55 protein-coding genes, 1 tRNA gene and 1 pseudogene (2 of these 57 cut by a window edge) are annotated in these 55,888 nt (G+C 59.6%); 18 read left to right on the forward strand and 39 right to left on the reverse strand.

The genetic code is table 11. The features are described from left to right. Together FHX16_RS06035 and FHX16_RS06040 are read left to right on the forward strand one after the other, a co-directional pair. Nucleotides 1-784, forward strand: the 3' portion of a protein-coding gene (locus tag FHX16_RS06035) for a DMT family transporter (protein ID WP_183751768.1). Its footprint begins 146 nt before the window's first position; the window shows 784 of its 930 coding nt (coding positions 147-930); its start codon lies beyond the left edge, outside the window; the stop codon is at nt 782-784. Between the two features lie 210 nt (nt 785-994). Next, the gene (locus FHX16_RS06040; protein WP_183859548.1) at nt 995-1,846 is read left to right on the forward strand and encodes a hypothetical protein; all 852 of its coding nucleotides are present in this window, start codon (nt 995-997) and stop codon (nt 1,844-1,846) included. Nucleotides 1,847-1,937: 91 nt separating this feature from the next. Here the strand turns inward: FHX16_RS06040 and FHX16_RS06045 are convergent, their stop codons facing one another. The 6 genes from FHX16_RS06045 to FHX16_RS06070 form a co-directional block, all read right to left on the reverse strand. Further along, nucleotides 1,938-2,129 (reverse strand): hypothetical protein, encoded by a 192-nt coding sequence (locus FHX16_RS06045; RefSeq protein ID WP_016553323.1) that lies wholly within the window; start codon nt 2,127-2,129, stop codon nt 1,938-1,940. 149 nt (nt 2,130-2,278) lie between these two features. Then, nucleotides 2,279-3,148 (reverse strand): uracil-DNA glycosylase family protein, encoded by an 870-nt coding sequence (locus FHX16_RS06050; protein ID WP_183859546.1) that lies wholly within the window; start codon nt 3,146-3,148, stop codon nt 2,279-2,281. Between the two features lie 59 nt (nt 3,149-3,207). Then, nucleotides 3,208-4,500, reverse strand: a complete 1,293-nt coding sequence (locus FHX16_RS06055; protein ID WP_183859544.1) for an Hsp70 family protein — start codon at nt 4,498-4,500, stop codon at nt 3,208-3,210. A gap of 168 nt (nt 4,501-4,668) precedes the next feature. Beyond that, nucleotides 4,669-7,785, reverse strand: a complete 3,117-nt coding sequence (locus tag FHX16_RS06060) for an efflux RND transporter permease subunit (protein ID WP_183859542.1) — start codon at nt 7,783-7,785, stop codon at nt 4,669-4,671. Beyond that, entirely contained in the window at nt 7,782-9,062 is a 1,281-nt protein-coding gene (locus FHX16_RS06065; RefSeq protein WP_183859540.1) for an efflux RND transporter periplasmic adaptor subunit, read from the reverse strand. Before FHX16_RS06065 ends, FHX16_RS06060 begins: the two co-directional genes overlap by 4 nt. A gap of 210 nt (nt 9,063-9,272) precedes the next feature. Next, nucleotides 9,273-10,061: an SDR family oxidoreductase gene (locus FHX16_RS06070; protein ID WP_183859538.1), complete on the reverse strand. Its 789-nt coding sequence runs from the start codon at nt 10,059-10,061 to the stop codon at nt 9,273-9,275. A gap of 247 nt (nt 10,062-10,308) precedes the next feature. On the opposite strand from FHX16_RS06070, the gene FHX16_RS06075 reads away from it, so the two are divergent. Next, nucleotides 10,309-11,973 carry an electron transfer flavoprotein-ubiquinone oxidoreductase gene (locus tag FHX16_RS06075; RefSeq protein ID WP_183859536.1) on the forward strand — a complete coding sequence of 555 codons (1,665 nt, stop codon included), beginning with the start codon at nt 10,309-10,311 and terminating at the stop codon, nt 11,971-11,973. A gap of 9 nt (nt 11,974-11,982) precedes the next feature. Next, complete coding sequence (locus FHX16_RS06080; RefSeq protein ID WP_259126793.1) at nt 11,983-12,498, forward strand: GNAT family N-acetyltransferase; 516 nt, start codon at nt 11,983-11,985, stop codon at nt 12,496-12,498. Nucleotides 12,499-12,583: 85 nt separating this feature from the next. Here the strand turns inward: FHX16_RS06080 and FHX16_RS06085 are convergent, their stop codons facing one another. Then, nucleotides 12,584-13,489 carry a DMT family transporter gene (locus FHX16_RS06085; protein ID WP_183859532.1) on the reverse strand — a complete coding sequence of 302 codons (906 nt, stop codon included), beginning with the start codon at nt 13,487-13,489 and terminating at the stop codon, nt 12,584-12,586. Nucleotides 13,490-13,634: 145 nt separating this feature from the next. Between FHX16_RS06085 and FHX16_RS06090 the strand changes: the two genes are divergently transcribed. Further along, the gene (locus FHX16_RS06090; RefSeq protein WP_183859530.1) at nt 13,635-14,108 is read left to right on the forward strand and encodes an Lrp/AsnC family transcriptional regulator; all 474 of its coding nucleotides are present in this window, start codon (nt 13,635-13,637) and stop codon (nt 14,106-14,108) included. Nucleotides 14,109-14,139: 31 nt separating this feature from the next. Here FHX16_RS06090 and mgtE read toward each other — a convergent pair whose 3' ends face one another. Both mgtE and FHX16_RS06100 read right to left on the reverse strand, forming a co-directional pair. Next, nucleotides 14,140-15,516 carry a magnesium transporter gene (gene mgtE, locus FHX16_RS06095; protein WP_259126795.1) on the reverse strand — a complete coding sequence of 459 codons (1,377 nt, stop codon included), beginning with the start codon at nt 15,514-15,516 and terminating at the stop codon, nt 14,140-14,142. A 282-nt stretch (nt 15,517-15,798) separates the two neighbouring features. After that, a complete protein-coding gene (locus FHX16_RS06100; RefSeq protein ID WP_259126797.1) occupies nt 15,799-16,812 on the reverse strand; it encodes a zinc-binding alcohol dehydrogenase family protein in 1,014 nt (337 codons plus the stop codon). Between the two features lie 104 nt (nt 16,813-16,916). Between FHX16_RS06100 and FHX16_RS06105 the strand changes: the two genes are divergently transcribed. Then, nucleotides 16,917-17,315, forward strand: a complete 399-nt coding sequence (locus tag FHX16_RS06105) for a helix-turn-helix domain-containing protein (RefSeq protein WP_183751740.1) — start codon at nt 16,917-16,919, stop codon at nt 17,313-17,315. Here FHX16_RS06105 and FHX16_RS06110 read toward each other — a convergent pair. Beyond that, the gene (locus tag FHX16_RS06110) at nt 17,289-18,503 is read right to left on the reverse strand and encodes an MFS transporter (protein WP_183751738.1); all 1,215 of its coding nucleotides are present in this window, start codon (nt 18,501-18,503) and stop codon (nt 17,289-17,291) included. The genes FHX16_RS06105 and FHX16_RS06110 overlap by 27 nt on opposite strands. A gap of 313 nt (nt 18,504-18,816) precedes the next feature. Here FHX16_RS06110 and FHX16_RS06115 point away from each other — a divergent pair, with 313 nt between their 5' ends. Continuing rightward, nucleotides 18,817-19,761 carry a diacylglycerol kinase family protein gene (locus FHX16_RS06115; protein WP_183859522.1) on the forward strand — a complete coding sequence of 315 codons (945 nt, stop codon included), beginning with the start codon at nt 18,817-18,819 and terminating at the stop codon, nt 19,759-19,761. Nucleotides 19,762-19,844: 83 nt separating this feature from the next. Here the strand turns inward: FHX16_RS06115 and FHX16_RS06120 are convergent, their stop codons facing one another. Then, nucleotides 19,845-21,227: a glutamine synthetase family protein gene (locus FHX16_RS06120; protein WP_259126799.1), complete on the reverse strand. Its 1,383-nt coding sequence runs from the start codon at nt 21,225-21,227 to the stop codon at nt 19,845-19,847. Between the two features lie 52 nt (nt 21,228-21,279). Between FHX16_RS06120 and FHX16_RS06125 the strand changes: the two genes are divergently transcribed. Next, nucleotides 21,280-22,647, forward strand: coding sequence for an aspartate aminotransferase family protein (locus FHX16_RS06125; protein ID WP_183859518.1), 1,368 nt, complete (start codon nt 21,280-21,282; stop codon nt 22,645-22,647). Nucleotides 22,648-22,656: 9 nt separating this feature from the next. Here FHX16_RS06125 and FHX16_RS06130 read toward each other — a convergent pair whose 3' ends face one another. After that, nucleotides 22,657-24,153, reverse strand: a complete 1,497-nt coding sequence (locus FHX16_RS06130) for a glycosyltransferase family 39 protein (protein WP_183859516.1) — start codon at nt 24,151-24,153, stop codon at nt 22,657-22,659. Next, nucleotides 24,146-25,162 carry a glycosyltransferase family 2 protein gene (locus FHX16_RS06135; protein ID WP_183859515.1) on the reverse strand — a complete coding sequence of 339 codons (1,017 nt, stop codon included), beginning with the start codon at nt 25,160-25,162 and terminating at the stop codon, nt 24,146-24,148. Before FHX16_RS06135 ends, FHX16_RS06130 begins: the two co-directional genes overlap by 8 nt. Nucleotides 25,163-25,231: 69 nt before the next feature. On the opposite strand from FHX16_RS06135, the gene FHX16_RS06140 reads away from it, so the two are divergent. Then, nucleotides 25,232-26,194: a lysylphosphatidylglycerol synthase domain-containing protein gene (locus tag FHX16_RS06140; protein WP_183859513.1), complete on the forward strand. Its 963-nt coding sequence runs from the start codon at nt 25,232-25,234 to the stop codon at nt 26,192-26,194. Here the strand turns inward: FHX16_RS06140 and FHX16_RS06145 are convergent. From FHX16_RS06145 to FHX16_RS06160, 4 genes are read right to left on the reverse strand one after another with little or no spacing between them, the layout of a single operon-like run. Further along, entirely contained in the window at nt 26,165-27,406 is a 1,242-nt protein-coding gene (locus FHX16_RS06145; protein WP_183859511.1) for an RNA polymerase sigma factor, read from the reverse strand. The two genes, FHX16_RS06140 and FHX16_RS06145, sit on opposite strands and share 30 nt — an antisense overlap. A 3-nt stretch (nt 27,407-27,409) precedes the next feature. Continuing rightward, nucleotides 27,410-27,769: a YciI family protein gene (locus FHX16_RS06150; protein WP_183859509.1), complete on the reverse strand. Its 360-nt coding sequence runs from the start codon at nt 27,767-27,769 to the stop codon at nt 27,410-27,412. Nucleotides 27,770-27,773: 4 nt separating this feature from the next. After that, nucleotides 27,774-28,133, reverse strand: a complete 360-nt coding sequence (locus tag FHX16_RS06155; protein WP_183859507.1) for a YciI family protein — start codon at nt 28,131-28,133, stop codon at nt 27,774-27,776. A 10-nt stretch (nt 28,134-28,143) separates the two neighbouring features. Beyond that, nucleotides 28,144-28,503, reverse strand: a complete 360-nt coding sequence (locus tag FHX16_RS06160) for a YciI family protein (RefSeq protein WP_183751713.1) — start codon at nt 28,501-28,503, stop codon at nt 28,144-28,146. 149 nt (nt 28,504-28,652) lie between these two features. Here FHX16_RS06160 and FHX16_RS06165 point away from each other — a divergent pair, with 149 nt between their 5' ends. Then, nucleotides 28,653-28,871 carry a hypothetical protein gene (locus FHX16_RS06165; protein ID WP_183859503.1) on the forward strand — a complete coding sequence of 73 codons (219 nt, stop codon included), beginning with the start codon at nt 28,653-28,655 and terminating at the stop codon, nt 28,869-28,871. Nucleotides 28,872-28,880: 9 nt separating this feature from the next. On the opposite strand, the gene amn is transcribed toward FHX16_RS06165, so the two are convergent. Both amn and FHX16_RS06175 read right to left on the reverse strand, forming a co-directional pair. Continuing rightward, nucleotides 28,881-30,377, reverse strand: coding sequence for an AMP nucleosidase (gene amn, locus FHX16_RS06170; protein WP_183751710.1), 1,497 nt, complete (start codon nt 30,375-30,377; stop codon nt 28,881-28,883). Nucleotides 30,378-30,472: 95 nt separating this feature from the next. Beyond that, nucleotides 30,473-30,649: a hypothetical protein gene (locus FHX16_RS06175; RefSeq protein WP_259126801.1), complete on the reverse strand. Its 177-nt coding sequence runs from the start codon at nt 30,647-30,649 to the stop codon at nt 30,473-30,475. 154 nt (nt 30,650-30,803) lie between these two features. Here FHX16_RS06175 and FHX16_RS06180 point away from each other — a divergent pair, with 154 nt between their 5' ends. Then, complete coding sequence (locus FHX16_RS06180; RefSeq protein WP_259126802.1) at nt 30,804-31,502, forward strand: glutathione S-transferase N-terminal domain-containing protein; 699 nt, start codon at nt 30,804-30,806, stop codon at nt 31,500-31,502. Between the two features lie 52 nt (nt 31,503-31,554). On the opposite strand, the gene FHX16_RS06185 is transcribed toward FHX16_RS06180, so the two are convergent. Continuing rightward, nucleotides 31,555-31,893 carry a DUF2147 domain-containing protein gene (locus FHX16_RS06185; protein WP_183751706.1) on the reverse strand — a complete coding sequence of 113 codons (339 nt, stop codon included), beginning with the start codon at nt 31,891-31,893 and terminating at the stop codon, nt 31,555-31,557. 437 nt (nt 31,894-32,330) lie between these two features. On the opposite strand from FHX16_RS06185, the gene FHX16_RS06190 reads away from it, so the two are divergent. After that, nucleotides 32,331-32,597, forward strand: a complete 267-nt coding sequence (locus FHX16_RS06190; RefSeq protein ID WP_183859496.1) for a sel1 repeat family protein — start codon at nt 32,331-32,333, stop codon at nt 32,595-32,597. 141 nt (nt 32,598-32,738) lie between these two features. On the opposite strand, the gene FHX16_RS06195 is transcribed toward FHX16_RS06190, so the two are convergent. After that, entirely contained in the window at nt 32,739-33,851 is a 1,113-nt protein-coding gene (locus tag FHX16_RS06195; RefSeq protein ID WP_259126804.1) for a pyridoxal phosphate-dependent aminotransferase, read from the reverse strand. A gap of 94 nt (nt 33,852-33,945) precedes the next feature. Further along, the gene (locus FHX16_RS06200) at nt 33,946-34,341 is read right to left on the reverse strand and encodes a hypothetical protein (RefSeq protein ID WP_016553354.1); all 396 of its coding nucleotides are present in this window, start codon (nt 34,339-34,341) and stop codon (nt 33,946-33,948) included. Between the two features lie 289 nt (nt 34,342-34,630). Between FHX16_RS06200 and FHX16_RS06205 the strand changes: the two genes are divergently transcribed. Then, nucleotides 34,631-35,077, forward strand: a complete 447-nt coding sequence (locus tag FHX16_RS06205) for a host attachment protein (protein WP_259126828.1) — start codon at nt 34,631-34,633, stop codon at nt 35,075-35,077. 37 nt (nt 35,078-35,114) lie between these two features. Here the strand turns inward: FHX16_RS06205 and FHX16_RS06210 are convergent. Beyond that, a pseudogene (locus FHX16_RS06210) lies at nt 35,115-35,980 on the reverse strand (LysR family transcriptional regulator). 298 nt (nt 35,981-36,278) lie between these two features. Beyond that, nucleotides 36,279-36,611, reverse strand: coding sequence for a hypothetical protein (locus FHX16_RS06215; protein WP_183753822.1), 333 nt, complete (start codon nt 36,609-36,611; stop codon nt 36,279-36,281). 329 nt (nt 36,612-36,940) lie between these two features. Between FHX16_RS06215 and FHX16_RS06220 the strand changes: the two genes are divergently transcribed. Further along, on the forward strand, nt 36,941-37,378 hold the full coding sequence (locus FHX16_RS06220; protein WP_183751689.1) for a glyoxalase superfamily protein: 438 nt from the start codon (nt 36,941-36,943) through the stop codon (nt 37,376-37,378). A gap of 63 nt (nt 37,379-37,441) precedes the next feature. Then, on the forward strand, nt 37,442-38,809 hold the full coding sequence (locus FHX16_RS06225; protein ID WP_259126805.1) for an MATE family efflux transporter: 1,368 nt from the start codon (nt 37,442-37,444) through the stop codon (nt 38,807-38,809). Between the two features lie 294 nt (nt 38,810-39,103). Here the strand turns inward: FHX16_RS06225 and FHX16_RS06230 are convergent, their stop codons facing one another. The 7 genes from FHX16_RS06230 to FHX16_RS06260 all read right to left on the reverse strand — a co-directional run bounded on the left by FHX16_RS06230 (nt 39,104) and on the right by FHX16_RS06260 (nt 46,931). Next, the gene (locus FHX16_RS06230) at nt 39,104-39,937 is read right to left on the reverse strand and encodes a helix-turn-helix transcriptional regulator (RefSeq protein WP_183859488.1); all 834 of its coding nucleotides are present in this window, start codon (nt 39,935-39,937) and stop codon (nt 39,104-39,106) included. A gap of 53 nt (nt 39,938-39,990) precedes the next feature. After that, complete coding sequence (locus tag FHX16_RS06235; protein WP_183859486.1) at nt 39,991-40,209, reverse strand: DUF1127 domain-containing protein; 219 nt, start codon at nt 40,207-40,209, stop codon at nt 39,991-39,993. 90 nt (nt 40,210-40,299) lie between these two features. Next, nucleotides 40,300-41,094: a 5-deoxy-glucuronate isomerase gene (gene iolB, locus FHX16_RS06240; RefSeq protein ID WP_183859484.1), complete on the reverse strand. Its 795-nt coding sequence runs from the start codon at nt 41,092-41,094 to the stop codon at nt 40,300-40,302. 76 nt (nt 41,095-41,170) lie between these two features. Then, nucleotides 41,171-42,088 (reverse strand): myo-inosose-2 dehydratase, encoded by a 918-nt coding sequence (gene iolE, locus FHX16_RS06245; RefSeq protein WP_183859482.1) that lies wholly within the window; start codon nt 42,086-42,088, stop codon nt 41,171-41,173. 66 nt (nt 42,089-42,154) lie between these two features. Then, nucleotides 42,155-44,005, reverse strand: a complete 1,851-nt coding sequence (gene iolD, locus FHX16_RS06250) for a 3D-(3,5/4)-trihydroxycyclohexane-1,2-dione acylhydrolase (decyclizing) (RefSeq protein WP_183859480.1) — start codon at nt 44,003-44,005, stop codon at nt 42,155-42,157. Between the two features lie 23 nt (nt 44,006-44,028). Next, on the reverse strand, nt 44,029-45,963 hold the full coding sequence (gene iolC / locus FHX16_RS06255; RefSeq protein ID WP_183859478.1) for a 5-dehydro-2-deoxygluconokinase: 1,935 nt from the start codon (nt 45,961-45,963) through the stop codon (nt 44,029-44,031). Between the two features lie 92 nt (nt 45,964-46,055). Beyond that, on the reverse strand, nt 46,056-46,931 hold the full coding sequence (locus tag FHX16_RS06260; protein WP_183751671.1) for a MurR/RpiR family transcriptional regulator: 876 nt from the start codon (nt 46,929-46,931) through the stop codon (nt 46,056-46,058). 205 nt (nt 46,932-47,136) lie between these two features. Here FHX16_RS06260 and FHX16_RS06265 point away from each other — a divergent pair, with 205 nt between their 5' ends. The 3 genes from FHX16_RS06265 to FHX16_RS06275 all read left to right on the forward strand — a co-directional run bounded on the left by FHX16_RS06265 (nt 47,137) and on the right by FHX16_RS06275 (nt 49,724). Further along, a complete protein-coding gene (locus FHX16_RS06265) occupies nt 47,137-48,252 on the forward strand; it encodes a Gfo/Idh/MocA family protein (protein WP_259126806.1) in 1,116 nt (371 codons plus the stop codon). Nucleotides 48,253-48,335: 83 nt separating this feature from the next. Continuing rightward, nucleotides 48,336-49,553 carry an NAD(P)/FAD-dependent oxidoreductase gene (locus tag FHX16_RS06270; RefSeq protein WP_259126807.1) on the forward strand — a complete coding sequence of 406 codons (1,218 nt, stop codon included), beginning with the start codon at nt 48,336-48,338 and terminating at the stop codon, nt 49,551-49,553. 81 nt (nt 49,554-49,634) lie between these two features. Beyond that, a tRNA-Ser gene (locus FHX16_RS06275) sits at nt 49,635-49,724 on the forward strand. A gap of 103 nt (nt 49,725-49,827) precedes the next feature. Here the strand turns inward: FHX16_RS06275 and FHX16_RS06280 are convergent. From FHX16_RS06280 to FHX16_RS06315, 8 genes are all read right to left on the reverse strand, one after another. Beyond that, nucleotides 49,828-50,013 (reverse strand): hypothetical protein, encoded by a 186-nt coding sequence (locus tag FHX16_RS06280; protein ID WP_259126808.1) that lies wholly within the window; start codon nt 50,011-50,013, stop codon nt 49,828-49,830. 443 nt (nt 50,014-50,456) lie between these two features. Beyond that, complete coding sequence (locus tag FHX16_RS06285; RefSeq protein WP_259126809.1) at nt 50,457-50,909, reverse strand: hypothetical protein; 453 nt, start codon at nt 50,907-50,909, stop codon at nt 50,457-50,459. Nucleotides 50,910-51,035: 126 nt separating this feature from the next. Beyond that, entirely contained in the window at nt 51,036-51,380 is a 345-nt protein-coding gene (locus tag FHX16_RS06290; RefSeq protein WP_259126810.1) for a hypothetical protein, read from the reverse strand. 16 nt (nt 51,381-51,396) lie between these two features. Then, nucleotides 51,397-52,077 carry a hypothetical protein gene (locus FHX16_RS06295; protein ID WP_259126811.1) on the reverse strand — a complete coding sequence of 227 codons (681 nt, stop codon included), beginning with the start codon at nt 52,075-52,077 and terminating at the stop codon, nt 51,397-51,399. A gap of 776 nt (nt 52,078-52,853) precedes the next feature. Then, nucleotides 52,854-53,603: a ParB N-terminal domain-containing protein gene (locus tag FHX16_RS06300; RefSeq protein ID WP_259126812.1), complete on the reverse strand. Its 750-nt coding sequence runs from the start codon at nt 53,601-53,603 to the stop codon at nt 52,854-52,856. 512 nt (nt 53,604-54,115) lie between these two features. Next, nucleotides 54,116-54,655, reverse strand: a complete 540-nt coding sequence (locus FHX16_RS06305) for a recombinase family protein (protein ID WP_259126813.1) — start codon at nt 54,653-54,655, stop codon at nt 54,116-54,118. 404 nt (nt 54,656-55,059) lie between these two features. Continuing rightward, entirely contained in the window at nt 55,060-55,746 is a 687-nt protein-coding gene (locus FHX16_RS06310) for a hypothetical protein (protein ID WP_259126814.1), read from the reverse strand. Between the two features lie 11 nt (nt 55,747-55,757). Further along, on the reverse strand, nt 55,758-55,888 hold the 3' end of the coding sequence (locus FHX16_RS06315; RefSeq protein ID WP_259126815.1) for a tyrosine-type recombinase/integrase. 1,243 nt of this gene lie beyond the right edge of the window; 131 of the gene's 1,374 nt are visible here — the last part of the coding sequence; the start codon falls outside the window, past its right edge — the gene reads right to left on this strand; it ends in the stop codon at nt 55,758-55,760.

A 55,888-nucleotide genomic window follows, 5' to 3' on the forward strand; every position in this document is an offset into this window, starting at 1 on the left:
GCTGTTTCCGATCATGGGATACCTCGCCTATCAAGGGCAGTTGCGGTCGGCGTTCTACACGGCCAATCCTATCGGACATTTGAAGCGGGGAACGCTCGGCATCATATCGATGGGGCTAGGGTTTTACGGGCTGTTGCACCTGCCACTGCCGGAAGCGATTGCACTCGGCTATGCAATGCCGCTGGTCGCGGTGATTTTTGCGGCGCTGTTTCTCGGGGAGACTGTCCGAATTTACCGCTGGAGCGCAGTACTTTTCGGTATGGTGGGCGTGGCCATCATATCTTGGCCGAAGCTCACGCTCTTTCGCGAGGGGGGCATTCACGCCGAACAGGCGATCGGGGCGATCACCGTTCTGCTGGCCTCGGTACTCGGCGGCATGGCGATGATTCAGGTGCGGCGATTGGTCGAGGAAGAAAAAACGGCAACAATCGTTCTCTATTTTTCGATCACAGCCACGGTATTCTCACTCGTAACGGTTCCGTTCGGCTGGCAGGTTCTTGATATGAGGCCGCAATTGTTTCTCGTTGCGGCCGGCTTTTGCGGTGGCATAGCGCAGATCCTGCTGACCGAGAGCTATCGGCATGCGGACGTCTCGACGGTTGCGCCATTCGAGTACACATCAATCGTCATCGGCGGCGTTGTTGCCTATTTTGTGTTTGGTGATGTGCCGAGTGGCGCCACGCTGCTTGGCACGGCGATTGTCGTCGCTGCGGGGATATTCATCATCTACCGCGAACACCAGCTCAATCTGGAGCGAAGGGCGGCGCGGCAAGCCGGTTCATGAGGACCTTCGTCTCAGCATTGCGGCCGCCGAGCTGAGATTTTCTCGCCATGCGCGAGAAATTCAACGAAATAGTGAACGCTATTCGAACGCTTATCGTACGTTATGAACTTGACGAATCTTCATTTATTCGCGAATGCGCATGTTACGAAGTGACCGTCCTGCCTTGTCCTGAGCAGTGACGACGTCGAATGAGCATGCGTCGGGAGAGAAATGCCTTTCAGTGCAGAAGACTTGGTCGCGAACCCGAAATTCATTGACGCCATCCGCTTTCACGCGGGGCGCATGCGCGGCATGTTCGACGCCGGTCCGCGAGTGGCGCGACTGCTCGCGTCCCAACAGCGCTGGTTGCTGACGCAAACTGCTTACGCCCTTGCAATGGAGCGAGATCCTGCGGACTCGACGTCTGGCTTTACCGCTGTCCGGCTGACGCGCGAGATCACCTCCCGCAAGGTAGCGAGCCGTAACACTGTGTTGAGCTTCATCGACGAACTCTTCACGTACCGCTTCATCGCCTACGAGCCTGGTGCGGAGCGACGGCGGCCCCGCCAGTTCGAGCCGGCGGAAATCAGTCATCAGGCAATGTTTGGGTGGCTGCTATCGAACCTGGGGGGGCTTGATCTGCTCGATGGTGGGAGCCGGGTGGCGCATGTTGAAGCCCGTCCGGAATTGATTCGGATTCTTCAGCCGCGGATCGCGCGCAACTGCCTTCAGGATTCGCGATGGAGGGAGCCCGCGGAGCATGTGGCGCTTTTCCTGTGGAACGATGCTGGCGGGCTGATCGTCGACCACTTTGTTTCACGTATCGATCTGGCGGGAGATGATACGGAGCGTTTGGTCATTGGTCATGTTGACAGCCGCGCCCTGGCAGCCGATTTCCTGATCTCGCGCACGCACCTACAGCGACTTCTTGCGAAGGCAGCACAGCAGGGATGCCTCGGATGGGAGGCTGGCGCCAAAAGGCCCGGGCTTTGGATCTCGCGCTCGTTCCTGGAGCAGTACAGCCAGTGGCAGGCCATCAAGTTCGCGTATGTCGATGAGGCGTTCCACTGGGCGACGCAGTAGACACAATAAGTCGCGACCTGCTGCGAAGGGCTAACGAAAAGCCTCGTCGTCAGACAGCAGTGCACGAGGCCAGCAGATGCCAGCCTCGACCTTAGTACTGCTGAAAATCCGCAAAGATCGCGGCGGGACGGGCGATGCGTCCGCTCGCACCAGTGCCGCGAGCAACCATTTGCTCGTTTGTGGCAAAGCCGATGCGGCTGTAGCTTTGCGTTGTGCGGCCCTGCTCGGTGGCAAGGCGAAGGGTTTCAAACCCACAGTGGATAGGACGAAAACGTGTAGTCATTGCCTTGGTTCCTGTTGATTCCTCCCAAGACACATTGAAATATTGCACTGCAGCATGAGCTTTTCAATGGATTAGAATGAACAACAGGTATGTGAAAATCGCATGGGTTGTTTCATAAAAGATTTAGATTTGCCTATTTTGAAAGCATATTAGAGTTCGGCAAGCTTGGCGTGAAAAGCTAAAAGATCGTTCCAGGCCAATCGCTTGTTGACTGGTGCCGTCAGTAGATCCTGCGGATGCAGCGTAGCAATCGCAGGGATAGTGCGGTTTTCGGCCGCGATCTCCCGCCATTGTCCGCGCAGCCCGTGAATCGTGTCACTCTCGCCGAAAAACACCCGCGCTGCAAAATTGCCAAGCACGAGAATTGCCTTCGGTGCGGCAAGCGCAATTTGGCGCTCGATGAACGGGCGGCAGATATCCATCTCAGCGGTGGACGCAATGCGATTGCCCGGGGGGCGCCAAGGAATAACCTGCGTCAGCAAGATGGCATCCCGCTGTAAGCCGATCGCCGCGAGCATTTTGTCCAGCAGTTGCCCCGGTCGGCCGGCGAAGGGTTGTCCTTCGCGGTCATCGTCGGCCCCAGGTGCCGAACCGATCACCATGATCCCACTTGTCGCGTCTCCGCTGGCGAAGATCGTCGAGCGGGCGCTGTGCTTGAGATTGCACCCGTTGAATGCCTCGATTGCCGTTTTCAGCTCCGGCAGCGAGCGGGCGCTCTCAGCCGCAAAGCGTGCCTGCTGCACGGCCTCGCCGTCGGGAATCGAAGGTTGCGGCCGCGGCGCGGGGCGCTCCGGCTCAGGGGTGCTCTTCTGTGCCGTTTGAGCAGTGGCACGCGGCGAGGCCTCCCGTGATTCGGACTGCGTGCCGGCGGCTGCGTTCCGTCGTGCCGCCTTCATCGCATCGAACTCGGCAAAGCGGTCGACAGCTTCCTCCTCAAGCAGCCATTCCACGCCGGCTTCCGCATGGAAATGCAGGAGCGCCGCGAGTTCGCCTGGAGAAAGTTCGTTGACGGAGATCATGACGCCAACCTTAGCGAAGCGAAGGTGTCAATGAAAGAGCACGCGGGCCGCAAGCCGAGCTATTGCACCGTCCATTGCATGATGTCGTCGCGTTCGCCGATCAGTGCCAGGCCGTGCGCGATGGACAGAAGCTCACCGCCGGTCTCGATCCGGCCCTTGTCGAAGCGTTCGGTGAAGATGCGGCGCACGGCGGGCACAAACGACGTACCTCCGGTGAGGAACACCTTGTCGATCATATCAGACGTCGTGTTTGTCTTTTCCAGGACGTCATCGAGCGCACCTTCGATCCTTGCGAGGTCATCCGCAATCCAGCTTTCGAAGTCAGCCCGTCGGATCGTCCGGTGACCACCGCGACCGAGAGGTGCAAAATCAAATGCGGCCTCGTCCGCGGCCGACAGCGCCATCTTCGTCGCCGATACGGCCTGATAGAGCGGATAACCCTCGTCGTGGTCGACCAAATCGATGAAGGTCTCGAGCTTTTCGGGCTCAAGGGCTGTGCGCACCAGCTTCTTCAGATCCTCGAATTCGCGTGATGTCTTGAAGATGGAGAGCTGGTTCCAGCGGCCGAAGCTTGAATAGTAGTTGGTTGGAACTTCAAGGATCTTGTCGAAGCTTTTGAAATGACTCCCCTTGCCGATCTGCGGGGCAACGATGTTGTCGATCATGCGGTAGTCGAAATGATCGCCGGCGATCCCGACACCCGAATGACCGATCGGGGTGGCGGTCAGCTTGCCGGCCACGGTTTCAAACCGGATAAGCGAATAGTCGGTCGTACCGCCGCCGAAGTCGGCAACGAGAACCGTGGCGTCGGACTTGAGATTCTGCGCGAAGTAGAATGCGGCAGCGACGGGTTCATACACGTAGTGAACCTCCGGGAAGCCGAAGCGCGATAGCGCCTCGTTGTAACGCTCGGTCGCCAGCGCAGGATCGGGATTCGCACCGGCGAAATGCACGGGACGACCGGTAACGATCCGTTTGACCTCGGACGGCCAGCTGTCGCCGGCATAGTTGCGCAAGCGCCTGATGAACACCTCCATCAGATCCTCGAAGCTGTGACGCTTCGCATAGATCAGCGTGCCCTGGAACAGTGCGCTTGCCGCAAAGGTCTTGATCGACTGGAGGAACCGACAGTCACCAGGATTGTCGATGAATTGCCGGATTGCCGCGTGGCCGGCCTCGACCTTCAGGGCGGACGCGCCGAGTTGCCGATCCTTCATGAAGGACAGGGCGGTGCGCATACTGTCGTCGCTGCCGGCGGCACTGGTGAAGGCCATCGAATGTGTTGTCTGCCCGTCGGCCGTGGCCAATACCGTGTTCGTTGTGCCGAAGTCGAATCCCAGCGCCTGAGCCATGCTCGCACCTCATCTTGCCGATTGTGTTTTGAGATCGGAGGCCAGCCTCCGCAAAGGCGCGGAAATGGCGCGCCCGAATTCAAGGAGGCGCGTGATGCCACAGGGGGCGTCGTTATTCAAGGCTTGCAACGAAAAATGCTGCGGGCGCCATTGGCGCCCGCATTTCTGTTACTCGGCGGCCAACGCCTGAGGTATCTCTTCCTCGTGCTCGGTCTTCTTCTTGCCTCCGAGGCTGAGCAGCCAATCGTTTAGCCTGCCCATTTCGACGAAGATGACCGGGGTGATGAACAGCGTCAGCGCTTGCGACACTATAAGACCGCCGACGACGGCAATGCCGAGCGGCTGACGCAGTTCCGAGCTTGCGCCGGTCCCCAGCGCGATCGGAAGCGCGCCGAGGAGGGCGCAGAAGGTCGTCATCATGATCGGCCGGAAGCGTCGCACGCAGGCTTCGTGGATCGCCTCCGATGGCGACATGCCGTTACCGGAACGCAGGTTCTCAAGCGCCACGTCGATCATCATGATTGCGTTCTTCTTGACGATGCCGATCAGCATTAAGAGGCCGATGAGCGCGATGATCGAAAGATCGAAGCCCATCACCTTCAGCGCCAGCAACGCGCCGAGTGCCGCAGCCGGTAGGCCGGAAAGGATCGTCAACGGGTGGATGAAACTCTCGTAGAGGACACCCAACACAACGTAGATCGTCAGTACCGCCGCCAAGATCAGCAGCGGGGTGTTGCCCTGGGACTGCTGGAATATCTGCGCGGTGCCGCCATAGGACGTGAAGACGTCCGCTGGCATATTGATATCCTTCTTGATCTGGTCGATCGCAGCTGTGGCGTCGCCGAGCGCTTCGCCCGCCGGCAGGTTGAAGGAGATGGTCGTCGAGACCAGCTGACCGGTCTGGTTGATCGTCACCGGCCCCGTCGTGCGCTGCACCTTCGCGAAGTTCGACAGGGGAACCAGAGCGCCGCTGTCTGAAGCGACGCGGATTTCCTGAAGCTTCTGATCGTCCCACGGCTTACTCGTGTCGTATTCCACGATCACGTCATAACTGTCGCCGGTCGATTGGATCTGGGCGGCGGTGTATCCGCCAAACGATTCCTGCAGGGTCGTCCGCAATTGCCCATCGGTGATGCCGAAGGCCGCCGCCTTCTCCGTATCGACAACGATATTGGCTTGCAGTGCGTTGTTCTGCGCGTCCGAAGCGACGTCAGTGAAGCGCGGATCGGCATGCATCGCCTGCTGGATCTTGTTCGCCCAAACGTTTGTCTGATCAGCGCTGAGCGCCTGAACGACCAGCTGATATTGGCTCGCGGTCTGGCGGCCGCCGAAGCGGAGGCTCTGCTGCGGCGTTATATACGCTTGAAGGCCGGGGATCTTCCCGATGCTCGTCCTCAATTCCCGCAGTGTCTGGTCAAGCGGCGGACGCTGATCCTTGTCCTTGAGCTCGACGTACATGGTGCCGTTGTTGAGTGGACTGCGCGCATTGCCGCCGACGATCGACATGACATGGTTGACGGCAGGGTTTTGTTTCACGAGTTCCGCCGCCTGGTTCTGCAATGCCTGCATCGCGGGATAGGAGATATCCTGACGAGCGCGCGTCGAGATGTTCAGGCGACCGATGTCTTCGGTAGGGAAGAAGCTCGATGGCAGCGTCATGAAGAGATAGACGGTCAGGCCGATCGACGCCACGAACAGGGTGAGGATGGCGGGACGATGCTTCAGGCACCAACCGACCGATCGCTCGTAGCCTCTGAGGGTTCGTTCAAAGCCGGCATCGAACCAGCGGATGAAGAAGGGCGGCCGATCGTGGCCGCTGCCTAGCCGCGACGCCAGCATCGGTGTCACCGTGAGCGAAACGATTGCAGAGGCAACAATCGCGATTGCAACGACCATGCCGAACTCATTGAAGATGCGGCCGACGACACCGCCCATCAACAGGATCGGGATAAAGACGGCTATCAGAGACACCGACATCGAAATGATGGTGTAGCTGACTTCGCCGGCACCTTTGATCGCCGCGTCGAGAACCGGCATGCCTTCCTCGACATGCCGGAGGATGTTTTCCAACATGACGATCGCGTCGTCGACGACGAGGCCGACCGCAAGCGTCAATCCGAGCAGCGAAATGTTGTCGATGCTGTATCCGAGCACGTACATCATGCCGAAGGTGGAAATCAGCGACAGCGGCACGGCGAGCCCGGGAATGATCGTCGCCGTCAGATGGCCTGTGAAGAGGTAGATGACCAGGACGACGAGGCCGATCGTCAGCATCAGAGTGAACTTCACGTCGCTGATCGCATCTTTGATCGGCTGGGCGGAGTCGTTCATGACCTTTGTTGAAACAGAGGCGGGAATCTCTGCGTGCAGACCCGGCAGCTTCGCTCTGATTGCGTCGACGACCTCCACGGTATTGGCATCGGGCTGGCGTTGAATGGCGAGGATGATGCTGCGGTTGCCGTCATACCAGCTGCCGGTATTTTGGTTCTCGACGCTGTCTTGCACGTCGGCGACATCGCCGAGGTGGATCGGCGCGCCGTTCGGGTTGGCAATGACGAGTGTCCGGAATTCATCGGCATTGGTCCGCTGCGTATTCGCATTGATCGTCATGCTCTGTGTATCGTTTTGCAGAGAGCCGACAGGAACCTGACTGTTGGCCGCGACCAGCGCCTTGTTGACGGTATCGATACCGATGCCGCGGTTGAGAAGCTTGTTGGGATCGACTTCAACTCGCACCGCGTAGGTTTGCGCGCCGAAAACCGAAACCTCAGCGACGCCGGGAAGCGTCGAAAGGGACGGGGAGATGATGTCCTCGGCGATCTCGTCGAGCTTGCTACGGGGCATGGTGTCGCTCTGCACCGCAAGCAACATGACCGGCGCGTCGGCAGGGTTCGTTTTCCGATAGCTCGGCGGAGTCGTCATGTTATCCGGTAGCTGGCGGGTCGCGTGCGAGATCGCCGCTTGAACGTCTGCCGCCGCTGCATCGATGTTGCGGTTGAGGTCGAACTGCAGAACGATGCTGGTGTTGCCGAGCGAGTTGGTGGCACTGATCTCGCTGATGCCGGGAATGGTCTGGAACTGCTTGATCAGCGGCGTGGCGACCGACGTTGCCATCGTCTGCGGCGAAGCGCCGGTCAGCGCGGCCGACACATTGATCGTCGGGAAATCGACCTGCGGCAGTGCTGCCACCGGCACGAGCTGATAGCCGGCAAGGCCGGCAAGCACGACGCCGATGGCAATCAGCGTCGTTGCGACAGGACGTCGGATACAGAAATTCGGTATCATTCTTCCGTGCCCGCTGTAATGATTTCGGTCTTGCCTGCGGCTTGATCAGCCGAAGCAACGTTCAATGCCTTGTCGTCGAATTGTTCCTTGACCGGCTGCTGATCGACGAGCTGCGCCTGTCCTTCGATGATGACGTGGTCGCCTTCCGAGAGGCCATCCGAGATTGCCGTGAAGCCGCCGTTTGCTCGCGCCACGGTGACAGGCGTCACGCGTGCCTTCCCATCGCGGGCGACAATTGCGAAGAAGCCGTCCGCACCGGGGCTCACCGCAACGGTCGGGACTACGACCTGCTGTTCGTTGTTGTTGAAGTGGACCACAATGTTGACTGACTGTCCGGGCCACAGCGCACCGGAAGCATTCTCGAACTTTGCCTTGGCAAGGATAGTGCCAGATGCCGGATCCACGGTGTTGTCGTAGAAGCTGATATGGCCCTGGCGCGGTTTTGCCTTGTCGGACTGGGGAACTGTGCTGACGTCCACTGGCCCTGCGGCGAGGGCAAGCTTCAGTTGCCGGAGGTCGCGCTCCTGCAGGTGGAACTTCACATAGATCGGATCATATTTTGCGATCGTTACGATCGCCGAGCCGGCGTTCACGAAGGCGCCAGGGCTTACCGAGATATCGCCGAGGCGCCCGTCGAACGGAGCGCGGATATCCGTATGCTCCAGCATTACCTGATCGGCGGCCAGTCCTGCTTTGTCGGCCTCGACAGTAGCCGCTGCCGTGTCGCGTGCCGCCTTTGCCTGATCATAGCTCTGCTGCGTGCCGGCCTTTGACGTCAGCAAGTCGTTGGCGCGTGCCAGCGCGGTTTCGGATTCCGCCAGGGTTGCCTGGTCACGGACGACCATGGCGCTGTCCTTGTTGACCGTTGCCTGGGCGGTGCGGGCATCAAGCTCGACGATCAGATCTCCCTGTTTGACGGTGGCTCCATCCGACGCGAGGATCTTTGTAACAATGCCCTGTTCCTGGGCGGCGATCGTCGTGTTGTCATCCGCGTCGGCCCAGCCAGAAGCCGTTACGTCCCGGGGCAGGGTAGTCTTCACCGCTGCGACCGTCTTGACCAATGTTGGTCCGCCGTTGCGATTGCGGCCTTTGCCGCCGTTCTTCTGATCACCGGACTTCTGCGATGCATCGCCTGTCGTTTGGCGACCACCATCGGCGGTATCGGCCTGTTGTGACTTGGGTAAAAATTGCGAAAGATAAGGGATGCGCTCCCTGTATTGCCATGCGCCGACGCTGGCAGCAGCGAGGATGCAGACCGTGACAAATAGTTTCTTCATAAGCGAGACCGGGTTGGTGCAAATTGCGCGGAAATCGAGGCTCTATTGAACCACGCTTATTACGGCGCAAAAAAGACACAATTGCCGAACCGACCATCACTAAGTGGTTATAATGGCTTAAATTTTTGTAATGAAAGAATGTGCTGAATGACATTTATTGAGCATCGGCGATGTGCCGCTGCCCGCGCTTTTGCAATTTCTTCTTTTCGATCAGACGGATCGCGCCGCCCCACCATCGCAGCGCACAAGACTGCCGGTGATGTAACTCGCCTGCTGGCTGCAGAGGAAAGCGGCGGTTGCCGCAAACTCTTCGACCGTTCCGTAGCGGCCGACGGGAATCGCAGCTTGCTTTGCGGCGCGGATTTCTTCGAGGCTTTTGCCAGTCCGTTTGGCGGCGGCTCCATCGAGGTCATCGGTCCGGCTAGTCAGAATGCTCCCGGGAAGTAGGAGATTCGATGTGATTCCAAAGCGCGCGACCTCTGTTGCCAGCGTTTTGCTCCAGCCGGCGAGGGCGGGGCGTAGGGTGTTTGAAAGGGCCAGATTGCCAATGGGCTCAATGACACCCGATGATGCGACGGTGAGGATACGTCCCCAGCCCTGTTCCTTCATGGATGGCAAAAGCACATTGGTGAGGGTAATGACCCGCAGAACCATCGAAAAGAAATAGGTTTCCAGCTTCTCGGACGTCATATCCTGCGTCGTCCCCGGAGTTGGGCCGCCGGTGTTGTTGACTAGAATATCGACCCCGCCAAGCTTGGCTTGTACCGCGGCGGTCACTGTTTCCACGAAATTCTCATCGGAAAGGTCAGCCCAGATCCAATCGGCTTTGCCGTTTCCTTCAGCATTGATGGCGCGGCAGTTCGCCTCCAGCGTCTCGCCGCTGCGGCCACACAGGAGAACGTGTGCTCCCTCACGCGCCAAAGCCACGGCGATGCCATGACCCAATCCGCGCGACGACGCCAGCACCAGCGCGCGTCTACCCTTGATGCCGAGATCCATGCCAAATTCCTCCAATCGCTCCTCTCTCTATACGGCGCTGCGACCGGAGACGAAAGCGGTGTCGGTCATTTGTTTATCATTTGACGTTTACGTAAACGGTATATAATTATTTGATCCTAGAAATGCTGTTGCGCGAATTGGGGGATTCGCTGTCGTTTCCCGGCTCGACAATACGCCCCTGTTTTGACAAGAGATAACCCCATCAAGGGGAATATGGCCGCAATGTCGGCCAAGCGGAGATGGATGCATGACCGATACGACTGAGCTGCCCGAACGCGAAAGCATGGAATTCGACGTGGTGATCGTCGGTGGTGGTCCTGCGGGGTTGTCGGCTGCGATCCGTCTGAAGCAGGTCAATCCGGAGCTGTCGGTCGTCGTGCTCGAAAAGGGGGCTGAAGTCGGCGCGCACATTCTGTCGGGTGCCGTGGTCGATCCTATCGGCATCGATCGTCTGCTGCCCGGCTGGCGCAACGAAGCCGACCATCCGTTCAAGACCGAGGTGACAGACGACCACTTCCTAGTGCTCGGTCCGGCCGGCTCTGTGCGTCTGCCGAACATCCTGATGCCGCCGCTGATGAGCAACCATGGGAACTATATCGTCTCGCTCGGCAATGTCTGTCGTTGGCTGGCCACCAAGGCTGAGGAACTCGGCGTCGAGATCTATCCGGGCTTCGCCGCAACCGAAGTCCTCTACAATGACGAAGGTGCGGTGATCGGTGTTGCCACCGGCGACATGGGCATCGAGAAGAACGGTGAGCCCGGCCCGAACTATACCCGCGGCATGGCACTGCTTGGCAAATACGTTTTGATCGGCGAAGGCGTGCGTGGTTCGCTCGCCAAGCAGCTGATCGCCAAGTTCGATCTGTCGAGGGATCGTGAGCCGCAGAAGTTCGGCATCGGCATCAAGGAACTCTGGCAAGTGAAGCCTGAGCACCACAAGCAGGGTCTGGTGCAGCACTCCTTCGGCTGGCCGCTCGGCATGAAGACCGGAGGCGGCTCCTTCCTTTACCACCTCGAGGACAATCTTGTCGCCGTCGGCTTTGTCGTCCACCTGAACTACAAGAATCCCTACCTCTATCCCTTCGAGGAATTCCAGCGCTTCAAGACGCATCCGGCCATTCGCACCACTTTCGAGGGCGGCAAGCGGCTTTCCTACGGCGCGCGTGCCATCACCGAAGGCGGCTATCAGTCGGTGCCGAAGCTTAGCTTCCCTGGCGGCGCGCTGATCGGCTGTTCGGCGGGTTTCGTCAACGTGCCGCGCATCAAGGGCAGCCACAACGCCGTGCTGTCGGGCATGATGGCGGCGAACCGCATCGCGGCGGCGATCGCCGCTGGTCGCGCCAATGATGAGGTTGTCGAGATCGAGAACGACTGGCGTTCAAGCGACATCGGCAAGGACCTGAAGAAGGTGCGTAACGTCAAGCCGCTGTGGTCGAAGTTCGGCACGGCGGTCGGCGTCGCACTCGGCGGGATCGACATGTGGACGAACCAGCTCTTCGGTTTGTCGATCTTCGGCACGCTGAAGCACGGAAAGACCGACGCGGCCTCGCTGGAGCCGGCCTCGCAGCACAAGCCGATCGCTTACCCGAAACCCGATGGTGTCCTCACCTTCGATCGTCTGTCCTCGGTGTTCCTGTCGAACACCAATCATGAGGAAGATCAGCCGGTGCATCTGCAGGTCAAGGACATGGCGCTGCAGGTCTCGTCCGAGCACGACATTTTTGCCGGTCCCTCGACCCGCTACTGTCCGGCCGGTGTTTACGAGTGGGTAGAGAAGGACGGTAAGGAAACCTTTGTCATCAACGCCCAGAACTGCGTCCACTGCAAAACCTGCGACATCAAGGATCCCAACCAGAACATCAACTGGGTGCCGCCGCAGGGCGGCGAGGGCCCTGTTTACCCGAATATGTAAGAGGCCGGCATGGGCAGCGCCTGCATCATACGTCAGGCGCGTCTCGATGAACTGCCGCGCTTGACGGAGGTCGAAATCGACGCCTTCGCAACGCTGGCGGAGGCGCTTGGCGTGGTCGGGGAAGCGCACACGCTACCGCTGGATGTGCTGCGAGGGTCGCTCGATGCGGGCCTGCTGCTCGTTGCCGTCGATGATGGTGATCGTCCGGTCGGTTTTCTAGCGGCGGAGGAGATCGAAGGTACGCTCTATGTCATCGAACTGGACGTCTGCCGGGAAACGCAGCGTAAGGGAATTGGGCGGCGCTTGATGGGGGCTGCGGTCGAGATCGCCGAGGCGCGCCGGCTGCCGGCTCTGACGCTGACAACGGATCGCTACGTTCCCTTCAATGCTCCCTTCTACGCCTCCCTCGGCTTTACGTTGCCGAAGGTGGAGGCCGTGCCGCAGTTCCTGCAGAAAAAGCTGGATCACGAACTCGCTGTCGGGATGGATCCGGAACGGCGGGTTGCCATGATTCTTGCGCTTTGAAGCGGCAATCACCAGCGCAAAGAGGCAATGCATTGCCAAAAACTGGAAACAGGTCGGCGGAGTGACCGCCGACCCGTGGGCCGAGCTATCGGCGCGAAGCGATGCCGGTCGAGAGTGCCACGCCGAGGCCTGTGATAACGGCAGCTGCAATCTCTGCGATACCGATCTCCTCCCCAAGCAGCAGGCCGCCGCCGATCGTTGCGAGCACCGGTGTGATCGCCGTAAAGGCGGCAGCCTGTGTGCCGCCCAGTGCATGAACAGCAAGCCCATAGGCGACAGTCGCAACAAGGCCGGACAGGATGCCTTGGCTCAGGATCTGCAGGCCGACTTCGGTTAACGGAGCGCTGGCGATCGAGGTGCCGAACATGACCGCGAAGCCGACATGGATCAGGAAGGACCAGATGGCGATGAGCGCACTGGCCTGCAGTGCCGTCAGACCGGAGCGGCGGAAGGCATGAGTGTAGCTTGCCCAAAGAATTGCTCCCATCGGCAAGAGGACAAAGCTGCTCCAGGGTAGAGCCGCACCGGCGAGGCTGCAGACCAGCAAGATGGCCACGCCCGCAACGATTGCGACAAGACCGAGTGCACGCATGGGGTCCGGCCGTTCCCGGAAGACAAGGACGCCAATGAGCGCGGTGGCGAGCGGCATCGAGCCGCCGAGCAGGATACCGGCAGCCGAAGCCGGCGTGGAGTGAATGGCGGACGTGGTCAGCTGGAAGAACGCCGCGCCCGCGCCGGCGACCATCGTGACGAGCAGCCCGACCGGCACGCCCTTCGGCAGCAGTCCCGTCTTCAACCAGACAGGCGCGAGAACCAATGCCGGAATGCCGTAGCGGATTAGACCAATATCGATCGTGGTAAGTTGCGTTGCTGCGCTGTGGCGGGTTGCGAGGATCCATGCAGCCCAGATCAGAACCGTGACGACGGCACCGGCATATCCGACCGTCGTCGAGGTGGCCTTTTCGTTGTTGGCAAAGGTTACGGCACTCATCGATGTCTCCTCTCATGATCGTCCGGAGGTGGCCCGGTTGAGAGAAGATTAGGCGGAAATGGTCAGGCATGTCCTTGCTATCTCTGCCCTCAGAAGGTTAGCGTGAGCAACTATCTGCCAAAATTCCATAAGGATTTTATCGAGCATGCCAAATCTGGATAAATTCGATCTGGCGATCCTCAAGTGCCTGCAGGAGGATGCGCGAGCGACCAACGTGGATATTGCCGAAAAGGTCAATCTCTCGCCGTCGCCTTGCCTGCGTCGCATCCGCAACCTCGAAAAGACGGGCGTCATTCGCGGCTACCGCGCCGACATCGATCGCAAGGAAGTCGGCCTCGGCCTGACGGTTTTCGTCGAACTCAAGGTCGCCCACCACAGCCGCGAGAACGCGCGGGCGCAGGAGGCAGCGTTGCTCGCCATCCCGGAAGTGGTTTCCTGCTTTCTGATTTCTGGAACGGCAGACTTCCTGGCGGAGGTCGTGGTCGAGGATCTGGCGGCCTATGAGCGGCTGCTGACCGACACGCTGCTGACCTTGCCGAATGTCAGCGACATCCGCTCGAACTTCGCCATTCGAAGCATGAAAACCCACGGAGCGCTGAAGTTGCCGGAGCCGAAATAAGAAACGGGGCCGATCAGGCCCCGCTTCATGCTTACAGCAGCGTCCCGCTGAGGATCAGCAGCGCGACCGAGAAATAGATCACCAGCCCGCTCACATCGACGAGCGTCGCGACGAACGGAGCCGAAGCGCTTGCCGGATCAAGCCGCAGCCTCTGCAGCACGAAGGGCAGCATCGAGCCAGCCAGCGAACCAAAAGTGACGATGCCGATCAATGCAGCGAAGATCGTTACACCGACAAGGACCCAATGCTCGCCGTAGTCATAGAGTCCGATATTCTGCCAGAGCAGAATGCGGACGAAGCCGACGAGGCCAAGGATCGCCCCGAGCACGATGCCGGTCGGCAGTTCGCGCAGCAGCACACGCCACCAGTCGGAGAGCTTGAGCTCCCCGAGCGCCAGCGCCCGGATGATCAGCGACGTTGCCTGCGACCCGCTATTGCCGCCCGAGCTCATGATCAGCGGCACGAACAGGGTCAGCACGATTGCCTTCTCCAGTTCGCCTTCGAAGTGCTGCATGGCGCTTGCCGTCAGCATTTCGCCGAGAAACAGGGCGCAGAGCCAGCCAGCACGCTTGCGGATCATCCCGGCGAAGCCGATCTTCATGTACGGCTTGCCAAGCGCTTCCATGCCGCCGAACTTCTGGGCATCTTCTGTCTGGTCGGCGATCATCGTGTCGATCACGTCGTCGACCGTGACGATGCCGAGCATGTGGCCGTCATCGCTTACGACGGGCAGGGCGAGCAGATTATGCTTGCGGATCAGCCGGGCGACATCTTCCTGCGTCATCAGCGGATCGGCACGCACAACCCCTTCCTTCTGCGCAACAGTCAGCACGGATGCACCGGGATCGCCGGTGATGAGGCGGCGGAGCGTGACGACGCTGGTCAGCACGCGGCTGACGGCATCGAGCACATAGATGGCATAGACTGTCTCCCGCGACCGCTCGACCTTGCGCACATGTTCCAGCGTCTGCTCGACCGTCCAGGTGTCCGGCACGCTGACGAACTCCGTCGTCATGATGCTGCCAGCCGTGCGGGGCGGGTAGGCCATCAGGTGCTGGACGGCGAGACAGGTCGTGCGGTCGAGCCGCAAAAAGAGATGGGCCCGAGCTTCCTCGTTCATTTCCTGAAAGAGGTCGGCAACACGGTCGTTCGCAAGAGCGTTCAGCAGCCGTGAGGCGTGCTCGACCGGCATGTCGGCAAGGATTGCTGCTGCGTGATGCAACTCGGGTCGGCCCAGGATACGCACGGCCTTTTGCTGCGGCAGCGTAACCAGGATTGCTGCGGCTTCGGATATTTCAAGTGTGTTCAGCTGCTCGACACGCTCCGCCGTGGTGATCGGTCCGAGGTGATCGCTGCTGAAGAAACGAGCGGCATGGCCCGCCCGCAGTGGGAAGCGATTGATGTTCATAAGCTCGCCTTTCCGTCGATCCGCCGTAGCGTCCAACGGGCGAGCCCGACAGAGTCAGGTCAGCGCACGAGGGCCGCGTACGGCAAAGGCAATCGACTGCTACTGTCGCTTGGCATCGTGATGATGGCTCCGTTGATATCCGCGGAAAACGGGCGTAATCCGCGTAAGGCTGTAGGTGGTCTCAATCGGCAAAAAAGTCAAGCGCTTGAGGTGCTTGGTGCCAGAATGCCGCACCCTCGGCGCGGCACCCGTTTGGCACTCTCCGCCGGTCGATGACCGGTGTTAAAAACCTTCCAGGACAAGTTTTCCTTTCGTCCGTCCGCTTTCGATCATTGCATGCGCCTTTTTCAGGTTGGTGGCGTTGATCGGGCCAAGTGTCTCGCTGAGCGTCGTGCGGATCTTGCCGGCATCGACCAGCTCGGCGACCTTCTCGAGCAGCTTGTGTTGCTCGATCATGTCGGGGGTGCCGAAGAGCGGCCGTGTGAACATCAGCTCCCAATGGATCGATGCGGCCTTGCGCTTGAACGGCATGATGTCGAGCATCTTCGGATCATCGATCAGAACGAAGCGGCCCTGCGGCGCGATCACTTCCACGATCTCCTTGATGTGCTGGTCGGTGTTCGTCGTTGAGAACACAAAGCCGGGATCGCCAAGGCCAAGCGCTGCGACCTGTGCCGCGATCGGCCGCGCATGATCGATCACGTGGTGAGCGCCGAGTTCCTTGATCCATGCGCTCGTCTCGGGACGGGACGCCGTCGCGATGACGGTCAGGTCGGTCAGGGCGCGTGCGATCTGGATTGCGATCGATCCGACGCCGCCGGCGCCGCCGACAATGAGAACGGCACGAGCGGCCCCAGGAACCGGATCATGCACTCTCAGCCGGTCGAAGAGCGCCTCGTAGGCGGTGATCGACGTCAGGGGCAAAGCGGCAGCCGACGCGAAGCCAAGGCTCTTCGGTTTATGCCCCACGATCCGCTCATCGACGAGATGGAATTCGGCATTGGTGCCGGCCCGGCTGATCACACCGGAGTAGAAGACCTCGTCGCCTACCTTGAAAAGCGTCACTTCTGGGCCGATTGCCTTCACGACGCCGGCAGCATCCCAGCCAAGCACCTTCAGTTCCTCACTGGTCGGCGCCACGCCGGCGCGCACCTTCACGTCGACCGGGTTGACGGAAACCGCCCTGATCTCGACCAGGAGGTCGCGGCCTTTCGCTTCCGGGACTGGCAGATCGACGTCGATCAGAGAGGTCTCAGCGGAAATAGGCTGGGGAACCTTGTAGGCGACTGCGCGCATGGGAAACTCCTGTGTTCGTTTGCACAGAGGCTAGATGCGTCTTATGTTCGATACCTGCAAGAATGCACAAATTCTGTACGTAGTACCAAAAAGGATACTGTCAAATGTCGCTTCCCCGCGCCAAGCTGACCCGCAATTTTCCGGGTTGCCCGGTTGAGGCGACATTGAGTTTTCTCGATGGAAAGTGGAAGGGGGTGATCCTCTTCCATCTGATGGGCGGGACGTTGCGCTTCAATGAGCTGCGCCGCAAATTGCCCTCCGTCACTCAGCGGATGCTCACCAAGCAGCTGCGTGAACTCGAGGGCTCGGGCCTTGTTTCGCGGACGGTCTTTGCGGTCGTTCCGCCGCGCGTCGACTATGCGTTGACGCCACTTGGCCTGACGTTGAAGCCTGTCATCAAGGCGCTTGCCGTCTGGGGTGAGGAAAACGTCTTCTGCCTGCCCGATGGTCGCTATCTTCGGGATGTCTCGGCCGACTCAACGACTGCGGCGATCAAGGCTTAGGGACGCAGCGAACACAAAGATGCCGATGAACGACAGGATCGCGCCGACATAGCCGGTCGCGGCGAACCCGTAGCCCCCTGCAATCACGAGGCCGCCCAGCCAGGCGCCTAGCGCGTTCGCAATGTTGAACGCCGAGTGATGCGATGCCGCGGCGAGCGTCTGGGCATCGGCGGCGACATCCATCAGGCGGGTCTGAACGGCAGGACCAGCGGCAAAGCCGCAGCCGATGCAGAAGACGCAGAGCGCCAGCATGAACGGATTGGCGGCGGTCAGGGAGAACAAGGTCAGCACGACGATGTTGAAGACGAGGCTGCCGCCGATCGTGCCCATCAGCGATTTGTCGGCCAGCCAGGAGCCGACGACATTGCCGACATTCATACCGATGCCGAAGATGATCAGCATCACGGCGACCATGCTCTCGGGCAGCATGGCGACCTGTGTCGTTGTGGGCGCGATGTAGCTGAACATGGCAAACATCCCGCCGAAACCGACGGATGCCGTCGCAAGCGTTAGCAGTACTTGTGGGCGCTTGAAGGCGCCGAGCTCGCGTTTGAAGCTTGCGCCTTCGGCGACGCGGTCGCGCGGCACGTAGTACCAGATCAGGGCGACCGTCAGAAGGCCGATGATACCGACGATCGTAAAGGCAAGGCGCCAGTTGAGTGACTGCCCGAACACGGTCGCAAGTGGTGTCCCGAGCAGGGTCGCAACCGTCAATCCGAGCATGACGCGACCGACGGCGCGGGCGCGCTTGTGCGTCGGCACCATCGAGGCCGCCACGATCGCTGCAACACCGAAGTAGGCTCCGTGCGGCAAGCCGGTGATGAAGCGCATCAGCGTGAAGCTTTCGAAGGTCGGCGCCATCGCGCTCAAGATGTTGCCGATCGCAAAGATGCCCATCACCAGCAGGAGCAGCGAGCGGCGGGCCATCTTCGCGGCAAGCACGGCAATGATGGGTGCGCCGACGACGACGCCCAGTGCATAGGCGCTGATCACGTAGCCTGCCTGCGGCGTCGTGACCGCGAAGGTGTCGGCAACGTTGGGCAGGAGGCCCATGATCGCGAATTCGCCGGTGCCGATACCAAAGCCGCCGCAAGCAAGCGCCAATTGCACGAGCGCGATAGCCATTGGCGACGGGGCGGTGTCTACCGGATTGACGTCGATGGAATCGTTTACGGCGACCTGGCTCAAGAGGCACTCCTTGGCATTCGATGCGTGACGTACGGACAAGGCGCGGGCGCAGCCAGAACCGGTCGGCCAGAGATGAAGGGAAATGGAGGCATCCTCCACTATCCCATCTATCGATGATTGACCGCCAGGCGTCGAGTGCATTTTCTGCAGTGCAGCGTCGCCCGATATGCATACGTCCCTTGCAAATTCGGCGGTGCTGCTACCGATCTCGGCGTTCGTAAAACAGGCTTTAGCTTGAAATCGTGGGTGTAAGAACCATCTCTTAGCAGCGCTGGACAGGTCGTCGCTTCTTGCTGCGGACAACGGGAACCATATGAAACTTATTGGCTTTTTCAATCGCGATGGCGGGACTTTCAGGACCACCGATATGGAAGCCTATGAAAACCGGGCCGAAGCCGTGTTCAGGGAGGCCGGCCACGATTTCAATGCGATCGTCTTTTCCGGCAAGGAGATCGTGCCAGCCATGGAACGGGCCGCCCGCCGTGACGATATCGATGGCATCGTCGCCGGTGGCGGCGACGGGACGATTTCCGCGGCAGCTTCGATAGCCTGGAAGAATGGAATTGCACTTGGCGTCGTGCCGGCCGGGACAATGAACCTCTTCGCACGCTCGCTGCGCGTTCCGCTCGACATTTGGATGGCGTTGGAGACGCTGGCCTTTGGCGAAGTCGATCACGTCGACATCGCCAGCGCGAATGGTCGGCCATTCATTCACCAATTTTCAGCCGGACTTCATGCGCGCATGGTGCGCTATCGAAATTCCTATACCTACCGCTCGCGTTTTGGAAAGATCGGGGCAAGCGCTCGTGCCGCTCTTGGCGTCGTGTTCAATCCGCCCGAATTCGAGGTGGAGTTTGCAGCGGGGGGCGTCTATGAGCGTCGCCGAGTTTCCGCGGTGTCGATTTCGAACAACCCCTTCGGTCAGAACGCCTTGCTCTATGCAGACTGCCTCACCAGCGGCGAACTGGGGTTCTATACCGCCAAGCCGCTGAAACCGATCGGCGTCGCGCGTCTCGCGGTTGACCTCTTGCGAGGCAAGGTGAGGGAGAACGCAGACGTCATGGTCATGCATCCCGCGGAGGTGCATTTGCACTTTCCGAAGCTGCCTTCAAAGGCGAACTGCGTGATGGATGGCGAATTGCGTCCGCTAGAGCGTGACGTCACGCTGAAACTGCATCCCGGCGAACTCAAGGTATTGGTCCGGCAAGGACTTGCAGCGCAGGTTGATGAGGCCGAGCGACGCGAGATTGCTCCCTAGCAGTTGCAATCATCTGCCGGATTCGGGTCGGCCGCCTTGCGGTCGGTTCAAATGAACCCTCGGCCCGCTTCCAGGGGTGACCATTACAGACGAGACAGGTAGGTGCGGTAGTCGAAATCCGAGACTGTGCGCAGGTAGGTGATGGCCTCCTTGCGCTTCGTGTCGCCGTAGAGTTTCTGATAGGGCTCGCCGAATATGTCGGCGATGAACGGCGAGAGACGGAAAGCGTCGACTGCCGTCAGGAAGTCGTGCGTCAGTTGTGCCGTGTGTCCAGGTGTATGGGATGGCGTCGTCTCCTCGCCGGGGTCAAGCTCGAAATCGATGCCGAGCAATATACCCCCGAGGATAGCGGCAAGCAGCAAGTAGGGATTTGCATCGGCGCCTGCCACGCGGTGTTCGATACGAGCGGCTGGGCCGTTCAGATCGGGTATGCGGACAGCGGTGCCTCGATGGCCGTATCCCCAGGTGAGGTCGACGGGAGCGAACGAGCCGGGCTGGAAGCGGCGATAGGAGTTGGCAAACGGCGCAAAAACGAGCTGCGCCTCGCGCATGGTTTGAAGCAGGCCGGCGCAGACGGATTTCAGCTTGCGCGGTTCACCATGTTTGGCATCCAGAATATTCCGTCCGTCCTTGTCGATGACGCTGGCATGTACATGAAGGCCGGAGCCGGCATGATCGGAGTATGGCTTGGCCATGCAGGTGGATTTCAGCCCGTGCTTGCGTGCAGCCTGTTCCACAATGCGCTTCAGATAGATGCAGTCGTCGGCTGCCGCGAGCGCGTCTGGTCGATGCAGCAAGTTGATCTCGAACTGTCCGGGGCCGAATTCCGCCGTCGTCGCATCGGCCGGCAGCCCTTGCGCCTTTGCATAGGCGCGCACGGTCTGCAGATAGTCATCGAGCGCATCAACAGCGCTCATGTCGTAGAGTTGAAAGCCGTTCGCTTCCCCTTGATAGGTGAGGCTGACCGGCGGCGAGGGGCGGCCAGTCTCACGCCAGTTCGGATCGACTACGTAGAACTCCAGCTCAGTCGCCACAACCGGTGTGAGGTCGCGCTCATCATACCGCTTCAGCACTGAGGCAAGAATCGCTCGAGGGTCCATGAAGCTTGGCGTGCCGTCGAATTCATGCATCGTTGCAAGGACCTGCATTGACCCTTCCGGCGCCCATGGCATTGGCGTCAGGCTGCGTTCGTCCGGAATGCAATTGCCGTCCGGGTCGCCGACGGAAAGCGAGAGGCCAGTGATGTCATCGTTGTCATCGCCCCAGATGTCGAGCGACTGCGTGGAGGAGGGAAGGCGGACTTCGCCGGCCCAGATTTTGTTCTGGGCGTCGAGTGGAATCTGCTTGCCGCGCAGGTCGCCATTCATGCCGACGAGCAGGAGCTCGATGCGCGCGTTACCGCTCGCTGCTGTACCGTGATCCGTGTCCTCTGCCATGATCTTGAAAATCCCCTCGGAGAAGGCCAAGCTCGTAGCCTATTGAGATGAGGCTTTCAATTCCGAAGGTGTTTTGCAAATCATGTCCGATACTTACGCACGCTCAAACCTCGCTGCCATCGACGCGGCGCATCACCTCCATCCTTTCTCGGACATGCGGAAGCTGAATACTGACGGCACGCGCATCATCCAACGCGGCGAGGGTGTCTACATCTGGGATAATCAGGGCAAACGGTATCTGGACGGATTTGCCGGATTGTGGTGCGTCAACGTCGGCTATGGCCGCAAGGAAATCGCCGACGCCGTCGCACGGCAGATGAACGAGCTGCCCTACTACAACACGTTCTTCGGCACGACGACGACACCAACGACGCTGCTTGCCGAAAAAGTCACATCCCATGCCGGGCCGCATTTCAATCACGTGTTTTTCACCGGTTCGGGTTCCGAGGCAAACGACACATGGTTCCGGATGGCGCGCGTCTATTGGAGCGCGGTCGGCAAACCCTCGAAGAAGGCCGTCATTGCTCGTAAGAACGGCTATCACGGTTCGACCGTCGCGGGCGCTAGCCTCGGTGGCATGAAATACATGCACGAACAGGGCGACCTGCCGATACCGGGCATCGTCCATATCGGACAGCCTTATTGGTACGGCGAGGGCGGTGACCTCTCACCGGCTGAGTTCGGCCTCAAGGTGGCCCGCGAGCTGGAAGTGAAGATCGACGAACTCGGCGAGGAGAATGTCGCGGCCTTCGTGGCAGAGCCGATCCAAGGGGCTGCAGGTGTCATCATCCCGCCGGCGACCTATTGGCCGGAGATCGCCCGCATCTGCAAGTCACGCAACATCCTGCTTGTTTGCGATGAAGTGATCTGTGGCTTCGGCCGTCTCGGGGAGTGGTTCGGCCACCAGTATTTCGGCGTCGAGCCTGATTTGGCGCCGATCGCCAAGGGGCTTTCGTCGGGCTATCTTCCGATTGGTGGCGTCCTCGTCGGTGACCGCATCGCTAAGGTGCTGATCAACGAGGTCGGAGACTTCAACCACGGCTTTACCTATTCCGGCCACCCTGTCTGTGCCGCCGCAGCCCTCGAAAATCTCCGTATCATCGAGGATGAAAAGCTCGTCGAACGCGTTCGAAGCGACATTGGCCCCTATTTTGGCAAGGTCTGGGGAGCGCTTGGCGAGCACCATCTCGTCGGAGAGGCCGTCAATGTCGGCCTCATGGGAGCGCTTCAGTTGACAGCCGACAAGGCAAGCCGCACCCGCTTCGAAAAGCCGGATGCGATTGGCGCGCTGGTCCGCAATCATGCTCTCGCAAGTGGACTTGTCCTGCGCGCCACGGGAGACAGGATGCTTGCTTCGCCGCCGCTTGTCATCACCCACGAGGAGGTGGACGAAATGGTGCGCATCGCGAAGATCGCGCTTGATGCAGCATGGCGGGAACTGCGCAGCTAAGCGCAGACGTCAGCGAGGATAAATCCAGGCGTAACCAAAGAGGCGTTGGTCCTGTGGTCGCCCGCCGATGTATCCGATGCTCGTGTTCTTCACGGTGACTGTACCGTATTGCGGACCAAGGTTTTGTTGGATCCACTCAACCAGTTCCGGCGGCGGCGTGGTGGTCTCCCGGGATGGGAGCCAAACAGCGAGGATCGGCTTGTCAGCTGTCCACTCGTAGTCAACAAGCAGATTGCCAAAGAACGTGCATAGTGTCGGAACATCGGGCAGTTGCAGGCGCAGGTTTCCTGAAGCGAGCCACCCATCGGTCAACACCAGCCCCGGGCGCTTGCCTTCCTCCGCGACGATCTTGCCGACAAACTCTTCGTAAGGCGCGTTGTAGGCCTCAGGTCGACCGAACAGCGTCGGTGCGTGCGCTCGGACTAAAATAAGCGACGGGACGACGATCATCACCGCGAGCGGGACGATAAAGAAGCGTTTTGCGAAGTCTTCCGGCCGAATATCCCGTGCCTGCATCTTGAGGCAAAAGGCGATCGGCATCAGGAAGAGAAGGGGCAGCACCCACCTGTCGCGCATGGATGTTATGCCGATGGCGAAGACCAGCAGTAGAACCTGCAAGCCAATCACCAGGAATATGGTGTCGAAAAAGTGAGCCCAAACGGTGGTCGGTCGCAGGCTGCGGAGAAACTTTTTGCCGAAGATGATTGCATAAACCGCGACGAGCGGCGCCAAGATCACCAGGACCTGACCAAAGAACTCGGTCGGCCCCTTGATCAGCTTCGCGAGCGCACTGGTCGGCGCTTCTTGTGCCATGGTATGGAGCGTGCGGGTTGCGGCCAGGCCGAGATTGTCGATCAGCCAAAGGCCATGTGGCAGGAAGATGAGGCCCGCAATCGCCACCGACAACAGGAAGCGCCAGTCGAGTAGTCGCCTCAGTCCGACCGGATGCAGGAATACCGCAACCAGTGCTGCGAGCACGACGAGAGTGAAGTTGTACTTCGTCAGCATGCCGAGGCCAAGCGTGACGCCGATCATCGCGTAGGAAAGCAGCGACGGTGCCTTCAGCGTCTTGATGATGCTGTAGAGCAGCAGGTTGATCATCAGCATCTGGGCGACCGTATGGGTCAGGTCCCTTTGAGCTTGCCAGAAAACCTGCGGAATCGCGAACAGCGAGAGCGTCGCGATGGCGGCAAACAACCGATCGTCGAGTACGAGTTTTGCGAGCTTGTAGTAGCTCAGGAAAAGAAAAAACAGGATCAGGTTCTTGGCTGCGGCAATCGTTACGACAGACAGCCCAAACGCCGACACGACGATGGCCTGAAACCAGTTGTAGAGCGGCGGCTGAGTGTCGTATCCAGCCACGAGCCATTGAGAGAAGAACGCTTGTTGGGATTCATCCACTCGCAGCCCGTTTGGCACGAGCAGGCGAACGACAAAACTGATAACAAAATATGCCGCCAGCAGTAGGACAACAGTGTCCGGCTTGCGAGCCAGCAGACTACGCATTCTCACTTCCATCGAAGATCTGGCGGACGATGTAGTTCGGTGACGTGTCGTCGCGGTAGTAGGTACGGGCGATCATTTCGGCGAGGATGCCGGTCGTAATCAGCTGGACCGAGGAAAGCATGAAGACGATGCCAACCATCAGCAGCGGACGTGTACCAATATCGTCACCCATGACGAACTTGTCGAAGAGCAGGTAAAGCATGACAAGGACTGAGATTGCACCGAGGCCAAGACCTAGCGAGCCGAAGAAGTGACCCGGCCGTGCCTTGTACCGCATGAAGAACATGACCGAGAGCAGATCGAGGATCACGCGGAATGTGCGTGAGATGCCGTACTTGGACTGGCCGTGCTGACGTGCATGGTGCGTTACGACCATCTCGCCGATACGCGAGCTCGGTACGACGCCGGCAACCCAGGCCGGGATGAAGCGGTGCATTTCGCCCATCAGCTTCACCTGTTTGATGACCGAGGCACGATAGATCTTCAGGCTGCAGCCGTAGTCGTGAAGCTTCACGCCGGTAATCCGGCCGATGAGATAGTTGGCGCACCATGATGGGATCTTGCGCAGCAGAAGACCATCTTGCCGGTTCTTGCGCCAGCCGACGAGAAGATCAAGCTGGCGGCGTTCGAGTTCGGCGACCATCGACGGAATGTCTTTCGGATCATTCTGCAGGTCGCCGTCCATCGTGGCGATAAGTCGCCCGGTCGCGGCGTCGATGCCGGCCTGCATTGCGGCGGTCTGGCCAAAATTGCGCTGCAGCTCGACAATCCTCAGGGTAAGCCCCTCGCGGCCGATATGCTTGCGTGCATTGGCGAGCGTTGCGTCCGTGCTGCCATCGTCGATCAGGATGAGCTCCCAGCCATCAGCGTAATTTGCCATTGCCAGGCAAATGCGATCGATCAGTGGGCCGACGCTCTCCTCCTCGTTGAAGACGGGCACCACCAGCGACAATTCGACCGGCCGTATCGCTTCCGCGAGGCCTTGACGCGAGTCTACCGTTGTCTGCACGTTTGATTTCTCCTACAAGGCGCACGGCCGCAGGCGGCTTTCGCCGCGATAGTCAGGAAAGCCTACTATATGAAGTTTCCGGTTGTTGCCAGCCGACAATCCTGGTTTATCCGCAATCGAATGACGTTGCTGACGATCGCAATCGTCGTGGCTTATGCTCTTTTCATCCAGTGGTTCTGGGGCTGGCCGGTCATTCTCGGACAATGGGCCGAGGTGGGGGTAATCCCGGTTGTCGGCGCTCTGGTCATGCTTACCAGCACCTACTTCCTCCGGACCTGGCGCATTTACGATTATTTCCCGCGCGAGACGGCGGGTCGTTTCAAGGTGCTTTTCCGCATTACGCAGATCCACAATCTCCTGAACATCATGCTGCCGTTTCGAACTGGCGAGACGAGTTTTCCGGTGTTGATGCGCACCGAGTTCGGCATCCCTCTGGCGCGTGGCACCTCGGCGCTCCTCGTCATGCGTCTGCTTGACTTGCACGCCTTGCTGGCGGCAGCCGGCATAGGCTTCGCAATCGCATCACCCCACAAGGTGATTGCGTGGATGATATGGACAGCGTTTCTGGCGATTCCAGTCGTTGCTTTTACTCTGAGGCGGCCGCTGCTTCGGCTTGCCGGCAGGCTCCTGCCAGTCAAGGCTCAGAAACTCGTCATAGAAATCGAGAGGGGCCTTCCCATCGACGCGGCTGCTTTTGGGCGTGCTTGGGCGATGACCGTCATCAACTGGCTCGTGAAGGTTCTGGTGCTCGCCTGGGCGCTCAGCTTGATGGGCGTCTTGCCGATGGCCGCGAGCTTCGGAGGGGCGCTTGGCGGCGAGCTTTCCTCGGTGCTCCCAGTGCATGCTCCAGGCGGCGTTGGGACGTATCCCGCTGGGATCACAGCCGGGGCTGTCGCCCTTGGCGCATCCGGCGAGAAGACAGCCCTCGCTGCCTTGGCACAAGCAAGCATCAACGCACATCTGCTGATCATCGTTTCGGCCCTGACCGGCACGGCGATCTCGCTACCTCTGGGCCGCACCCGAAAGCTCTGAGATGCGGTTTCTCAGGAAGGCCTGCTCCGGCGCCTGCTGGCACAGGCGCAACGCCGCCTCATAGGCCGCAATTGCGGCCTCCTTCCGGCCGAGCCGCCGCAGCAAGTCGGCGCGGGCAGAGTGCGCGAGGTGATAGTTCTCCAGTTCTCCAGCCTGCAGAATCGCATCGACCAACTGCAGTCCCTTTTCTGGTCCTTCGACCATCGCCACCGCAACGGCTCTATTAAGCTCAGCAATCGGCGACGAATGGGCAGAGAGCAACAGATCGTAGTAGCCGACGATGCGTCGCCAATCTGTCTTCTCCGGCGCCTCGGCCCGGGCGTGCTCCGCGGCAATGGCTGCCTGCAGCGTATAGATACCGACCTCTCCATTCCGCATGGCACCGTCGAGACGTCCAAGACCTTCACGAACCTTTTCATGATCCCAAAGGCTGCGATCCTGATTGGCAAGCAGAATGAGACTTCCCCCTGGGCTTCGCCTGGCGGCACGACGCGAATCCTGCAGGAGGAGCAGGGCAAGCAGCCCCGAGACGTCAGGATGTGGCAGGAGCCCCGCGAGCAACCGCGCAAGGCGGATGGCTTCCGAGGTGAGATCTGCCCGGACGATCTCATCGCCCGAGGACGCGGAATAGCCCTCGTTGAAGACGAGGTAGATGACATGCAACACCCGGTCCAACCGTTCCGGCAATTCGTCCCGTTCGGGGACCTCGTAGGGAATTTTCGCCGACCGGATCTTGTTCTTCGCACGAACGATGCGCTGCGCCACAGTCGGGGCGGGGACGAGAAACGCGTGGGCGATCTCCTCGGTCGTAAGCCCGCATATTTCTCTAAGAGCCATCGCCATCTGCGCGTCAGCTGGTATGGCTGGATGGCAGCACGTGAAGATCAAGCGGAGCATGTCGTCTTCGATCAGTTCCACGTCGCCGATCTCCGTTTCGTCGAAAGACCCATAGAGGCTGTCCTCGATGTCCTTCACCGACATATCAAATCGTGACCGGCGCCTGATATGATCGATCGCGCGAAACCGCCCCGCCGAAACCAGCCAGCCGAAGGGGTTCGCCGGTACGCCATCGCGTGGCCACGTCCGCGCGGCGGCTGCAAACGCGTCGTGCAAGGCTTCCTCGGCCCTGTCGAAGTCGCCGAGGAGACGGATGAGGGTCGCAAGCACCCGGCGAGACTGCGTCCGGTAGATATCCTCGATCAGATGTTCCAACCTTCACTCCCGCAGTGTCAAAATCCTCACGGGGCGGACTTCCACAGTTCCAATTCGGGCGCAGGGAATTCCAGCGGCAATGGCTATTGCCTCACTCATATCAGAGGCATCGATGACGTAGAGACCGGCCAGATGCTCCTTGGTCTCGACATACGGGCCGTCCGTCATGCTGATCTCATTGTTGCGCACCCGAAGGACAACGGCCTTGTCGGGCGTTTCGAGGGCATCGGCGTGGATCAGCGTCCCACGATCGCGCAAATCTTCGTCGAAGCCGAAGTGAGCACGAACGACTGCCTCCGTTTCAGCCACCGTCTGGCGACCATCTACATCAGCTGAATTGTAGATCAGGCAAACAAAGCGCATAGCATCATCTCCCGTCCTTGATGGAATAGCCGGGACGGATCTCGATCGAGGCATACCTCAGTATCGGAAGCGTGGAGACGATCGTCTTGGCTTCTTCCATATCCGCAGCTTCGATCAGTACGAAGCCACCGAGGTGTTCCTTGATTTCGGCGAAGGGGCCGTCGGTTGCGGTGGTGACGCCTTGCTTGCTACGGACAGTGACGGCCGTTTCGGGCGCGCGCAACGCCAATGCGGCCTGGAAGACCCCTCGCTCCTCCCAATGATTGTCGCTTGCGATGCACTCCTGCGTGAGCGCATCCCACTCTTCCTGCAGGACGAGTTTGCTCTTTTCCGTGTCGAACCAGATCTGGCAGAGATATTTCATGACGTCTCCCTCATTTGTGAACTGGAATGTCGTAGATCGGCCTGACTTCGATCGATCCGAGTTTCGCAAGTGGAATGCCGGCGGCGACGCGAATGGCATCATTCAGATCTTTTGCTTCGATGAGAATGAAGCCGCCGAGTTGTTCTTTTGTTTCCGCAAAGGGACCGTCCGTCACAGACATCTCACCGTTGCGAACGCGGACAGTCATGGCGCTCCTTGGCGATTGCAGAGCGTGGGCGGCAAGCATGTGCCCGCTCGCGATCAGATCATCGTCGTAGGCAAGGGACGCCTTGTCGAGGTTCCTTTTCTCGTCGTCGGTCATGGTCTCAAGCGTCACAGGCTCGAACCAGACCTGGCAGAGATATTTCATCGTTGGCTCTCCGTTGGCTGCGTCAATCACTAGACGGCCAGCCTAGGGCGATTTCGACAGCAAGCGAAAAAAATCTTTTTGGGGGAGGTCGCGTCGAAACGAACCGGCCAGCTTCGACAAAGTGTCGTCAACAACAAGGAGTGACGACGATGAATCTTTTCGAGATTGCACTGGCGAACTGCATCACGGCGACTCGCCTACAGGACAAGCGTCAACGCCTCGGTGCGACGACGTCAACGAAGCGGAGCATAATCACCCGGCTCACCGCGATTGCTGTCGTTCTTTCAGTCGCTATCCTGGCGCTGGATACCGCCGGCGAACGTTACGAGCAGCAACTCGCCATCGCGGTTGCCGCCACGCGCCAGTAAGGAAACGGCCTATTGGAAGGCCGTTTCGAAGAAGCTTCTGAGTTTGCGTGAATGCAGCGCTTCCGGCGGCATTGCTGCGAGCTTCTGGATCGCCCGAATGCCGATCTGCAGATGCTGGTTGACCTGCGTCCGGTAGAAGGCAGTGGCCATGCCCGGCAGCTTCAATTCGCCGTGCAGCGGCTTGTCCGATACGCAAAGCAAAGTGCCGTAGGGCACGCGGAAGCGGAAGCCGTTTGCAGCAATCGTGGCCGATTCCATATCGAGCGCGATGGCACGTGCCTGGGACAAACGCTTCACCGGGCCACGCTGGTCACGCAGCTCCCAGTTCCGGTTGTCGATCGTACCAACCGTACCGGTGCGCATGATCCGCTTCAGCTCGAAGCCCTCGTAGCCGGTAATCTCTGCGACGGCACCCTCAAGCGCGACCTGTACTTCTGCGAGCGCCGGGATCGGCACCCAGACCGGCAGGTCGTCGTCCAGAACGTGGTCCTCGCGCATATAGGCATGCGCCAGGACATAATCGCCGAGACGCTGGCTGTTGCGCAGACCAGCGCAATGGCCGAGCATCAGCCAGGCATGCGGACGAAGCACGGCCACGTGGTCGGTAATCGTCTTGGCATTGGACGGGCCGACGCCGATGTTGATCATCGTGATGCCGGCATGCCCCTTTTTCTTCAGATGGTAGGCGGGCATCTGCGGCAGGCGTGAAAGCGCAACGTCCGTCTCCGGCCGACTGGATCCGGCATGCGTAATAATGTTGCCGGGCTCGACGAAGGCCGTGTATCCATCGCCACCTTCGGCCATCAGCTTGCGTGCCCAGAGGCAGAATTCGTCCATGTAGAACTGATAGTTCGTGAACAGCACGAAATTCTGGAAGTGCTGGGCGCTGGTCGCGGTGTAGTGCGAAAGCCGGGCGAGGGAGTAGTCGATGCGCTGAGCCGTAAAGGCAGCAAGCGGCGAAGGTTCGCCGGGCGGCGGAATGTATTCGCCGTTGGCGATTTCATCGTCCGTCGTATTCAGATCCGGCGTGTCGAACAGATCGCGCATCGGAATGTCCAGGAACGCTGCAGCCGATGCCTCGACATGCGCGCCCTCGCCGAAAGCGAAATGCAGGGGAATAGGCGTCGCCGATTCCGAGACGACGACCGGTACGTCATGGTTCTTCATCAGCAAGCCGAGCTGTTGCTTCAGATAGTGACGGAAGAGCTGCGGCCGCGTGATGGTCGTCGTGTAGATCCCGGGAGCGGTGACATGGCCGTAGGAGAGCCGCGTATCGACGTGGCCGTAGCTGGTCGTCTCGATGCTCACCTGCGGATAGAAGGCACGATACCGCGACGTGATCGGCGCGCCCTTGGCAAGGCTGGCAAAGCTCTCGATCAGGAAGTTGGTATTGCGCTCATAGAGTTCCGTCAGCACATCGACAGCCTTGACCGGATCGTCAAAGGTTTGCGGAACGAAGGGGGACGGGGACAGAATGTCGAGGGGTGAAGAGATTCGTTTGCTCATGCGCCATTATAGGGTGTTGTTTTTAACAAGCAAACGACGCATCGGAGGGGGCTGCACAGGTTTGAGGCGCGGCCGATGTCACTCGCGCCGATGGATTAGCGGATTGTCCTGCAGAACGGGGTGCTGGTGTCGAAGCACGTATAGTTGGCTCCGAAGTGAGACTGCGCACCGCCGCCTGCTTTGCGGCTGACGGCCGCTGAGAAGCTGACGGCGAAGACCGCAGCAAACAGTGTAATGATGGTGAAACGTCTTGCCAAAATGAGCATATCCATGACTTTGCCCCGGTATCGCCTTAGCGTTGAGACAGTTTTGCCACGCTATGGCTGAACCGGTGCTGAGATCCCGGTTCATCCGCCGTTCAGGAAGTCGGCGAGCTTGAAGCGTGGCTACCACTGCTTATCTCTTGAGTCCCCAAAGGAGATTTTCATGACGGCACCGATTGAGCTTTATTACTGGCCCACCCCGAATGGCTGGAAGATCAGCATCATGCTCGAGGAACTCGGCGTTCCCTACGAGGTCAAATACATCAACATCGGACGCGGCGAGCAATTCGCGCCGGAGTTTCTGAAGATCGCGCCAAACAACCGTATGCCGGCGATCATCGATCCGGATGGTCCTGGGGGTGATCCGATCTCTGTGTTCGAATCCGGCGCTATTCTCCAGTACCTCGGCCGCAAGTTCGGGAAGTTCTATTCGACGGACGAGCGCATACGCGTGCAGATCGAGGAATGGCTTTTCTGGCAGGTGGGCGGCTTAGGCCCAATGGCCGGACAGGCGCACCACTTCCGCGGTTATGCGCCGGAGAAGATCGAATACGGCATCAACCGCTACACCAACGAAGTAAACCGCCTGTATGGCGTGATGAACAAGCGGTTGGCGGATCGTGAATATCTCGCCGGCGACTATTCGATTGCTGATATGGCCAGTATCGGCTGGGTCATTCCCTACGAGAAGCAGGGGCAGGACCTCAATGAGTTTCCTCACCTCAAGCGCTGGTTCGATACGATGATGGCGCGTCCGGCGGTGATCCGCGGGACGGCGGTCGGCAAGGAAGAGCGCGAACGCAGCAACCTTGCCGAAGACAAGGAAGCACAGAAGATCCTCTTCAATCAGCGCGCCCGATGAAATAAGAAGCGCCCGGCCATCGTCCGGGCGCTTCTTTTCGCGATTCATCTTGCTACAGGCGCGTCCAGGTCTGGGATTTGCAGAGCACGTTGAGGACGCAGCCCTTCATTTTCAGTGAGTTTCCGAGAACGTTGCCCGATCCGCTGTAGGTCTTGTCGTTGGCGGGATCGGTGATCTGGCCGCTGTAGCTCACGCCGCTGCCTGCAAGTGTTCCGATCTTCTTGCCGGCATATTTGCCCGTCTTCAGCACGATGCAGTAGCTGCCGCCGCAGGATGCAATATGCGCCGTGTCACCGGAAGCCGTTTTCCAATTGCCGACGATCGGTTCGTCTGCAAAGGCCGTCCCGGTAGCAAGCGCCAACGCTCCAGCGAAAATAAGCGTGCGGATCATTCGTTCCTCCCTAATGTCCCGGCGGGAAAATATATGACGCGAACGTAAACGTAAATCTGTTTCTTGTGGTTCGCGACAACCGCGTTTGATGAGCCAGAGGCGACAAAATCTTCCGTTTCAGACATGCGATGCTGATTTCGTGGTGAACGGAAGGTTGATTTCGAGATCTGAATATTCCGTAAAATTGTGTCGAAAATCCTTAATCGGCAGGCATCGCGATGTTTAACAAAAATCCAATTTTACCAAGTGTTTGCACTTTGTTTGTTTCAAATTAATCATGCATTTTAGGCGTTTTTTGAAAAGGTATTGGCATAGTGGAGCTATCAAACGAGCGGGGCAAACCCGCCGAACCGAAGGGCACTTAAAGCCGCGATAGACGGCAAGGCCCGGAAGGTAAAACAGGGTAAGTCGACAACAGGCTAAACAGGGATAAACCGATGGCACGCTTTGAAATGCACAATGCTGAAATGGCCACCATGGGTGGCGAAAACAACGCCGATATCTTCTGCGAGATGGGTCTGATGTATGCGACCGGTCGCGGTTGCGCCGTCGATCTGGTCGCCGCGCACAAGTGGCTGAACATTGCGGCGATCAAGGGCAACGACCGCGCCGCCGAGCTTCGCGCCGATGTCGCCGCAAACATGGACAAGATGCAGATCGTCGAGGCGCTCCGGGCCGCTCGCGAGTGGATGACGATCCACTAAAAACCGGCTGGCCGCCAACACGCGAGCGAGAATCAATAACAACCTCAAAAGAGGGGCGGCGGGAGCTTTTTGAAGAAGTCGATGCCACGAACATGAACCGCGACCGGCAGGAACAAGGCCGGCGCGGTTCTTTGCTTTGCGCTAGCCCAGCGCCTTGAGCACTTCCGGTAGTGCTTCTTCGAAAAGCGCCATCTCGGCTTCCGGTCCGACACTGACGCGGATGCAACGATTGAGTGGAGCAACACCCGGCATCCGGATGAAGACACCATGCTGCATCAGCCCGTCGACGATGGCGCGGGCATAAGTGCCGTCGCGTCCGGCGTCGATAGCAACGAAGTTGGTCGCGGACGCAAGTGGAACCAGGTTGTTCGCCTTGGCAATTGCGGTGATCCGGTCGCGTGCCATGCGGATGTTGCTCACGACTTCGGCAAGATAGGCCCGATCCTTGAGTGCCGCCAGAGCCGCCACCGTCGCCAGCCTGTTCATCCCGAAATGATTGCGGATCTTGTCGAACGCGCGTGCGGTGCCTGGTGTCGAGATGACATAGCCGACCCTGGCGCCAGCTAGGCCGTAGGCCTTCGAGAATGTCCTCGTGCGCACGATATTGGGAAGGTCGATGAGCGCCTCGATCGCTGGCAGAGATCCGGCCGGCCCGGTTTCGCTGTAGGCCTCGTCGAGGACCAGCATCGTGGTTTCCGGGAGCGCGCGGGCAAAGGCGACGATGCTATCGGCATCCCACCAGCTTCCCATCGGATTGTCCGGGTTGGCGAAATAGACCAGAGGCGCGTTCTCGCGCTTAGCGGCCTCCAGAAGGCCGTCGAGGTCTTCGCGATCGTTGACATAGGGCACGGTGACGAGCCGGCCGCCGAAGCCGGCAACGTGGAAGTTGAAGGTCGGATAGCCACCGAGCGAGGTCACGACAGGCGCCCCAGGCTCGATCACGAGCCGCACGATCTGACCGAGCAATTCATCGATGCCGCCACCGATCGCGATGGAGTCGATTCCGACGCCCAGATGCCTGGCGAGTGCCTCCCTGAGTGCATAGTTTTCGGGGTCGTTGTATTTCCAGATATCACCAGCCTGCTCGCGCATGGCGGCAAGCACGGATGGGGCTGGGCCGAAGCCGTTCTCGTTGGCGCCGATACGCGCCTTGACCAAAAGGCCGCGCTGGCGCTCGATCGCTTCTGGACCGACGAAGGGAACGGTGGAGGGAAGGGCGCTAGCAAGCGGCGTGAAGCGCGAAAAGGCGGACATGCTGGAGCAGTTTCCTGGATGCTGTGGAAAATCGGACCGAGAATAGGCTCTGCTGCCGCCAAGGCAAGAAACATTATTCCGCGGTGAACGCGATTTACATGCGTACAGCTCCGCGGGCTTCGAGTGCTTCCACGTTGCCGGCCATGAAATCCGCACGCACGACGCGACGTAGAACCTCCGGCTCGATTGTATTGATGAACCGCACGCCAATGCGCTCGTTATTGCGATAGACCTCGGCGCAACCAATCCGATAGGCAAGGCCAAGAATACTAAGGTAGTAGTGCTTTGGCAGGCCCGCTGTGGATGAAACGACAAACGTGGCACCCCCGCGCGAGATGTCGATGATCTCTGCGCTGCGGATGGAGATACCGGTAAGGCAGGGCCGCACCGCGATGATACGCGCAGGGCGTCTAACACTGAACTGTTCCCAGCGCGTCTCGTAAACCGCAGATTTTACGGTCGCAAGGTGCGTGGCGCGAAGCATCGACATTTCCGCGTGTCTCCCTGGAACCAAGGTCGTCCCGGTCCTCTTCGACTGGAGCTTCACACGAATGCTTTGCTCAATTGTCAAGGAACCAAATACAATTTTAACGACGCAGTCGTTTTCCGGGCGTCCCACCTTGGAAGACGCGAATTCAGATCGAGCGGCCAGGGCTGCGAGCACCGCGATGCGCCGCAATTGTCGTAAAAAAGTCATCGAACTCTTTTCGACTCTGCACGTTTTTCTGATTGTCGGGGGCGCCGATGGCGCTTCAAAATTACAAAGCGAGGAAATCACAATGACTGATGTCAGAGTTCCGTCGAAATCGTGGGTGGTCGTTTGCGATGGTGCCAAGGCATTGATCCTGCAGAACGCAGGCGACATAGAATTGATGAACCTCAAGGTTGAGGAAACCTTGAGCCAGCCCAATGAGCCGGATCGCGAAATAGGAGCCGACAAACCGGGTCGAACGCACGCGGCCAATGGGCAGAGCGTTAGTGCCGTCGAGCAAACAGATTGGCATGAGCAGGCCGAGGCACAGTTTCTGAAACAGGTTGCCGTGAAAATGGACCTGTTGGTGCGCGAAAAGAATGCTCGCAACATCATTTTGGTCGCGCCGCCAAAGGCACTCGGCACCCTGCGGAGCAGCCTGACACCTCAAGTTCAGGCTGCGATTTCGGCTGAAGTGCCGAAGGACTACATCAATCTGCCTGTCGACCAGATAGAGCGACACCTTGCTGCTTGAGACACTATCGCCAAACCCGGATCTGCGCCGGCGGCTTCTATGGTCCCGGCGCCTCACCGGCAAAGAGCGTTTCGTTCTCGGAAAAAAGCCCGACCAGTCGGTCAATGACGGTGCGCACTTCCGGGCGTTGACGCTCGTCGTCGTGAGCCGTGACCCACATCTCGTAAGTCAACTCTTCGATAAGCGGCCCAGCGCGAACGAGGCTCTGGTCAGAATCCCCGATGAAGCACGGTAGGACGCCGCGTCCGGCACCGCCGCGGATGAGATAGAAGAGCATATGCGGCGTATTCGTCCAGCCGGTGATCCAGTAGTCCGGATGCTCGAAGGTCCACTTGTCGGCCGGCGTGATGGCGATGTCTGTGCCGAGTGAGATCCAGTTGCGGTTGCGATCGTCGAAGCTGCGCGCCTGGTAAACGGCATGTGCAACGCCGACGGATCGCCGAATTGCAACGTTGCCGGTGTCGGGGCGGTCATGGCGAATAGCGATGTGGGCCTCGCGGTAGGTGAAGTCGACGCCGCCGTCGCAGGTCTTGTAGCACATCCGAAAGGCGTCCTTCGGCGTCCAGATGGCTGCAAGGTGGGAGGCGACAAAGCGTGACTCCAACTGTCGGCGGCCATCGAGACGATGGGAAGCGTCAACACTTCGCCTCGCCAATCCGCAATGGATTGGGCTGCGTCCTGCATCAAGCGAACCCGCTCGAGAAGCGCAACTCCGTCGTTTGCCAGCAGGTATCCCGTCGGTCCGCGGTTGAAGAGCGCGCGTCCCGTCGCACGCTCCAGTGCCAGCATGCGACGGCCTATCGTCGGTGCGCTGAGGCCGGTTTGCGTTGCCGCAGCCGAAAGCCCACCGCCAGTCGCCACATGGAAGAACAACTGCAGGTCGTCCCAGTTCGCATCTTTCATGGATGAAAACCCTCTTTCTCCCATGCATCTACATCGAGAGTGCGGGGAGACTTAGCTCAGTCACATCAGCAATAGATGGAGGCCCGAGCAATGGATCTCAACTGGGTGGTTCTCTGGAGTGTCTTTCAGGATCGCAATCGAAAAGTTCACCGGGATCGGTTTAGCGATCCGCTCGAAGGCCCGGAATGGCAGAGCCTTCAGCTGATCGTGCGGCTCTTCGTTTGGCGGGCCGCGAGACGCAGTGCCACCAGGACAGCGGCGTTGTCGCGAGCGGAATGCGAGAGCGGTCGCACGCCGGCTACGCTTCGAAATTCAGTCGCAAGACGTGATGCAGGAATTCCGGGTTGATCAGCATGTTGAAGCTAATTGTCACGAGGTCGCCCTCGCGCTTGACGACCGTCGAGCCGATCTCGTCGTGAATGCCGAGGATCTCGAGGAAGAAATGATTCGGCACCTCGAGGTTAGGGTTGACCTCGATGACCGCGCCCGCAAGCGTAATGGTGCGGATCAAGCAGCGGACCTGCGTTCCCGTGCTGAGGTGGTGTCCGACAAAGATGATCTTGCCGGGGCGATCGAGCGAAAATTCCCGGTAGGCCTGTTCGGGCTGCGGGTGTTCTGTGTCGAGGTGCATCTGAAAGGCCACGGTAGCCTCCGCTTGTTGTACGCTTCGAGATTAGCGCAAGATTGCTGACAACTTCTGAACAATCTCCCTACAATCTGAAGCTTATGCCTGTCTGGAGAGCAAAATGGCTCATTCTTGGGCAAGACGGGCCTGCTTGACAGTCCGTCGCCCTTCAAGCATATCGGACATGGCTCGAGGCGCCGGCCGCTCGCGGACGAAAAGTCCATGGTGAAGTCCTCGGCAAGATTCAGTCACAGCCATTTGGTGCATGCTGACTGCAGGCAATGCGAGCTCCCTTGTAACGGTCGAAATGGCATGCCTTCCGAAAGGCTGAATCCGTGACCACTGCATATCCAACGATCGAAGAACTGAAATCGCAGGCGAAGCGTCTTCGTCAGGCGATGGAAACACGCGGCACCGCGATCTCCCACAGCGCCGCCCTTGAGCTTGTCGCGCAACAGCACGGCCTGCGTGACTGGAACACGCTTTCCGCGCTTGCGACGCGGCCAAACGAAGAGCCGATCGCCGCGCTTTCCGTCGGCGCCCAAGTCCGCGGCCGGTATCTGAACCAGGCGTTCAGCGGCAAGATCCTGGCGCTTTCGGCGCACGGTGGAGGGCTCCACAAGATCACCATCCACTTCGACGAGCCTGTCGATGTCGTGACCTTCGAGAGTTTCTCGGCGTTCCGGCAGCGCATCAATGCACAGGTCGACGGCAACGGCGTGTCGCCGCGCAAGACGTCGAACGGCGTTCCCCACCTCGTTCTCGACATCTGAGCCGTTCCCGGTTTTCCGTCCCACACGGCCCGCAGCCGCGTGCCGTAGCTCTTCGGTATCCCTATGAAAAACAATGCTGAAAAGAACACGTTTCTGACCGCCCCGCTTGCCGTCGTCTTCGCGCGGACGGCAGCGCCGATCATCATGATCACCACGATCAATGGGCTCTTCGCCGTGGTCGACGCCTACTTTCTCGGTGCCTATGTCGGGCCGGCAGCGCTCTCGGCAGTCACGCTCATCTTTCCCGGGCTGATGATGGTCATCGCCCTGCAATCCCTCGTATCGAACGGCATGGCAAGCATCCTTGCGCGCCAGCTCGGTGCAGGAGACAGGCCGACCGCGCGCCGGACGTTTGCCACTGCGCATCTCCTGGCGATCGCAGTCGTGGCCGCACTCAATCTCGTCTATTGGAGTATCGGCTGGCGGATCGTCGAGGCGGCCGCCGAAGGCAACGCGACGGTGGCCGCGAACGCCACGCTCTTCATGGCGATCATGATCGGCTCGGCGGTCATCGCCTTCTTCCTGTCGCTGAACATCGATGCCCTGCGCTGCGAAGGTCGGATCGCCTTCATGACCGCCGTGACGCTCGCCGCATCGCTCCTCAACATCGCAGCCAACTGGTTTTTCATGGCGGTGATGCAGTGGGGCGTTGCCGGTTCCGCGATCGGCACCGTCTCGGCGCAAGCGATCTGCCTTGCCGCAATCCTCGCCTATCGCTGGCTCAAGGCAGACGCCTTGCGACCGGCAGGTCGCGGCGCGGCTGGCGAATGGAAAACCATCCTCGCATTGGGCATGCCCATGAGTCTCGGTTTCATCGGGATTTCGTTGAGCTCGGCCGCGGTGATCTTCAATCTTTCGCTCTGGGGCAGGTCCGACTACGTGGCGACGATCGGCGCCTACGGCATCATCACGCGGATCATGACCTTCGCCTATCTGCCGCTGCTCGGCCTCAACGTCGCCTTCCAGACCATCTCAGGCAACAATTTCGGGGCAGGGCTCTCCGATCGAGTTGGCCGCAGCCTGCGGATCGCGATGGTCTCGGCGCTCGTCTATTGCGCATCCATCGAGCTGGTCGTCGAATTGCTGGCCGGACGGTTCGGGGCGATCTTCGTTAGCGATCCTGCTGTGGTGAGCGAGGTGGCGCGCATCCTGCCCTGGACGGTCGGCTGCTATTTCCTCTTCGGCCAGATGATCGTGCTCTCGGGCTATTTCCAGTCGATCGGGGATGCAAAGCGCGCGGCGATCTTCGGCCTCTCAAGGCCCTATCTCTTCACGCTGCCCCTGACTTTCCTGCTGCCGCATCTCTTCGGCGAGATGGGCATCTGGATGGTGCCGGTCTATGCGGAATTGTGCATGCTGCTGCTCGCTGCCTGGGTGCTTGTTCGCTTGGCGAAAAGCAGGGGCTGGCGCTACGGCCTGCTTCCCGCCTGAAAGACGAGAGCCGCGCCTCATGGGCGCGGCTCTCCTGTTCACTCATTGTTGCTCGCCTGGCCGTGGTCGCTGCAGCATCGGCTTCCTTGAGCGCCTCGGCGCATTCCTGGCAGCACACCTCGACGGTCTTTCCGCCGAGCTTGACACTGATGACATCCGGCCCGAGTTCGCAGTCGCAGGCGGCACAGGTGGTTTTCTTCACGGCAATGATCCTCCGGTTTCATGTCCCATTTGGGACCGGACCATCAGAGCACTTTCGCCGCGGCCGCCGCTGTCGAATTCTTTAGCAACTTGTCAGCGCCGAAGCCGCGCCGCGCGCTGGAATTCCGCGGGCGTCTGACCATAGTTCTGGCGGAACGAGGAGGTGAAGTGGCTGTGGCTGGAAAAGCCCAGTTCCAGGCCGAGCGCCGTCAGGTCGTCGTATTGTCCGAGCAGGTCGAGCGCTCTGGCAAGGCGGAGCCGCAGTTGGTAGCGGTAAAGCGGGGTGGCCTCGACCTGCTGGAAGACCTGCGTGAGATAAACCGGCGAAACGCCGACTTCGCTGGCAATTTCGGCAAGCGTCCACCGCCGCGCGAGATCCGAGGAGAGAGCGAGCTTTGCCCGGTCGACAAGCTTCTGCCGCCCGACGCTGGCACCTGCTGCATGTGATGTTCGTTCTCCGAGCGACCGGCGGACGAGCGTCAATGCCAGCGTTTCGGCTTCCAATGTCTCGGCAGCCTTGCGATGCAGGCCGTGACGCAACAGCGCCACGAGCGCCTGCGCCCGTGGGTCGATCCGCCGCCGCTGCCGGCGGAAGCCGAAAAGCTCTCCCGGCTGCATCTGATCTTTCGGCGCCAGCTCGGCAAGCAATGCTTCGTCGATGGATAGGTCGATACAGGCATCGCCGCCTTCGACTGGGTGGCTGATCCGATAGCCTTGCGCGGTATTGAAGAACAGCATCTGGTTCGCCTCCGCCACGGTGTCGTTGCGCCCGACGTGACGCATGAAAACACCGCGGTAAGGATAGACCAGGCTCGTCCTGTGGGCGCATTCCTCGTCGCTTTTATGCCGGCACGCGCCATTACAGATGACGTCACGGATCGTGACCGTCTTCGTCTTCAGCAGCAGCTCGGTCGAGAATTGCGTCATGACGGTTCCGGAAGTTGCATGCATGAAGCCTGCTATCGGCATCCTAGCACAGTTCAGTCCCGGCAATAGACGTGCACATCGCTTTCGGTCTGATAGCGCGACAGGCCGATATCTTTCAGCTGCTCGTCGGAAAGCTCCATGACAGCGTTCAGGTCGCGCCGCTGTCTCAATTTGTGAGCCGTCCAGTGATAAAAGGAGAGAAGCGCGGTTGGGAGCCGCGATGGCTTGGCCGAACGGCTGCCGGCCGCAAGAATGGTGGTTGAGCCGTGCATGGTAGTCCTCCATCGGTTGATTTCGATGGAGGCAGTGAACCATCCGCACGGCTCGCCCGCTGTCAGATTATTTAGCGATTCTACGTCGTCTTATTTCAGCAGCCACTCGTGCTCCGGCGCATTGTGGAACTTCCACACACGCTTCGGCCCGGCCATGACGTTGAGATAGTAGAGGTCGTAGCCGTGAATGGTGGCGCAGGGGTGATAGCCCTTCGGCACCAGCGTCACATCGCCATTTTCCACCGCCATCGCCTCATCGAGCGAGCGATCGTCGGTGTAGATACGCTGGAACGCAAAGCCCTGCGGCGGGTTCATGCGGTGATAATAGGTTTCTTCCAGCAGGCTCTCATTCGGAAGATTGTCCTGATCGTGCTTGTGCGACGGATAGGACGAGGTGTTTCCGCTCGGCGTGATGACCTCGACAACCAGCAGCGAATGGGCGGAATTGTCGTCTTCGGGCATGATGTTGGTCACGAGACGCACATTCGAGCCCTTGCCGCGCTGGAACTGCGGGTGCACGCCGGGCGAAATCAGCTTTGCTTTATAGTCACCACCGCCAGGCGCAGAGCAGACGGCGAGCTCGAGGTCCGTTTCGGCCGTTACCGACCAGCTGGAGCCGGCCGGTACATAGAGCGAGTGTGGCGCGCCCTCGAACGGGCTCATACGCCCGCCGACGGAGCCGAAATCCTCGCCTGCGGCATTTGCCTTGCCCTTGCCTGACACCCAGACAAGGCAGACTTCGCGGTCGCTTGCCTCGCCTGAGACGGTTTCATCAGGCTTGAGCCGATGCATATCGAAGCCAACGTAAGTCCAGCCCGCGCTTTCAGGCGTCACATGAGTGACGCGGCCATGCGTGCTGGATGGTTTCACTTTCAGGTTTGGCATCGGTACTCTCCATTGCCTGCAAATTTCCCCATAGGGGGAGAAGTTGGTGCCCCGTCCTCAGACGGAGCACCTCTCGTCACCCCTTCGGGAAACCTTCTGTCTCGACCGTATAGCCAGCCGCCGTCATCACCCGCATCAGCTCGGCATGACCGATCTCAGCCATCTTCTGCGGCGGCGCCTTGCGCGGATCCTGTTCGGCCTCGACGACAAACCAGCCTTCGTATCCGTAACCGGCAAACCGCTTGACGATGGCGCCGAAATCGAGCGAACCGTCGCCCGGTACGGTAAACGCGCCGAGCGCCACCGCGTCGAGGAAGGATTGCTTGCTACGGTCCAATCCATCGACGACCGACTTGCGGATGTCCTTGACGTGAACGTGGTTGATACGGGCGTGGTGATTGTCGACGGCGCGCAAAACGTCGCCGCCGGCAAAAGCCAGGTGCCCAGCGTCGAGCAGGAGCGGAATGCCTTCGCCCGAATTGCGCATGAAGGCGTCGAGTTCCGGCTCGGTCTCGACGACGGCGGCCATATGGTGGTGATAGGAAAGCGGCATGCCCTGCTCGGCGCACCATTCGCCGAACTGCGTGACCTTGCGCGCATAGGCCTTCATCTCGTCATCCGAGAGGCGCGGCTTGGTGGCGAGTGGCATGGAGCGGTCGCCCTGGATGGAGCGGCCAACTTCGCCATAGACGATGCAGGGCGCGTTGACAGCCTTGAACAGCTCGATCATCGGCGCGATGCGATCCTTGTTGGCCGCGAGCTCCTCGTCGACGAGCGTGCCAGAGAACCAGCCGCCGCAAAGCGTCACGTCGGCGGCGCGCAGGATCGGCAACATCTCGGCCGGATTGTTCGGAAAGCGGCGGCCCTGTTCCATGCCGGTAAAGCCGGCGCCGCGCGACTGGCGCAGGCATTCTTCCAGGGATACGTCGTCGCTGAGCTCGGGAAGATCGTCGTTCCACCAGGCGATCGGCGACATGCCAAGTTTGGCCTTCATCAATAGTCTCCTCAAAAGCATTGTCGGAAGAGCGTCGCCGCTCTTCCAGAAGATGAAATCAGTCGATCAGCCGATGCGCTGGGCGGCGCGCGCCTTGACGTAAGCCGCGTGCGCCTTGTTGACCTGCTCGCGCGGGCTGACTTCGGGAACGGCAACGTCCCACCAGTAGCCACCTGCATCCGTGGTGATCAGCGGATCGGTGTCGATCACGAAGACCGAGGTGCGATCGTTCTTCTTCGAGTCGGCAATTGCCTTCTCCAGCTCGGCGATCGACGCAACCTTGACCGCGATGGCGCCCATGCTCTCGGCATGTGCGCGGAAGTCGATCTCGGGCATGACTTCGTAGTGCGCGTCCTTCAGCAGATTGTTGAAGTTCGCACCACCGGTCGCCATCTGCAGCCGGTTGATGCAGCCATAACCACGGTTGTCGAGCAGGACGATGTTGAGCTTCAGCCCGAGCATGACCGACGTCGCGAGCTCGGAATTCAGCATCATGTAGGACCCGTCGCCGACAAGGACGAAGACTTCCTTCTCAGGATGCGCCATCTTGGCGCCAAGGCCGCCGGCAATCTCGTAGCCCATGCAGGAGAAGCCATATTCCATGTGGTAGCTGCCGGGCGCGGTCGCCGGCCAGAGCTTGTGCATCTCGCCCGGCAGACCGCCGGCAGCACATAGGCCGATGGCCTTTTCGAGATCGATCGAACGGGTAACAGCGCCGATCACCTGGGCGTCGGAGGGTAGGGCGGCATTGGTGCTCGCCATCGCCTTGGCGGCGGCGTCCATCCAGACCTTCTTTTCCCGTTCGGCCTTCTCGGTGAGCCCAGCGGGTGCCTTCCAGCCGGCAAGCCCGCTCGAAACGGCCTTCAATCCTTCGCGGGCATCGGCCACCAGCGTCTGGCCGTCATGCTTGGCTGCGTCGTAGGCGGCAATGTTGAGGCCGAGGATCTTGAGCTTGTCGTTCTGGAAAAGCGCCCAAGAGCCCGTCGTGAAGTCCTGGCAACGTGTGCCGACCGCGATGATAAGGTCCGTTTCCGTTGCAATGGCATTGGCGGCCGATGTCCCGGTCACACCGACGGAGCCAAGCGCCAGCGGATGCCGCTCGTCGATCGCCGACTTACCGGCCTGCGTGACGACGACGGGGATCCGGTGTTCCTCGGCAAACGCCGTGAGCTCCTTGGTGGCCTGCGAATAGAGCACGCCGCCGCCGGCAATGATGACCGGCTTTTCTGATTTCTTGATGAGCGCGATGGCGCTTGCCAACTCATCGGCATCCGGGCGAGGGCGGCGCGTGGTCCAGACACGCTCCTCGAAGAAGCTCTCGGGATAATCGAAGGCTTCGGCCTGCACGTCCTGGCACAATGACAGCGTCACCGGGCCGCAATCATAGGGATCGGTCAGCACCTGCATGGCGCGCTTCAGCGCCGAGATGATTTGCTCCGGCCGTGTGATGCGGTCGAAATACCGGGAAACAGAACGGAAAGCATCGTTCGCCGAAACCGTGCCGTCGCCGAAATCCTCGATCTGCTGCAACACCGGATCGGGCGCGCGATTGGCGAAGACGTCGCCGGGCAGGTAGAGAACCGGGATGCGGTTGACGTGGGCAACACCGGCTGCCGTCACCATGTTGAGTGCGCCTGGACCGATCGACGTCGTGCACGCCATGAAACGCTGGCGAAAATTCGCCTTGGCATAGGCAATTGCTGCATGCGCCATGCCTTGCTCGTTATGGGCGCGATAAGTCGGCAGTTCGCCACGCACCTGATAGAGCGCCTCGCCGATGCCGGCGACATTGCCGTGCCCGAAGATTGCCCAGACGCCGCCGAAGATCGGCACCTTCTTGCCGTCGACCACGGTCATCTGCTTCTTGAGGAAATGCGTGACGGCCTGAGCCATCGTCAATCGTACAGTCTTGCCCATGGGGCACCTCCCAAATGCTTTAACTAATTCAGGCCGCGGGTTTTCAACCAGGCGTCGGTCAATTGGCGGAAGCGTCCGGCCATGTCTGATATCGCTTCCTCATCGTTCAGCTTGCCGGAAAGCCAGCCGCGGGCCGCTTCGGTAAAGATCGTGCGACCGACCGCAAAGCCCTTGACGGACGGAGCAGCGAGCGTCGCCTCGAAGCCCTTCACCAGTTCGTCCGCCGGAGCCTCGAGACCGAGGAGCACGATACCGCGGCACCATGGATCGTTCTTGGCAATCACGGCCTCGATCTTTTTCCAGGCGGCCGTCGAAGCCTGAGGTTCGAGCTTCCACCAGTCGGGCTTGATGCCGAGCGCATAGAGTTCTTCCATTGCCGTCGAAATGGTGCCGTCGGTCAGCGGCCCGTTTTTGCTGGCGATGATTTCGATCAGCAGTTCGCGGCCAACCTTGCGTGCGGCTTCGAAGAGCGTACGCAACTTCTCCTGCTGTTCGCTCTTCAGCGCTGCCGGGTCGTCCGGGTGATAGAAGCACAGGCACTTGATGCAATGATCGAGCGGCCACTCGACGAGCTGCGAACCGATGTCCTGGCTGAACTCGAAGCGCAGCGGCTTGGACCCTGGCAGTTCCACCGGGCGGCCGATCCAAGCAAAATTCTTGCTTGCCGCATCGAAGAAGGCGTCGCGTCCGAAGCGCTCGTCGATCAGCATGCCGTAGCCGCTGCGGCCATCGGCAACGCGGGCAGCAGCTTCCACAGCAAGGCGCTTGAAGGCCACAATCTTCTTGTAGTCGACGCCAAGCTCATCGCAGACACTGGTGAGCTGCGAACGGTGGTCGATCGCAAGCGCCATGAGAAGCGGAATATCGCCCTTGCGCGTCGAAGCCCAGTGGATGTGATTGATCGCCTCGTCCTTTCGCAGCGCACGATGCTGGCTTCCGTGCTTCAGGAAGAAATCGAGCTCGGCCCAGGTCGGATACTCAGGCGAGCAGAGGAGGCGGGAGACGGCGAAGGCGCCGCAGGCATTCGCCCAGGTGGCACAGGTCTTCAACGGCTCGTCCTTCAGCCAGCCGCGCAGCAGGCCCGACATGAAGGCATCGCCGGCGCCGAGCACGTTGAACACCTCGATGGGGAAGCCTTCGCCGACAATGCCGTCTTCCAGATTGTCGCTGATCGGACCATCGTAGACGATGCAGCCCATGGCACCACGCTTGAGAACGATGGTCGCCGGCGACAGGCGACGGATTTCCTTGAGAGCACCGAGCACGTCATCGGCACCTGAGGCAATGAGGATTTCTTCTTCGGTTCCGACGATCAGGTCGCAATCGGGAAGCGTCTCCTTCATCTTGGAGGAGACGCGATCGGACTTCACATAGCGCTCGAAACCTTCCGCGTGGCCGGCAAGGCCCCAGAGATTCGGCCGATAGTCGATGTCGAAGATAACCTTGCGGCCGTTGGCCTTGGCGATGCGGATCGCCTTGCGCTGTGCGGCTTCCGTATTCGGCCGGGAGAAATGCGTGCCCGACACCAGCACGGCGCGCGATGATTTTATGAAGCTCTCATCGATGTCGCCCTCGTCGAGCGCCATGTCGGCGCAATCCGAACGATAGAAGATCATCGGCGAGACGCCTTCGGCCTCGACGGCGAGCAGCACCAGTGCCGTAAGACGTTCCTTGTCGGTCTTGATGCCCTTCGTCTCGACGCCTTCACGCGCCGACTGCTCGATGATGAAGCGGCCCATCTGTTCGTCGCCGACCCGGGTGATCAGGCCTGACTTGAGGCCTAGACGCGCCGTTCCGATTGCGATGTTGGCAGGGCAGCCGCCGACGGACTTCGCAAAGGAGCCGATGTCCTCAAGCCGCGAGCCGATCTGCTGGCCGTAGAGATCGACCGAGGATCGGCCGATCGTGATCACGTCAAGCGACGGTTCCGGCTGCGAGCCCGGGTTCGGTTGTGCCATGATGTCCTCCCGCTAGATTTTAGCTACGGCTTGGCGCCTGCTGATTGCGAGTAATGAAACATCGGTTCCGTATTGTTGTCAATTCGGAATGTTTATTCCATTTTTGATTTTGTCGATTTTACCTGGGTTCGCTTCCGCCGCCGCTCGGCGATCGCAACCGGGAGCGCCATCGTCAGGGCCATCGACGCTGAGAGCGAGCGGAAACCGGCAAAGTCCGCCTCCGCCACTTCGAACCAGCAGGTGGCGCGGGCGGCGAGCGGCGAGAAGGCCGAATCGGTAATAGCAACAACGGGCACCCCTCGATCTGCGAGCGCTTCCGCCTGGCTCAGGCTGTCGGCGGCATAAGGCGAGAAGCTCGCCGCGATTGCCGCATCTTTGTGAGTCGCGAATTGCACCATTTCCGGATCGACGCCATTTGGCGACGCGACGATCTGGTGCCGGATGTTCAGCTTCGAGAAGGCATAGGTCATGTGTGCTGTCAGCGGATAGGAGCGGCGCTTGGCGATCAGGTAGATCGTCTCGGCAGCCGCGAGAATATCGACCGCCTTGGTGAAGGTATCGGTCTGCACAGTGGCAGCCAGTCGGTTGACCGACTGGCTTGCAGCCGAAATGAAGCCGGAAAGCAGGTTGGCATCCTCGTCATCGCCGCTGGCCTGCTCCAGCGTGACCAGGCGCTCTTCATAGCTCAGCGTCCGATCGCGCAGGCGCTCGCGAAAGATGCTCTGCAGATCGGAGAACCCCTCGTAGCCTAAATGATGCGCGAGACGCACCAGCGTCGACGGCTGCACGTCAGAGGCCGCAGCGATGCTCGCCGTTGTGCCGAACGCGATCTCGTCGGGGTTGCCGAGGGCGAAAGCGGCGACCTGTGCCAGCCGCTTCGGCATGTTTGCTTTGCGCTCGATAATCGTGCTGCGTAGACTCTCGAAGTCGCGCGGCACGCGTATGGGCGTCTTGGTGTCACTATCCATAGGCACGATCCGGTGAATGAAATAAACATTCCATAATTCGGACCATAAATGATTTCCATCCGCGTGCCTAACTGTTTTTATTTCGCTGGAATTTAAGGGGTTTGGTCAAAAAAACCAAGCGTGCGGCGAAAAGTGGCCATCAACGGCGCTTGTCAAAATGATCTAAATATTCCAAAAAATCGGCGAGGAACGCGGAGGAGACAAGATGAAGCCACTCGGAATTGGCCTGATCGGCACCGGCTATATGGGCAAATGCCACGCATTGGCATGGAACGCAGTGAAGACGGTATTCGGGGACGTCGAGCGTCCACGCCTGATTCATTTGGCCGAGGCCAATGCAGACCTTGCGGCCAAGCGCGCCTCCGAATTCGGCTTCGAAAAGGCAACCGCCGATTGGCGCAAGCTGATCGCTGATCCTGAGGTCGACGTCGTGTCGGTCACCACGCCGAACCAGTTCCACGCGGAGATGGCAATTGCTGCGCTCGAAGCGGGCAAGCATGTCTGGTGCGAGAAGCCGATGGCGCCGGCATATGCCGATGCCGAGCGTATGCTGAAGACAGCAAAGGCTGCGGGCAAGGTCGCAGTTCTCGGCTACAACTACATCCAGAATCCGGTCATGCGCCACATCAAGACGTTGATCGAGGAAGGTGCGATAGGCGCCGTCAATCACATCCGCGTCGAAATGGACGAGGACTTCATGGCCGATCCCGACGCGTTCTTCTATTGGAAGAGTGAGCTTTCCGCCGGCTATGGCGCGCTTGATGACTTCGCCGTGCATCCGCTGTCGCTGCTCTGGTATCTATTCGGTCATGTCGAGGCGGTTATTACCGATATGGTGAAGCCTTATGCCGATCGTCCGGTGAAGGAAGGCGGGCGTCGCGACGTCGAGAATCACGACGCCGCCAACGTCCTGATGCGACTTGGTGGCGGGATCTCCGCTGTCCTGATGGCGAATCGCGCCGCCTGGGGGCGCAAGGGTCGAATCGCGCTGCAGATCTTCGGCGCGAAGGGTTCGATCGCCTATGATCAGGAACGCATGAACGAGTTCGAACTCTATCAGGCGGCGGGCCGCGGCTCAGAACAGGGCTTCCGCAAGGTGCTGGCCGGCCCGGCGCATCGCCCATACGACCGCTTCATTCCGGCGCCTGGTCATGGTCTTGGCTTCAACGATCTGAAGATCATCGAATGCCGCGAACTGATCCGTGCAATTTCCGGCGAGCCGTCGTCGATCGTGACATTCGAAGACGGTCTTAGGATAGAGAAGTCTGTTCACGCCATGGCACAGTCATTCCACGAGCGCCGCTGGATCGAGATCGATTGAGGTCGACCCCTTCCGGTTGACGGCGCTGGGGGCAGGGGGTAGGCCTTTGCTGGAACGCGCGGCTGCGGGCTGGGAGTGAGAACGTGACGGACAGACTGGTGATCATCGGCGCGGGGCAGGCCGGCTTTGCATTGGCCGCGAAACTGCGTGCGCTCAAGGATACGCGCCCAATCACCATCATCGGTGCCGAAGATGCGCTGCCTTACCAGCGTCCGCCGCTTACGAAGAAATATCTGCTCGGCGAGATGACGTTCGATCGTCTGCTGTTCCGGCCGGAGCATTGGTACCCTGACAATAATGTCGAAATCCGGCTTTCCACCTGGGCAGAGCAGATTGTGCGCGACAAGAAACAGGTGCTCCTGCAGGACGGTTCGGTGCTCGACTACGGTACACTGGCACTGACGACCGGATCCACGCCGCGAGCGCTGCCGGCTGCGATCGGCGGAGATCTCGAAGGCGTCTACGTGGCCCGCGATAAGCGCGATGCCGATCTGTTGGCCGAGGAGATGCGCCCGGGGCGTCGCGTGCTCATCATTGGCGGGGGGTATATCGGCCTTGAAGCGGCTGCCGTTGCTCGCCATCGCGGCCTTGAGGTCACCGTGATCGAGATGGCCGACCGAATCCTGCAGCGCGTCGCTGCCAAGGAGACCGCCGATATCATGCGCGTGATTCATGAGACGCATGACGTTGTCATCCGGGAAAAGACCGGGCTCAAGCACCTTGTAGGTCACGAGGGCAGGGTCGTCGCGGCGGAGCTCTCCGACGGATCCACGATCGACGTGGATTTCGTCATCGTCGGCATCGGTGTCGTTCCAAACGATCAGCTCGCCAAAGAGGCGGGGCTCGAGGTCGCCAATGGAATCATCGTGGACGAATTTGCCCGCACATCCGATCCGTCGATTTTTGCCGCCGGCGATTGTGCGGTTCTCCCGTGGCAGGGTGGGCGGATTCGTCTCGAATCGGTGCAGAACGCCGTTGATCAGGCAGAGGCGGTCGCCGCCATCATCGCGGGCGGTAAAGAAGCATACGACCCCAAGCCCTGGTTCTGGTCGGACCAGTATGACGTCAAGTTGCAGATCGCCGGCTTCAATATGGGATACGACGATACGGTCCTGCGCCCGGGCGCCCGCGAGGGCGCGCACTCGATCTGGTATTTCAAGAACGGCTCATTCATTGCCGTCGATGCGATCAATGATGCCAAGGCCTATGTCAGCGGCAAGAAGATGCTGGAATCCGGGATCAATCCCGACAGGGCGATCATCGCCGACGCGTCTACCGATCTTAAGCAACTGCTGAGCTGAGGCCGACGGCCCCGGCATCAGGTGAAAAAGGCGAAAAAGCGCTTGCGTCACCTGTCGAATGACTCTATCAGGGCTCCCACCGGAGAGGTGGCCGAGTGGTCGAAGGCGCTCCCCTGCTAAGGGAGTATACCCGAGAGGGTATCGTGGGTTCGAATCCCATCTTCTCCGCCATTCCTTGCAAAGTGCTATTTATCCCTTTCATATCAGCCAGTTAGGCGACAGCACAGAAACCATTTGTGCCAAGTATTTGTGCCAAATTAATTGTGCCAATTAGTCAGATGAGGGTGGATCGCGATTCGGTTTCAGTCGGATATTCCGCGTCCTTGATCCAATTAGTCGCGCTTAGACCCTGCCCAGAGAAGTCACGGAAGGTCTGGAAGGTCCTCCCAAACAGCGACACGCGCACCCAGATGCTGTCACGGTGGATTTCGAGTTCGAAGCGCTTCGTATTAATATGCATGTCAGTCCCTATGTCATGAAATGAACACCCTTCATCGGGTGCGGATGACTTGCTAAGCGCTTCGCTCGAATCTGTCTAGATGGTATTTTGCAACAGAATCAAATAGTTAAATGCACTATTGCAATGATTTCGACAGTGTAACGGCTAGGCCAGCTTTGCCGCTGCGCTGAGGATGCCAAGATCTGGGTGGTCTCTGAACATTCGGCGCACATGCGAGGTCACGGCCTCACGGGACACGAATACCCCAAGCATATGCCAGTTGCTCTTAACGCGGCGCTCAAGCCACCATCGTTGCTTCGGTTTGGCGGAATGGCGGATTCGCCAAGTGTCGCTAAGTTGGGTGATCGATTCGCTATTCTGCATTGGCTGCTCTCTCGTGTTTGTTTCGGTTTCTACGGTGGCTGTGGAATCCGTAGAGCGCGTCAGTCTCATCGGTGTACCAGTCACAGCAAGGCGATCGGAACGCCACCGGCTGGACCCCAATTGAGCGCCGGAGTCACCATGTTCGTCACGAGGGCAGGCCTTGTGTTGATCAGCCGTGCCGCCCGAAGGATGAACAGTACCCGATGGCGGCCTACAATCACGCAGCTCTCCGGCACCTCAAACGTTGAAATGATGGCACCGTCCGCGGTCATGGCTCTGCACCCTGCCGGAGATGGAAACCAGCGGCGTAGGTCGCCTAGCTCTTCGCACCCGAAACGGCGGTCTGGATGAAGCTTTGCCCCTAAGCCGTCGAACCGGGAAGCGTAGCCAGGATGTGCGAGCATCTCCGCCTCATCCATGGGTGTTTCTAGGCCTTGGCTCTCCGCCTCAACGACACCCGCCATGTATGTGAACATCAGCCCGGATTCTTTCGGTCCCCGGCCTTCGCGGTCGGTTACGCGATAAATGCGCATGTGTGGTTCCTAACTTTGATGATTCGATTCTAGGTCGTCTGTGGAGTCCATAGGCAGCGTAAGGACACGGGAGGGGTGAGCGGTCTCCAACCATCCCAAACGCTGCCTATCGACGTCCTGAGGCGCTTAGCGCTGGCGCTTACGGTCCTCGCGAACCTTCCAACCCTTGTTGCCCATGCGATGCATTCCGGCCTCCATGCCTCGTGCGTACTGGTCGCGGGAAATGGTGCAAGTTTCGTACATGCCTCGGGCCTGCTCAGCCGTCATGGCGACACCGTCCACGATTACGTCAACGGAATTGGGGTTGTGAGCGGCAAGCATCTCGTCGGCCATGTCGCTGCTGACGTAAGACGGCTTGTAGATCGGTCGGTATTCCTGATGCAGCGCAACGGCCTGCTGGCGGAGACGCTCGGCATCGTAGGCTGCTGTGGTTGTGTCGTCGGTCGGAGAGTAGGAGACGTAGTTACCCATGTTGATAGCCCTTTCGTTAGGCGTGGTTAGATGTGTCGCGGCTTAGGGCGGCGAGACGGTCGGAATGATGTTCGAAGTAGAAGTGGAGGGACCGGCCCGACAGTCTGTCAAAGCCATGGTTCATTGAGAGGTTGCGGCAGGCCTGTATGAGATCGGCTATGCCACAGCCTAGCGCTGTTGCGAGGGTGTCATAGGAAACGGCTTTCGCTTCCTCGATTGCGGCAATGAGGCTTGCGGCAAATTCATCTGGCTTGTTTGGTTCGAGGGCGTCAGACGGCCACACGAAACCGCCGTGCCCTGAGGGTGTCGTTAGTGGCTCAGACTGTCGGGGCAGGGCGAAGCCTTGCTCATCCCGTCCCGCCCGATACATCGCGTCAGCCTTTTGACGGATGGCCTTGGCATTGTACCGAGACCAGTATTCCGCAATGGCCTCAAGCTTGCCCCCAATGGCACCCGGGCCAACCGCAGTCATCCGATGGATCAACGCGAGCCGCTCCGAAACGCTGTATAGCGTCTTCTCGTCGGTCCCCAGATGCTTTGCCAGGGTCTCCCAGTCGGAAGGCTCGTAGGTAACCATCGCCGCCATGATAGCGGTGGCGGTGGCATGTGGGTTCTCGACGGGACCCCCAGTGTCTCTGAAGAGGTGGGCGGTGTCCTCTGGTACTGGTGGTGTCGCTGGTACGTAGGTGGAGGTCATCGGGTGTAGGCCCGGATGATTGACGCGTTACGCGCTGCTACCTGCTCGGCACTGAGATCCTCGTCAGGTACCCAGCGGTATCCCTCCTTGACCGTTTGGGAGACTGAAGAAATTCGCCAAGATTTGTCCTGCCCCGCTCGTGTGTCAATTTGGGTAAACGGTTCGGCCTGCCGGATTTCCTCGGCAACGACGGCGTCCACCTCCTGTCGTGCTTCCCGTTGGAGGTCTCGGATTTCGTGACGGAGGTCATCTGCTTGAATCTGGTCTATGAGATCGTTACCGGCGCTTTCCCGGAGCGAACGGGCCTCCTGCTTCTTTTGATTGAGCTTCTCGGCGTACCCCGGTGGCGTCAGTCGCTCTATGGTTCTCCCCGTCCGCTGGGCCCAGAGCTTACGAAGAGCCCATGTGTATTTGCATTTGTCACTGTGGCTGGCGTCGGGTGCCGGAGGCGTAGGAAGGGCGCTGTATGGGATACCCGCCTTGCAGCACTCCAAAAGCCAATTGGGCTGTATGCGGCGTGTTGTAGCGTCTTTGTTGATTCGGTTTCCAGACCACATGGGTACTGTCCTTTCTTCGAGAAATAGGAAAAGGCCCGGATTGCTCCGAGCCGTGATTGATGCCGTGATGTGAAGGGTGAGATATTGAGGTGGGACCGCTACAAGCCCTGCTCAGCAAGGTTTTGAGGCGTGTGATCTGCAGTTAAGGTGCGCAGATGCGAACTTCAGTCGCTATCCACTTGATTTTATTGCATATGTCCAAGGAAAGTAGATAGCTGGTCAGAAGAGATCCTCGGTCACCTTAGGCCACTCCCGCTTACCAGTGACCGCCTCGCTGACCTCATCGACACAGGCGACTGCCTTCCTGAGGATTGCGAGGGACCGTCTGTTATCTCGGAGGGAGCGCATGCAGGCCATGAAGTTATCAAGGCAGGCTCGGGCCTCCTTGGCATAAGCAGCATCCATGTCCCTGTCCTTCACGCCACCTTGGTCTTCGTAAGGATCAAGTCCGCCCATGTTCATCGCCCTGTAGATCGCCGGGAAGTCAGAGGCCATCCAGCCGGGAAGGGATCGGGCAGAGACGATACCCACGAGATCCTTGGCCATTGCATTGGCGCTCTTGATGGCACGGCCACGTCCTGTGCGGTGCCGTTTAGCTTGGACATAGGCCCGGAAGATCTCCCTTCGCTCCACTCTGGTCAACTTCAGCGGCAACCCATGCCCACGATTGGCCTCGTAAGCTAGCCACGGAACCTCATGGGCTTGAGCGGTCACCACCTCGGCAACAATGGTTCCAAGTCCGATCTCTTGCGCAGCCCGGACACGGTGCCAACCGTCTACCAAGGTGTAACCTTTGGTGGCGTCGGTCGGATCAGTAAGCGCCACCTTGATCGGCGGAAAGGCCGTACCGCCAGCCATCAATTCAGCATAGCGGCTTATGGTGCCGCGTTCGGTCTTCTCCCGTATCTGGTTGCTATCGAGAAGGAGGAGGCCACTCAGGGCGAGGACAACGGGACCTGCCTCCGTCAAGCTATGCACTCTCGTAGTCTATGGGCTGTCATTGGTCCTCGTTGGGTTGCTGTGGTTGCTTACGGTCGCTGCGTGGGGTGAACTCAAGTCCCGAAACATAGATGACGAAACACGCGGCATCGAAGATTTCAGCGGATTGGTCGTGCTATTGGTGCCCCTAATCCAGCCATGTCGTGCTATTGGTCACCCTATTTCTTCATTGATTGTTCACTGCCCATCGTCCAGGTTGCTGACAACGGGAACGGGCAACTACAGAGGGCCGGGGTATGGACTGGGATCAGATGCGGAAAGATCAGGCGAGGGCGCGACGGGCAGCGTGGGTGGCCAAGTCGTTCCGTGACAAGCTCGAAGACGTGAAGGGGTGGCTCGGTTTCGCCTTTATAGCTCTCGTCACCTACTGCTTCATCTTTGGCCCGATGGTTGGGCCTAGAACACCATAACGTAACTAGGGGGCAACCTTTCATTCTAGGGGGTGGGCTATTGCCTTGCCTCACCCCATGGCCACCTTGGTGTCACTCCGCCAGCGCCCGGTAAACCGCAGCCCTACTGATGCCGGTCTCTTTCACGATCTGGGGGACTGAAAGGCCTTCCTCTTTCATGGCCTTTATCCTGTCCTCATCCACGGTCTTTGGCCTTCCGCCGGTCTTGCCTTCTAGCTTGGCCTTCGCAATGCCTTCCATCTGCCGCTCTTTCCTCAGGGCGGTTTCGAACTCAGCGATAGAGGCGAGGATGCCAAACACGAGCTTACCAGTCCGTGTCGTGGTATCGAGCGAAGCATCGTCCAAGACGCGAAAGCCAACGCCTTTCTTGTCGAGCATTTCCACGATCTGATGCAGATGAGCTGCAGAGCGGGCGAGACGGTCAAGCTTGGTGATGACCAATACATCACCCTCACGTGCGAACTCCAAAGCCTTGGCTAGCTCGGGGCGGTCTTTGTCGAGGCCAGATTGCTTCTCTTGGTAGATCTTCTCTGCGCCGCTAGCCGTTAGCTTATCGATCTGAGCGGTGAGGTTCTGACCTGTCGAGCTAACACGGGCATATCCAATAATCATGTCTCTGTCTCCAAATGTCTAAGAGTGAATGTAGACATATGTTTAGAGACGCAATTGAGACACGTCAATAGGGGGTGTCTCAAAAGTTTACAATTGAGACAGAGAGTGCCTGCCCGTCTCCGGTCTGTCACCGTGTTCCTAGTGTGGTGGGTGGAATTGATGTGCCCATGTGTTCAGCTAGGGGGGAGGTTATTTCCAGCGCCGCGCCGAAATTCAAACGACGGGCCATCCCAGCCACCAATGGTACTCCCCGGCAAGCCTCTGAGAAAGGCACCCCCACCGGGGGATTTCCGCGCAGGTGCTTATATAATAATGCCGGTTCAGATGGCTGCACCAAAACATTTGGAAGGTATCAGTCGGCCTAATACTCCCCGGTGTCGGGGCTTCGAGGTTGGGTTGTGCGCCTAAAGTGAACCGCCGTCCTCGGTGGTGAGATGCTTTTCCATGAGGCGGTGCACGTCTGCGTACCACAGCGCCTTCTCAGTCAGCCAGCATGAAAGGCTCACGCCATACCATTCCTCGGCCACTTCGGCCTTGGTCGCGTTGCTCTGGGCCTTAGAGAAGTCATAGAGGATGTGCTCGACGATCTCCCGGACCTTAGGGTTAACCTCGGTCTCCCTATAAACCGCCTTGAGATACAAGCGCCGCTCTCGCTGCTCTGGGGTCTCGTTGGCGAAGTAGAGCTTCCAACGTTCTTTGGCGGAGAGCTTGTGTCGCTCCGCTCGTTCGGCCCTACGCGCCGCCTTCGTTGCCTCCCGTTCCTGCCGGATCTTGAGACGTAGCTCGATACGTTCCGCCACGCCCATTTCTATCCTGCGTCGCTGGGTATAGCGCTGGACGGCCAGCCTACGGCCCTCTTCCCGCTCCTCGTCGGTAAACTTCCGTCGCGGCTCGTATGTCCTTCCCGCTGCCTCGGCCTGCTTGGTTGCCCAGCGCTGGTAGACCTGCAAGTCATGCGCCTCGCGTTCGGCCTCGGTCATCCCGCGCCTATCTACGGTCTTTCTTGGTCCCCGTGTCTTGAGACTGTACGCTCGGGCTTGTGCCGCCTTCGCAGCCTTAGCTTCTTCCGGGGTCTTATATTTGTATCCCATGTTTCTCCTTATTAGCTTGTGGTTGTCTGTATGGAACGAAGGGGATTTGCTGGTAGCTTCACGGCCTCCACGCAATCCACCTTCTGTTGCCAGCTTGAATCCTTAGCGTAGCTCTCCCGCAGCACGGTCTTCTTCTCGCCAG

The organism is Rhizobium sp. BK661, assembly GCF_024808825.1.
Classification (GTDB): Bacteria; Pseudomonadota; Alphaproteobacteria; order Rhizobiales; family Rhizobiaceae; genus Rhizobium.

Bases quoted from the DNA above. Each gene is read 5' to 3' on its own strand.
- FHX16_RS06195 (WP_259126804.1), bottom strand. From the start codon at position 33,851: ATGTCCGCCTTTTCGCGCTTCACGCCGCTTGCTAGCGCCCTTCCCTCC.
- FHX16_RS06085 (WP_183859532.1), bottom strand. From the start codon at position 13,489: ATGAGTGCCGTAACCTTTGCCAACAACGAAAAGGCCACCTCGACGACG.
- FHX16_RS06055 (WP_183859544.1), bottom strand. From the start codon at position 4,500: ATGGCTCAGGCGCTGGGATTCGACTTCGGCACAACGAACACGGTATTG.
- FHX16_RS06205 (WP_259126828.1), top strand. From the start codon at position 34,631: ATGACTGATGTCAGAGTTCCGTCGAAATCGTGGGTGGTCGTTTGCGAT.
- FHX16_RS06115 (WP_183859522.1), top strand. From the start codon at position 18,817: ATGAAACTTATTGGCTTTTTCAATCGCGATGGCGGGACTTTCAGGACC.
- FHX16_RS06130 (WP_183859516.1), bottom strand. From the start codon at position 24,153: ATGCGTAGTCTGCTGGCTCGCAAGCCGGACACTGTTGTCCTACTGCTG.
- FHX16_RS06225 (WP_259126805.1), top strand. From the start codon at position 37,442: ATGAAAAACAATGCTGAAAAGAACACGTTTCTGACCGCCCCGCTTGCC.
- FHX16_RS06200 (WP_016553354.1), bottom strand. From the start codon at position 34,341: ATGTCGATGCTTCGCGCCACGCACCTTGCGACCGTAAAATCTGCGGTT.
- FHX16_RS06265 (WP_259126806.1), top strand. From the start codon at position 47,137: ATGAAGCCACTCGGAATTGGCCTGATCGGCACCGGCTATATGGGCAAA.
- iolB (WP_183859484.1), bottom strand. From the start codon at position 41,094: ATGCCAAACCTGAAAGTGAAACCATCCAGCACGCATGGCCGCGTCACT.
- FHX16_RS06155 (WP_183859507.1), bottom strand. From the start codon at position 28,133: ATGAAATATCTCTGCCAGATCTGGTTCGACACGGAAAAGAGCAAACTC.
- iolD (WP_183859480.1), bottom strand. From the start codon at position 44,005: ATGGGCAAGACTGTACGATTGACGATGGCTCAGGCCGTCACGCATTTC.
- FHX16_RS06105 (WP_183751740.1), top strand. From the start codon at position 16,917: ATGTCGCTTCCCCGCGCCAAGCTGACCCGCAATTTTCCGGGTTGCCCG.
- FHX16_RS06290 (WP_259126810.1), bottom strand. From the start codon at position 51,380: ATGGGTAACTACGTCTCCTACTCTCCGACCGACGACACAACCACAGCA.
- FHX16_RS06180 (WP_259126802.1), top strand. From the start codon at position 30,804: ATGACGGCACCGATTGAGCTTTATTACTGGCCCACCCCGAATGGCTGG.
- FHX16_RS06215 (WP_183753822.1), bottom strand. From the start codon at position 36,611: ATGCACCTCGACACAGAACACCCGCAGCCCGAACAGGCCTACCGGGAA.
- FHX16_RS06260 (WP_183751671.1), bottom strand. From the start codon at position 46,931: ATGGATAGTGACACCAAGACGCCCATACGCGTGCCGCGCGACTTCGAG.
- FHX16_RS06165 (WP_183859503.1), top strand. From the start codon at position 28,653: ATGAATCTTTTCGAGATTGCACTGGCGAACTGCATCACGGCGACTCGC.
- FHX16_RS06295 (WP_259126811.1), bottom strand. From the start codon at position 52,077: ATGACCTCCACCTACGTACCAGCGACACCACCAGTACCAGAGGACACC.
- FHX16_RS06065 (WP_183859540.1), bottom strand. From the start codon at position 9,062: ATGAAGAAACTATTTGTCACGGTCTGCATCCTCGCTGCTGCCAGCGTC.
- FHX16_RS06305 (WP_259126813.1), bottom strand. From the start codon at position 54,655: ATGATTATTGGATATGCCCGTGTTAGCTCGACAGGTCAGAACCTCACC.
- FHX16_RS06100 (WP_259126797.1), bottom strand. From the start codon at position 16,812: ATGCGCGCAGTCGCCTACAAGGTTCCCCAGCCTATTTCCGCTGAGACC.
- FHX16_RS06080 (WP_259126793.1), top strand. From the start codon at position 11,983: ATGGGCAGCGCCTGCATCATACGTCAGGCGCGTCTCGATGAACTGCCG.
- FHX16_RS06175 (WP_259126801.1), bottom strand. From the start codon at position 30,649: ATGGATATGCTCATTTTGGCAAGACGTTTCACCATCATTACACTGTTT.
- FHX16_RS06160 (WP_183751713.1), bottom strand. From the start codon at position 28,503: ATGAAATATCTCTGCCAGGTCTGGTTCGAGCCTGTGACGCTTGAGACC.
- FHX16_RS06070 (WP_183859538.1), bottom strand. From the start codon at position 10,061: ATGGATCTCGGCATCAAGGGTAGACGCGCGCTGGTGCTGGCGTCGTCG.
- FHX16_RS06140 (WP_183859513.1), top strand. From the start codon at position 25,232: ATGAAGTTTCCGGTTGTTGCCAGCCGACAATCCTGGTTTATCCGCAAT.
- iolC (WP_183859478.1), bottom strand. From the start codon at position 45,963: ATGGCACAACCGAACCCGGGCTCGCAGCCGGAACCGTCGCTTGACGTG.
- iolE (WP_183859482.1), bottom strand. From the start codon at position 42,088: ATGAAGGCCAAACTTGGCATGTCGCCGATCGCCTGGTGGAACGACGAT.
- FHX16_RS06285 (WP_259126809.1), bottom strand. From the start codon at position 50,909: ATGCGCATTTATCGCGTAACCGACCGCGAAGGCCGGGGACCGAAAGAA.
- FHX16_RS06310 (WP_259126814.1), bottom strand. From the start codon at position 55,746: ATGGGATACAAATATAAGACCCCGGAAGAAGCTAAGGCTGCGAAGGCG.
- FHX16_RS06045 (WP_016553323.1), bottom strand. From the start codon at position 2,129: ATGACTACACGTTTTCGTCCTATCCACTGTGGGTTTGAAACCCTTCGC.
- FHX16_RS06060 (WP_183859542.1), bottom strand. From the start codon at position 7,785: ATGATACCGAATTTCTGTATCCGACGTCCTGTCGCAACGACGCTGATT.
- mgtE (WP_259126795.1), bottom strand. From the start codon at position 15,516: ATGAACATCAATCGCTTCCCACTGCGGGCGGGCCATGCCGCTCGTTTC.
- FHX16_RS06230 (WP_183859488.1), bottom strand. From the start codon at position 39,937: ATGACGCAATTCTCGACCGAGCTGCTGCTGAAGACGAAGACGGTCACG.
- amn (WP_183751710.1), bottom strand. From the start codon at position 30,377: ATGAGCAAACGAATCTCTTCACCCCTCGACATTCTGTCCCCGTCCCCC.
- FHX16_RS06050 (WP_183859546.1), bottom strand. From the start codon at position 3,148: ATGATCTCCGTCAACGAACTTTCTCCAGGCGAACTCGCGGCGCTCCTG.
- FHX16_RS06185 (WP_183751706.1), bottom strand. From the start codon at position 31,893: ATGATCCGCACGCTTATTTTCGCTGGAGCGTTGGCGCTTGCTACCGGG.
- FHX16_RS06235 (WP_183859486.1), bottom strand. From the start codon at position 40,209: ATGCACGGCTCAACCACCATTCTTGCGGCCGGCAGCCGTTCGGCCAAG.
- FHX16_RS06125 (WP_183859518.1), top strand. From the start codon at position 21,280: ATGTCCGATACTTACGCACGCTCAAACCTCGCTGCCATCGACGCGGCG.
- FHX16_RS06150 (WP_183859509.1), bottom strand. From the start codon at position 27,769: ATGCGCTTTGTTTGCCTGATCTACAATTCAGCTGATGTAGATGGTCGC.
- FHX16_RS06090 (WP_183859530.1), top strand. From the start codon at position 13,635: ATGCCAAATCTGGATAAATTCGATCTGGCGATCCTCAAGTGCCTGCAG.
- FHX16_RS06040 (WP_183859548.1), top strand. From the start codon at position 995: ATGCCTTTCAGTGCAGAAGACTTGGTCGCGAACCCGAAATTCATTGAC.
- FHX16_RS06190 (WP_183859496.1), top strand. From the start codon at position 32,331: ATGGCACGCTTTGAAATGCACAATGCTGAAATGGCCACCATGGGTGGC.
- FHX16_RS06075 (WP_183859536.1), top strand. From the start codon at position 10,309: ATGACCGATACGACTGAGCTGCCCGAACGCGAAAGCATGGAATTCGAC.
- FHX16_RS06280 (WP_259126808.1), bottom strand. From the start codon at position 50,013: ATGCATATTAATACGAAGCGCTTCGAACTCGAAATCCACCGTGACAGC.